The sequence below is a fragment of the Chelatococcus sp. GCM10030263 genome (assembly GCF_042666455.1).
Taxonomy (GTDB): Bacteria; Pseudomonadota; Alphaproteobacteria; order Rhizobiales; family Beijerinckiaceae; genus Chelatococcus.
Map to the genome: position 1 here is coordinate 169,956 of NZ_JBHTDB010000016.1, position 55,370 is coordinate 225,325.

At 64.3% G+C, this 55,370-nt stretch carries 57 protein-coding genes (2 of these 57 cut by a window edge); 29 read left to right on the forward strand and 28 right to left on the reverse strand.

The features are described 5' to 3' along the window. The 6 genes from ACFQU1_RS23170 to uxuA (ACFQU1_RS23195) form a co-directional block, all read right to left on the reverse strand. A protein-coding gene (locus ACFQU1_RS23170) for an SDR family NAD(P)-dependent oxidoreductase (protein ID WP_378137213.1) crosses the window boundary here: on the reverse strand, window positions 1–730 show its 5' portion. It extends 29 nt beyond the left edge of the window; the window shows 730 of its 759 coding nt (coding positions 1–730); the start codon lies at window positions 728–730; its stop codon lies beyond the left edge, outside the window. 50 nt (window positions 731–780) lie between these two features. Continuing rightward, window positions 781–1,563: an amino acid ABC transporter ATP-binding protein gene (locus tag ACFQU1_RS23175; RefSeq protein WP_378137215.1), complete on the reverse strand. Its 783-nt coding sequence runs from the start codon at window positions 1,561–1,563 to the stop codon at window positions 781–783. Continuing rightward, window positions 1,560–2,219 (reverse strand): amino acid ABC transporter permease, encoded by a 660-nt coding sequence (locus ACFQU1_RS23180; protein WP_378137217.1) that lies wholly within the window; start codon window positions 2,217–2,219, stop codon window positions 1,560–1,562. The genes ACFQU1_RS23175 and ACFQU1_RS23180 overlap by 4 nt, the downstream gene beginning before the upstream one ends. Next, on the reverse strand, window positions 2,216–2,881 hold the full coding sequence (locus tag ACFQU1_RS23185) for an amino acid ABC transporter permease (RefSeq protein WP_378137219.1): 666 nt from the start codon (window positions 2,879–2,881) through the stop codon (window positions 2,216–2,218). Before ACFQU1_RS23185 ends, ACFQU1_RS23180 begins: the two co-directional genes overlap by 4 nt. A gap of 89 nt (window positions 2,882–2,970) precedes the next feature. Continuing rightward, window positions 2,971–3,804 carry a substrate-binding periplasmic protein gene (locus ACFQU1_RS23190; protein ID WP_378137222.1) on the reverse strand — a complete coding sequence of 278 codons (834 nt, stop codon included), beginning with the start codon at window positions 3,802–3,804 and terminating at the stop codon, window positions 2,971–2,973. A 200-nt stretch (window positions 3,805–4,004) separates the two neighbouring features. Then, entirely contained in the window at window positions 4,005–5,234 is a 1,230-nt protein-coding gene (gene uxuA, locus ACFQU1_RS23195) for a mannonate dehydratase (protein ID WP_378137224.1), read from the reverse strand. 221 nt (window positions 5,235–5,455) lie between these two features. On the opposite strand from uxuA (ACFQU1_RS23195), the gene ACFQU1_RS23200 reads away from it, so the two are divergent. Continuing rightward, the gene (locus tag ACFQU1_RS23200; protein WP_378137226.1) at window positions 5,456–6,142 is read left to right on the forward strand and encodes a GntR family transcriptional regulator; all 687 of its coding nucleotides are present in this window, start codon (window positions 5,456–5,458) and stop codon (window positions 6,140–6,142) included. A gap of 25 nt (window positions 6,143–6,167) precedes the next feature. Here ACFQU1_RS23200 and ACFQU1_RS23205 read toward each other — a convergent pair whose 3' ends face one another. The 7 genes from ACFQU1_RS23205 to ACFQU1_RS23235 form a co-directional block, all read right to left on the reverse strand. Next, complete coding sequence (locus ACFQU1_RS23205) at window positions 6,168–6,905, reverse strand: SDR family oxidoreductase (RefSeq protein WP_378137228.1); 738 nt, start codon at window positions 6,903–6,905, stop codon at window positions 6,168–6,170. After that, complete coding sequence (uxuA, locus tag ACFQU1_RS23210) at window positions 6,902–8,098, reverse strand: mannonate dehydratase (RefSeq protein ID WP_378137230.1); 1,197 nt, start codon at window positions 8,096–8,098, stop codon at window positions 6,902–6,904. Before uxuA (ACFQU1_RS23210) ends, ACFQU1_RS23205 begins: the two co-directional genes overlap by 4 nt. A 33-nt stretch (window positions 8,099–8,131) precedes the next feature. Next, complete coding sequence (locus ACFQU1_RS23215; RefSeq protein WP_378137232.1) at window positions 8,132–8,854, reverse strand: GntR family transcriptional regulator; 723 nt, start codon at window positions 8,852–8,854, stop codon at window positions 8,132–8,134. 7 nt (window positions 8,855–8,861) lie between these two features. Then, the gene (locus tag ACFQU1_RS23220) at window positions 8,862–9,608 is read right to left on the reverse strand and encodes an amino acid ABC transporter ATP-binding protein (RefSeq protein WP_378137234.1); all 747 of its coding nucleotides are present in this window, start codon (window positions 9,606–9,608) and stop codon (window positions 8,862–8,864) included. Further along, a complete protein-coding gene (locus ACFQU1_RS23225; RefSeq protein WP_378137236.1) occupies window positions 9,605–10,282 on the reverse strand; it encodes an amino acid ABC transporter permease in 678 nt (225 codons plus the stop codon). The genes ACFQU1_RS23220 and ACFQU1_RS23225 overlap by 4 nt, the downstream gene beginning before the upstream one ends. Then, complete coding sequence (locus ACFQU1_RS23230) at window positions 10,279–10,953, reverse strand: amino acid ABC transporter permease (protein ID WP_378137238.1); 675 nt, start codon at window positions 10,951–10,953, stop codon at window positions 10,279–10,281. Before ACFQU1_RS23230 ends, ACFQU1_RS23225 begins: the two co-directional genes overlap by 4 nt. Window positions 10,954–11,047: 94 nt before the next feature. After that, window positions 11,048–11,869: a transporter substrate-binding domain-containing protein gene (locus tag ACFQU1_RS23235; protein ID WP_378137240.1), complete on the reverse strand. Its 822-nt coding sequence runs from the start codon at window positions 11,867–11,869 to the stop codon at window positions 11,048–11,050. A gap of 607 nt (window positions 11,870–12,476) precedes the next feature. Here ACFQU1_RS23235 and dgoD (ACFQU1_RS23240) point away from each other — a divergent pair. Genes dgoD (ACFQU1_RS23240) through ACFQU1_RS23250 form a run of 3 tightly spaced genes read left to right on the forward strand, consistent with a single transcriptional unit; the run spans window position 12,477 to window position 15,620 of the window. After that, window positions 12,477–13,646: a galactonate dehydratase gene (dgoD, locus tag ACFQU1_RS23240; protein WP_378137242.1), complete on the forward strand. Its 1,170-nt coding sequence runs from the start codon at window positions 12,477–12,479 to the stop codon at window positions 13,644–13,646. 6 nt (window positions 13,647–13,652) lie between these two features. Next, window positions 13,653–14,792, forward strand: a complete 1,140-nt coding sequence (gene dgoD / locus ACFQU1_RS23245; protein ID WP_378137244.1) for a galactonate dehydratase — start codon at window positions 13,653–13,655, stop codon at window positions 14,790–14,792. Between the two features lie 30 nt (window positions 14,793–14,822). Continuing rightward, window positions 14,823–15,620 (forward strand): SDR family NAD(P)-dependent oxidoreductase, encoded by a 798-nt coding sequence (locus ACFQU1_RS23250; RefSeq protein ID WP_378137246.1) that lies wholly within the window; start codon window positions 14,823–14,825, stop codon window positions 15,618–15,620. A gap of 274 nt (window positions 15,621–15,894) precedes the next feature. Here the strand turns inward: ACFQU1_RS23250 and ACFQU1_RS23255 are convergent, their stop codons facing one another. The 3 genes from ACFQU1_RS23255 to ACFQU1_RS23265 all read right to left on the reverse strand — a co-directional run bounded on the left by ACFQU1_RS23255 (window position 15,895) and on the right by ACFQU1_RS23265 (window position 17,781). Continuing rightward, on the reverse strand, window positions 15,895–16,266 hold the full coding sequence (locus tag ACFQU1_RS23255; RefSeq protein ID WP_378137248.1) for a hypothetical protein: 372 nt from the start codon (window positions 16,264–16,266) through the stop codon (window positions 15,895–15,897). A gap of 345 nt (window positions 16,267–16,611) precedes the next feature. Continuing rightward, a complete protein-coding gene (locus ACFQU1_RS23260) occupies window positions 16,612–17,343 on the reverse strand; it encodes an outer membrane protein (RefSeq protein WP_378137250.1) in 732 nt (243 codons plus the stop codon). A gap of 270 nt (window positions 17,344–17,613) precedes the next feature. Further along, on the reverse strand, window positions 17,614–17,781 hold the full coding sequence (locus tag ACFQU1_RS23265; RefSeq protein WP_378137252.1) for a hypothetical protein: 168 nt from the start codon (window positions 17,779–17,781) through the stop codon (window positions 17,614–17,616). Window positions 17,782–18,076: 295 nt separating this feature from the next. Between ACFQU1_RS23265 and ACFQU1_RS23270 the strand changes: the two genes are divergently transcribed. The 3 genes from ACFQU1_RS23270 to ACFQU1_RS23280 all read left to right on the forward strand — a co-directional run bounded on the left by ACFQU1_RS23270 (window position 18,077) and on the right by ACFQU1_RS23280 (window position 20,961). Beyond that, on the forward strand, window positions 18,077–19,786 hold the full coding sequence (locus tag ACFQU1_RS23270; protein ID WP_378137254.1) for an ArnT family glycosyltransferase: 1,710 nt from the start codon (window positions 18,077–18,079) through the stop codon (window positions 19,784–19,786). Between the two features lie 66 nt (window positions 19,787–19,852). Beyond that, window positions 19,853–20,620 (forward strand): glycosyltransferase family 2 protein, encoded by a 768-nt coding sequence (locus ACFQU1_RS23275; RefSeq protein WP_378137256.1) that lies wholly within the window; start codon window positions 19,853–19,855, stop codon window positions 20,618–20,620. Then, entirely contained in the window at window positions 20,620–20,961 is a 342-nt protein-coding gene (locus ACFQU1_RS23280; RefSeq protein ID WP_378137258.1) for a lipid-A-disaccharide synthase N-terminal domain-containing protein, read from the forward strand. Before ACFQU1_RS23275 ends, ACFQU1_RS23280 begins: the two co-directional genes overlap by 1 nt. A 3-nt stretch (window positions 20,962–20,964) precedes the next feature. Here the strand turns inward: ACFQU1_RS23280 and metC are convergent, their stop codons facing one another. Then, window positions 20,965–22,164: a cystathionine beta-lyase gene (gene metC, locus ACFQU1_RS23285; protein ID WP_378137261.1), complete on the reverse strand. Its 1,200-nt coding sequence runs from the start codon at window positions 22,162–22,164 to the stop codon at window positions 20,965–20,967. Between the two features lie 281 nt (window positions 22,165–22,445). Between metC and ACFQU1_RS23290 the strand changes: the two genes are divergently transcribed. The 5 genes from ACFQU1_RS23290 (at window position 22,446) to ACFQU1_RS23310 (ending at window position 27,686) form a co-directional block, all read left to right on the forward strand. After that, window positions 22,446–23,474 carry an amino acid ABC transporter substrate-binding protein gene (locus tag ACFQU1_RS23290; RefSeq protein WP_378137263.1) on the forward strand — a complete coding sequence of 343 codons (1,029 nt, stop codon included), beginning with the start codon at window positions 22,446–22,448 and terminating at the stop codon, window positions 23,472–23,474. A 503-nt stretch (window positions 23,475–23,977) separates the two neighbouring features. Further along, a complete protein-coding gene (locus ACFQU1_RS23295; RefSeq protein WP_378137265.1) occupies window positions 23,978–25,168 on the forward strand; it encodes an amino acid ABC transporter permease in 1,191 nt (396 codons plus the stop codon). Between the two features lie 8 nt (window positions 25,169–25,176). Then, window positions 25,177–26,325 (forward strand): amino acid ABC transporter permease, encoded by a 1,149-nt coding sequence (locus ACFQU1_RS23300; protein WP_378137267.1) that lies wholly within the window; start codon window positions 25,177–25,179, stop codon window positions 26,323–26,325. An 82-nt stretch (window positions 26,326–26,407) separates the two neighbouring features. After that, window positions 26,408–27,124 carry an amino acid ABC transporter ATP-binding protein gene (locus ACFQU1_RS23305; RefSeq protein ID WP_378138331.1) on the forward strand — a complete coding sequence of 239 codons (717 nt, stop codon included), beginning with the start codon at window positions 26,408–26,410 and terminating at the stop codon, window positions 27,122–27,124. A 61-nt stretch (window positions 27,125–27,185) separates the two neighbouring features. Next, window positions 27,186–27,686 carry a hypothetical protein gene (locus tag ACFQU1_RS23310; protein WP_378137269.1) on the forward strand — a complete coding sequence of 167 codons (501 nt, stop codon included), beginning with the start codon at window positions 27,186–27,188 and terminating at the stop codon, window positions 27,684–27,686. A gap of 51 nt (window positions 27,687–27,737) precedes the next feature. Here the strand turns inward: ACFQU1_RS23310 and ACFQU1_RS23315 are convergent, their stop codons facing one another. After that, window positions 27,738–28,580: a lytic transglycosylase domain-containing protein gene (locus tag ACFQU1_RS23315; RefSeq protein WP_378137271.1), complete on the reverse strand. Its 843-nt coding sequence runs from the start codon at window positions 28,578–28,580 to the stop codon at window positions 27,738–27,740. 83 nt (window positions 28,581–28,663) lie between these two features. Between ACFQU1_RS23315 and recO the strand changes: the two genes are divergently transcribed. Further along, entirely contained in the window at window positions 28,664–29,404 is a 741-nt protein-coding gene (gene recO / locus ACFQU1_RS23320; RefSeq protein WP_378137273.1) for a DNA repair protein RecO, read from the forward strand. Window positions 29,405–29,538: 134 nt separating this feature from the next. Next, complete coding sequence (gene parC, locus ACFQU1_RS23325) at window positions 29,539–31,782, forward strand: DNA topoisomerase IV subunit A (protein WP_378137275.1); 2,244 nt, start codon at window positions 29,539–29,541, stop codon at window positions 31,780–31,782. Window positions 31,783–31,833: 51 nt separating this feature from the next. Here parC and ACFQU1_RS23330 read toward each other — a convergent pair whose 3' ends face one another. Together ACFQU1_RS23330 and ACFQU1_RS23335 are read right to left on the reverse strand one after the other, a co-directional pair. Next, entirely contained in the window at window positions 31,834–32,112 is a 279-nt protein-coding gene (locus ACFQU1_RS23330; protein WP_378137277.1) for a hypothetical protein, read from the reverse strand. Between the two features lie 9 nt (window positions 32,113–32,121). Then, window positions 32,122–32,358: a hypothetical protein gene (locus ACFQU1_RS23335; protein ID WP_378137279.1), complete on the reverse strand. Its 237-nt coding sequence runs from the start codon at window positions 32,356–32,358 to the stop codon at window positions 32,122–32,124. A gap of 207 nt (window positions 32,359–32,565) precedes the next feature. On the opposite strand from ACFQU1_RS23335, the gene thiL reads away from it, so the two are divergent. Both thiL and ACFQU1_RS23345 read left to right on the forward strand, forming a co-directional pair. Then, a complete protein-coding gene (thiL, locus tag ACFQU1_RS23340; RefSeq protein WP_378137281.1) occupies window positions 32,566–33,561 on the forward strand; it encodes a thiamine-phosphate kinase in 996 nt (331 codons plus the stop codon). Window positions 33,562–33,711: 150 nt separating this feature from the next. Further along, entirely contained in the window at window positions 33,712–35,835 is a 2,124-nt protein-coding gene (locus ACFQU1_RS23345) for a sodium-translocating pyrophosphatase (RefSeq protein ID WP_378137283.1), read from the forward strand. A 171-nt stretch (window positions 35,836–36,006) separates the two neighbouring features. On the opposite strand, the gene ACFQU1_RS23350 is transcribed toward ACFQU1_RS23345, so the two are convergent. Beyond that, window positions 36,007–36,486: an outer membrane protein assembly factor BamE gene (locus tag ACFQU1_RS23350; protein ID WP_378137285.1), complete on the reverse strand. Its 480-nt coding sequence runs from the start codon at window positions 36,484–36,486 to the stop codon at window positions 36,007–36,009. A 126-nt stretch (window positions 36,487–36,612) separates the two neighbouring features. Here ACFQU1_RS23350 and ACFQU1_RS23355 point away from each other — a divergent pair, with 126 nt between their 5' ends. The 6 genes from ACFQU1_RS23355 (at window position 36,613) to ACFQU1_RS23380 (ending at window position 41,360) form a co-directional block, all read left to right on the forward strand. After that, window positions 36,613–37,191: a ubiquinol-cytochrome C chaperone family protein gene (locus ACFQU1_RS23355; RefSeq protein ID WP_378137287.1), complete on the forward strand. Its 579-nt coding sequence runs from the start codon at window positions 36,613–36,615 to the stop codon at window positions 37,189–37,191. Next, window positions 37,188–37,751, forward strand: coding sequence for a YceD family protein (locus ACFQU1_RS23360; RefSeq protein ID WP_378137289.1), 564 nt, complete (start codon window positions 37,188–37,190; stop codon window positions 37,749–37,751). Before ACFQU1_RS23355 ends, ACFQU1_RS23360 begins: the two co-directional genes overlap by 4 nt. Before the next feature lie 159 nt (window positions 37,752–37,910). After that, window positions 37,911–38,951, forward strand: coding sequence for a phosphate acyltransferase PlsX (gene plsX / locus ACFQU1_RS23365; RefSeq protein WP_378137291.1), 1,041 nt, complete (start codon window positions 37,911–37,913; stop codon window positions 38,949–38,951). A gap of 85 nt (window positions 38,952–39,036) precedes the next feature. Further along, entirely contained in the window at window positions 39,037–40,014 is a 978-nt protein-coding gene (locus ACFQU1_RS23370; protein WP_378137293.1) for a beta-ketoacyl-ACP synthase III, read from the forward strand. Between the two features lie 178 nt (window positions 40,015–40,192). Further along, the gene (locus ACFQU1_RS23375; protein WP_378137295.1) at window positions 40,193–40,504 is read left to right on the forward strand and encodes an integration host factor subunit alpha; all 312 of its coding nucleotides are present in this window, start codon (window positions 40,193–40,195) and stop codon (window positions 40,502–40,504) included. A 208-nt stretch (window positions 40,505–40,712) separates the two neighbouring features. Further along, complete coding sequence (locus ACFQU1_RS23380; protein ID WP_378137297.1) at window positions 40,713–41,360, forward strand: MerR family transcriptional regulator; 648 nt, start codon at window positions 40,713–40,715, stop codon at window positions 41,358–41,360. A gap of 168 nt (window positions 41,361–41,528) precedes the next feature. Here the strand turns inward: ACFQU1_RS23380 and ACFQU1_RS23385 are convergent, their stop codons facing one another. Then, a complete protein-coding gene (locus ACFQU1_RS23385) occupies window positions 41,529–42,461 on the reverse strand; it encodes an SDR family oxidoreductase (RefSeq protein ID WP_378137299.1) in 933 nt (310 codons plus the stop codon). A 412-nt stretch (window positions 42,462–42,873) separates the two neighbouring features. Between ACFQU1_RS23385 and ACFQU1_RS23390 the strand changes: the two genes are divergently transcribed. Further along, window positions 42,874–43,023, forward strand: a complete 150-nt coding sequence (locus ACFQU1_RS23390; RefSeq protein WP_378137301.1) for a hypothetical protein — start codon at window positions 42,874–42,876, stop codon at window positions 43,021–43,023. Here the strand turns inward: ACFQU1_RS23390 and ACFQU1_RS23395 are convergent. Together ACFQU1_RS23395 and ACFQU1_RS23400 are read right to left on the reverse strand one after the other, a co-directional pair. Beyond that, entirely contained in the window at window positions 43,020–43,766 is a 747-nt protein-coding gene (locus ACFQU1_RS23395; protein WP_378137303.1) for an arginyltransferase, read from the reverse strand. The two genes, ACFQU1_RS23390 and ACFQU1_RS23395, sit on opposite strands and share 4 nt — an antisense overlap. A 92-nt stretch (window positions 43,767–43,858) precedes the next feature. Further along, window positions 43,859–44,272, reverse strand: a complete 414-nt coding sequence (locus tag ACFQU1_RS23400; protein ID WP_378137305.1) for an RDD family protein — start codon at window positions 44,270–44,272, stop codon at window positions 43,859–43,861. A gap of 301 nt (window positions 44,273–44,573) precedes the next feature. Here ACFQU1_RS23400 and ACFQU1_RS23405 point away from each other — a divergent pair, with 301 nt between their 5' ends. Then, the gene (locus ACFQU1_RS23405; protein ID WP_378137307.1) at window positions 44,574–45,200 is read left to right on the forward strand and encodes a hypothetical protein; all 627 of its coding nucleotides are present in this window, start codon (window positions 44,574–44,576) and stop codon (window positions 45,198–45,200) included. 120 nt (window positions 45,201–45,320) lie between these two features. On the opposite strand, the gene ACFQU1_RS23410 is transcribed toward ACFQU1_RS23405, so the two are convergent. The 4 genes from ACFQU1_RS23410 to hemB form a co-directional block, all read right to left on the reverse strand. Next, a complete protein-coding gene (locus tag ACFQU1_RS23410) occupies window positions 45,321–46,577 on the reverse strand; it encodes a threonine ammonia-lyase (protein WP_378137309.1) in 1,257 nt (418 codons plus the stop codon). A gap of 94 nt (window positions 46,578–46,671) precedes the next feature. Next, a complete protein-coding gene (locus ACFQU1_RS23415; protein ID WP_378137311.1) occupies window positions 46,672–48,006 on the reverse strand; it encodes a branched-chain amino acid ABC transporter permease in 1,335 nt (444 codons plus the stop codon). Window positions 48,007–48,104: 98 nt separating this feature from the next. Beyond that, on the reverse strand, window positions 48,105–49,220 hold the full coding sequence (locus ACFQU1_RS23420; protein ID WP_378137312.1) for an amidohydrolase family protein: 1,116 nt from the start codon (window positions 49,218–49,220) through the stop codon (window positions 48,105–48,107). Window positions 49,221–49,398: 178 nt separating this feature from the next. After that, window positions 49,399–50,472: a porphobilinogen synthase gene (gene hemB / locus ACFQU1_RS23425; protein WP_378137313.1), complete on the reverse strand. Its 1,074-nt coding sequence runs from the start codon at window positions 50,470–50,472 to the stop codon at window positions 49,399–49,401. A 208-nt stretch (window positions 50,473–50,680) separates the two neighbouring features. Between hemB and ACFQU1_RS23430 the strand changes: the two genes are divergently transcribed. The 5 genes from ACFQU1_RS23430 to nrdR form a co-directional block, all read left to right on the forward strand. Next, window positions 50,681–51,124, forward strand: a complete 444-nt coding sequence (locus tag ACFQU1_RS23430) for a DUF6163 family protein (RefSeq protein ID WP_378137315.1) — start codon at window positions 50,681–50,683, stop codon at window positions 51,122–51,124. A 258-nt stretch (window positions 51,125–51,382) separates the two neighbouring features. Then, complete coding sequence (locus ACFQU1_RS23435) at window positions 51,383–51,907, forward strand: MarR family winged helix-turn-helix transcriptional regulator (RefSeq protein ID WP_378137317.1); 525 nt, start codon at window positions 51,383–51,385, stop codon at window positions 51,905–51,907. A 293-nt stretch (window positions 51,908–52,200) separates the two neighbouring features. Next, window positions 52,201–53,412 (forward strand): murein L,D-transpeptidase, encoded by a 1,212-nt coding sequence (locus tag ACFQU1_RS23440; protein ID WP_378138333.1) that lies wholly within the window; start codon window positions 52,201–52,203, stop codon window positions 53,410–53,412. A 217-nt stretch (window positions 53,413–53,629) separates the two neighbouring features. Beyond that, window positions 53,630–54,937, forward strand: a complete 1,308-nt coding sequence (glyA, locus tag ACFQU1_RS23445; protein WP_378137319.1) for a serine hydroxymethyltransferase — start codon at window positions 53,630–53,632, stop codon at window positions 54,935–54,937. Window positions 54,938–54,986: 49 nt separating this feature from the next. After that, window positions 54,987–55,370 carry the 5' portion of a transcriptional regulator NrdR gene (gene nrdR, locus ACFQU1_RS23450; RefSeq protein WP_378137321.1) on the forward strand. It continues 114 nt past the right edge of the window, so the window shows 384 of its 498 coding nt (coding positions 1–384); it begins with the start codon at window positions 54,987–54,989; its stop codon lies beyond the right edge, outside the window.

Sequence of the window (55,370 nt, forward strand, 5' to 3'; positions counted from 1 at the left end):
CGACCGGCACATCGATGCCGGTGACATAGCCGGATTGAGGCGAAGCCAGGAATTCGGCGGCGCTGCAGAGTTCCTCGAGCTTGCCGAAACGGCCTATCGGCGTGCGCGCCTTCGCGGTCGCCTTGCGCTGCGGATCCATCTTGGCCTGGTTGAGATTCGTCATGAAGAAGCCGGGCGAGATCGAATTGACGCGCACGCCGCGCGGCGCCCATTCGGCCGCGAGTACGCGCGTCAGGCCAAGCACGGCATGTTTCGTCATCGTATAGGGCGCTGACAGCTGGAAGCCGCGGTGGGCGGCAAGCGAGGCGATATTGATGATCGCGCCGCTGCCGCGTTCCAGCATGCCGCGGCCGAAATGCGTGCAGCAGAAGAAGACGCTGCGCTGGTTGATGTTGACAAGATGGTCGTAGGCGGCCGCGTCGAAATTCTCGGCCGGCTGCAGCGTCGTGATGCCCTGGGAATTGACGAGAATGTCGGGCGTGCCGAAATGCCCATCGACCTCGGCGAAGAAGCGCTCCCGGTCGGTGTCGTCGGCGATGTCGACGGTGAAGCCGGGTGCCTCGGCGCCGGGCCTTGACAGGCCTTTGGCCGCGGCCGCCACACGATCGGGCGTGCGGCCGGCAACCGCGACGGTGGCGCCGCAATCGTGGAAGCGGTGCGCCATGGCAAGGCCAATGCCGTTCGAGCCGCCGATGACGAGGGCCTTGAGGCCGGCGAGGGAAGAGGACATGCGTCTGGCTCCCGAGTGAGGTCGATAAAGGCGGGGGGCGATCCCGGTGGTTAGCCGTTCCAGCCGAGGTGGCTCAGGAAGTCGCGCGTGCGCTCCTGCCGGGCATCCTCGAAGATCTGCTTCGGATGGCCCTGTTCGACGATCTTGCCGTGGTCAAAGACTATCACCCAGTTCGCGACGCGCCGCGCGAAGTTCATTTCGTGGGTGACGACGACCATCGTCATGCCTTCGTCGGCGAGCTGCTTCATGACATTCAGCACCTCGCCGATGGTCTCGGGATCGAGCGCCGAGGTCGGCTCGTCGAACAGCATGATCTTCGGCTCCATGGCCAGTGCCCGCGCGATTGCGACGCGCTGCTGCTGGCCGCCGGAGAGATTGGCCGGATACTGATCCGCCTTGTGCAGGAGCCCGACCTTCTGCAGCATGGCGCGGGCGCGCTCGTCGGCGGCTTTGTTCGAGAGCTTCTGGACGCTCATCGGGCCGATGGTCACATTCTGTAGCACTGTCTTGTGCGGAAAAAGCTCGAAGCTCTGAAAGACCATGCCCATCCGCTGGCGCACCTTGCGAATTTCCGTCGCGCTCGTCGGCAGCGGCTGCCCGTCGATAAGGATGGTGCCGCCTTCGATCTTCTCGAGCGCGTTCGTGGACCTCAGCAGCGTGGACTTTCCCGAGCCCGACGGACCGATCAGACAGAGCACCTCGCCCTTGTTGACGCGGGCGCTTACGCCGTCGAGCGCGACGAAGCTGCCGTAGAGCTTGCGCACGTCGCGATATTCGACGATCGCAGGCTGATCGGCGTTCTTGCGGGATGCAGTAGCCGGCTCGACCGTCATTCCTTCACTCCCCACCTTCTGTGGATCCAGTCGACGAGTTTCGCCTGCGGATAGCCGAGCAGCCAGTAGATCGCCGCCATCGCGGTCAGCATCTCGAAGACGCGAAACGACCGCGACCGGATCTCCATGGCCGTATGCGCGAGTTCGCCGACGGCGATGACCGAGACGAGCGAGGTGTCCTTGAAGAGCGACACCCAAGTGCTGGCGAGCACCGGCAACACACGCCGCACGGCCTGCGGCAGGATGATCTCGCGGAACACCGAGAAGCGCGACATCCCAAGGGCGAGTGCTGCCTCCGACTGGCCCTTGCGGATGGAGTTGATGCCGGCCCGAAAGGTCTCGGAATTATAGGCCGAGACATTGAGCGCGAGGGCCGTGAGGGCCGTGGCGAAGGGCGGCAGCGTCAGCCCGGAGATGACGGGCAGGACGTAAAAGCTCCAATAAACCAGCAGGATCAGCGGGATGTTGCGGAAGAACTCCACATAGCAGGTGCTGATCCAGCGCAGCGGGCCGCTGGGAGACAGCCGCATGACCGCCAGCAAAATGCCGCCGGGCACAGCAATCGCCATCGTGCAGACCGTCAGCAGGATGGTGATCCAGGCGCCGTGCGCCAGCGCGCCGGCATTATTCCACACGATGCTCCAGTCGAGGGTCACGACCGCCCCCGATAGGCGACGCGCTGATAGACCATGTCCATCAGCCGTGTGGTCGGGAAGATGATCAGGAAGTAGACGACCATGATCACGGTGAAGACTTCCATCGGCCGGAAGCTCTGGCCGGAGATGGTCTCGGCCCGCTTCATGAGTTCGGGCACGGCGATGACCGCGGCGATGGCCGTGTCCTTGATGGTGATGGAGACGATCGAGCCGAGCGCGGGCAGCATGCGGATCAAGGCCTGCGGAAGCACGATATTGCGCAGGATCTGCGCGCCCGACATGCCGATGACGAGGCCGGCCTCGGACTGTCCACGGCGTACCGAGACGATGCCTGCCCGCACGACCTCGGCGACATAGGCGGCGATATGCAGGGTGAGCGCCAGCAAGGCCGACCAGAAGGGCGGCAGGTTGACGCCGGTGAGCATGGGCAGCGCGAAGTAGATCCAGATGAGGACCACGAGGACGGGAATCGCCCGCATCGAGTCGATATAGAAGGTCAGGATGGCGGACAGCCAGCGCGGCCCATAAAGGCGCCCGAGCGCGATGGCGAGCCCTACGATCAGGCTTGCGGCCACGGTGAGTGCGCTGAGAGCCAAGGTTATGCCGAGGCCGCCGAGAAGATACGGCCAGCTCGCAAGAACCGGGCTGAAATCGAAGTCCATGATGATGTCCGGGACGCGCGGCCCTGCCGCAGAACGGCGGCGATACGGTCAGGAGGCGGCGAGCAGATCCGCCGCCGAGACCACCAGGCCTATTTCTTCATGGCCTCGATCTGGCGCTTCTCGTCCTCGACCAGGGTCGGCTTCATCTCCGCCTGCACCGAGCGCAGCCAGTCCAGAAAGACCTGCTGGTTCTTGTCGACCGCGAGCCCGACGGGCGCGGCGAGTTCCTGCGAATCCTGGCAGTCGTTTTCCTTCGGCAGCACGGACAAGCCCTTTACCTTGCTCTTCAGGAGCTCCCACTGGATGCGATTGATGGGGGCCGCGTCGGCACGCCGTGCCATCACTTCTTCGATGGGGGCGGGGGCGTTGGAGGAGGTGACGCCGCGCAGATGCGCCTTCGGGAAGCGCTGCTTGACCCAGTTTTCTTCCGAGCCGCCGATGAAATAGGCGATGGTGATCTTAGGATCATTCAGGGCATCAACATTTGCGGCGCTGGCGAATTTTTCGTTCTTCGCCTGCCCGAACATGCAGGAGGCCGTGTTCGAATAAATGACGAAGTCGACGACTTTCTGGCGCTCCGGCGTTTCGGCGAGCGGCGAGATCGTCATGTCGACCTGGTTGGCCCCGAGGACCGGCACTTTCGTCTCATGGCTGACGGGCACGGGCTGGACCTTGACGCCGAGCTTGTCGCCGACCTCCTTGGCAAGAAGCCAAGCCGGCCCGGTCCACTGATCGCCGGAACCGGTGGTGTTTTCGACGAGCCATGGCGGATTGGCGAGGACGCCGACGCGCAACACGCCCGCCTTCTTGATCGCATCGATCCGCGGGCTCGTGCCGGCGGCCGGTACGTCGGCTGCGAAAGCGGCGCTACAGGCGAGCGCTAGCACGCCCGCCAGCGCTGAAATGCCGAAAAGCTTATGCACGATGCTTCCTCCTCCAGATGCGGAGGGCTAAACTGCCCACCGTCGTCGTGACGCGACCGCGCGTGCCGTGCGGAAGCGCGTGGATACTAGTATCCCAGTCGTCTCGGGTCAAGCATGGCAGTCTAGGCCGCCTTGTGTCTGACCCCATTCGTCGGAAGCGTCCCTCTCCAGCGCCGCGTCGCCGCGCGCGCGTTCGACTGTCAAAGGTTTGCCGACGGCCGGACGGAGACGCGTGGGTGAGTGAGCGCGGTGATGATGCCGCGCAGCTCCGCCAGGCCCTTCAAACGGCCGATGGTCGGATAGCCCGGCTGCCCGCCGCGGCCGATGTCGTCGATGATGTCCTGGCCGTGGTCCGGGCGCATCGGAATATTCCAGTCAGCACGGCCAGCCGCCTTGCGGCGGTCTTCCTCCGCGAGCAGTTCCGCCAGGATCTCGACCATGTCGTTGTCGCCGCCCAGATGCTCGACCTCGTTGAAGGAGGTCGGCCAGCCCGGCATTTCGCGGTGGACGTTGCGCAAATGCAGGAAGGCGAATTTGTGGCCGAGGCGTCTGACGATGCCCGGCAGGTCGTTGTCGGGACGCGCACCGAGCGAGCCGGAACAGAAGGTGATGCCGTTCACGGGCGAGTCGACGGCCTTCACGATATGAGTGAGATGCGCTTCGGTCGACATGACGCGCGGCAGGCCGAGCAGCGGAAACGGTGGATCGTCCGGGTGGCAGCCGAGCCGCATATCCAGGCGTTCGGCCACGGGCACGACCTGTTCAAGAAAGTCGATGAAGTTCTGCTGCAGGCGCTCGGGCGTGGTCTTGCCGTATTCGGCGAGATGCTGGCGGACATCGTCGAGGGTCAGTTCTTCGGCGGCGCCGGGCAGGCCCGACATGATGTTATAGGCGACCTCGGCCTTGCGCGCCTCTGTGATCGTCTTCAGCCGTTCCTCGATCGTCGCCTTTGTGGCCTCATCGTAATCCTCGGCCGCTCCTTTGCGCGCGAGAACATAAATGTCGTAGATGGCGAAATCGATCAGGTCGAAGCGCATGCAGGTCCCGCCGTGGTCGACCCGGAAGCGTAGATCGGTGCGCGTCCAGTCGAGCGCCGGCATGAAATTATAACAGACCGTGCGAATGCCGCAGCGGGCGAGATTTTCGAGGCTGCGCTTATAGTTCCCGATATGCTCGCGCCAGGCACCGTGCTGCTTCTTGATGTCTTCCGAGACGAGGAGGCTCTCGACCACTTCCCAGGCGAGGGTAGAGGGGCTGCCATCCGCCATGCGGGCGACATCCGCCTTGCGCTTCTCGATCTCGTCGACGGACCAGATCGCGCCCGTCGGCACATGCCCGAGATCGGTCACCACAGCTTCGACGCCTGCCTGACGCATATCGTCGATAGTGGTCTTGTCTTCCGGCCCAAACCAACGCCACGTCTGTCTCAAGCTCAAATCCCCTGCAGCTCTTTGTGGAGAAGCTCTTTCTATCATCATGGCTACTAGTATGGAAGTACGTGCAGGCTGATTTTGAATTGAGGCGGGTTCTGGTAAGCCAGAAATGCGGGCTAGGACCGGGTGGTGCAGGCGGAACGGGTGGTGCGTTTCCTCTGCCCGCCGGCCGCGGCTCGCGACCGACAGTTGGCGAAGCGGGGAGGGCTGCGTAGCGCATGGACAAGTTGCCTTTCGGAAATGACGAAATCGATCCTGCGCACGCGATCGGGCCACAGATCTACGAAAAGCTGCGGGACAGAATCGTCCGCACGGAGCTCTTGCCGGGTGAAGTCATCTCCGAGACGGAGGTGGCGCGCAGTTACCACGTGTCCCGGCAGCCGGTGCGCGAGGCCTTCATCAAGCTGGTCGAAGCGGGGCTCGTAAACATCCGCCCGCAGCGGGGCACGATGATCTCGCGGATCTCGGCCGCCGCCGTGATGGACGCAAGCTTCGTGCGCGAGGCGATCGAGGCCGAGATCATCAAACTGGTCGCCGAGATCGCCGATGCGGCGGTCGTGCGCGAGCTCTCCGGCCAGGTTGCACGCCAGAAGACGGCGGGTGAGGCAGGCTCGGACGAATTCGTTCGGCTCGACGAGCTCTTCCATCGCACACTCGCCGATATCGCCGGCAAGCATTATGCGTGGCGCGTCATCCAGGACGTGAAGGCGCAGGTGGACCGTGTTCGCTATCTCAGCGTCGAGCCGGTGCATGTGCGGCTGCTGATCCGCGAGCACGAGCGGATCGTCCGGGCCATCGAAAATGCCGATCCGGTCGAGGCGGAAGCGGCGATGCGCACGCATCTGCGCGGCATCGTCAATGTGCTGCCGGCCGTGGCGCGAGCCCGGCCGGAGCTGTTTCTTTAGCCGGCTGGTTTCCAGCGCGCCTTTTTCAACGGTAGGTCGGGCCGACGATGATTTCGTTGACGCAGACATGCGCCGGCAGGGTCGCGACATGCAGCACAAGGCCGGCAATGTCCTCCGGCTGCAGCATCTTGCGCTTTGCCTCGTCGCTCATCTTCATCGGACGCTTGTCCATGAGCGGTGTATGCACGTCGCCCGGTGACAGCACGCAGGAGCGGATGCCGTGCACGCCGTGTTCCAGGTTGATCGTGTGGCTCATGGCGACGACGCCGCTTTTCGCGGCCGTATAGATCGGCCCCGGCCCCGTGCTGATGAAATGCGCCGCCCAGGAACCGATGTGGATGAGCACGCCGCCGCCTCCGGCCTGCATCATCGGCAGCACGAGGCGCGAGACCTGCAGGGTGCCTCGCAGATTAGCATCGAGCAGGAGGTCGATGGTCTCTGGCGTCAGTTCGCCCCAGCTGCGCTCGGGAATGTTGTTGCCGGCATTGTTGACGAGAATGTCGAGCGTGCCGCGCTCAAGCAGCTCGTCGGCGATCGCCTCCATGCGCCCGAGATCGGTGACATCGCCTGCCGCTGCAATCGCTTCACCCCCCGCAGCCCTGATGCGGGCGGCGAGTGCTTCGAGCTTGTCGGCGCGTCGGCTGGTGATGGCGACTGTGGCGCCGGCCGTTGCCAGGGCTAGAGCAGTCGCCTCGCCGATGCCGCTCGCGGCTCCCGTGACCCAGGCCGTCCGGCCGGCAAGAGGGCGCGTGGTGTCGGTCATAGGGGCAGTCCTTCCTCATGGGCGAGAGCCGTCATGACGCCGCGGATTTCGGCGAGGCCGCGCATGCGGCCGATGGCAGGATAACCCGGAAAGGTCGGCTTGCCGACGTCGTCGAGCAACTCGCGGCCGTGGTCCGGCCGGAATGGAATGCGCCAGTCCGGCCGGCCGGCCTCCTTGCGTCGCCTCTGCTCCCGCAGCAGAACGCGGACGACCGCGACCATGTCGGTGTCGCCGCCGAGATGATCCGCCTCCATGAAGGAGCCATCCGGGTCGTTAGCGACATTGCGCAGATGCGCGAAGTGGATGCGGTCGCCGAACCGCGCCGCTATCGCTGGGCAGTCGTTGGCGGGATTGGCGCCGAGCGAGCCGGTGCACATCGTCAGGCCGTTGGCGGGACTGTCGACGGCCTTGAAAATGTAATCGAGATCGTCGGCGGAGCCGACGATGCGTGGCAGACCGAGCAGCGAGCGCGGCGGATCGTCCGGGTGAATCGCCATGCGGATGCCGACCTTCTCGGCCGTTGGGATGATCGCCTTCAGGAACCTGACGAGATTGGCACGCAGTTCCTCGCGCCCCACGCCACGATAGCGCGCAAGCATCCGGCGCAGCCCCTCGATGTCATAGCGGTCGAAGGCACCAGGCAGGCCTGCCATGATGGTGGAGAGCAGGCGGTTCCTGTCTGCCTCGGTCGAGGCGTCGTACCAGGCTTTCGCGCGGGCGAGCACATCCGGGCGCACGTCCGCCTCGGCGCCGTCGCGGCGCAGCATGAAGCAGTCGAAGGCGGCGAACTCATGCGCGTTGAAGCGCAGCGCCGTGCCGCCACCCGGCAGCTCATAGCGCAGCTGCGTGCGCGCCCAGTCGAGCACCGGCATGAAATTGTAGCAGATGGTGTGCACGCCGGCCTCGGCGAGATTGACCATCGACTGGCGGAAGCGCTCGTAGAACGTCTCGACTCCCGGCTCGGCGAGCTTGATGCTTTCGTGAATCCACAGGCTTTCGACGACGCTCCAGCGCAGGCCGAGCGATGGATCGGCACCGATGATGTCGATCCGCGCCTTGATTTGCTCTTTCGTCCAGACCTCGCCGGCAGGCACCTCGTGCAGCGCCGTCACAACACCCGTCGCCCCCACCTGGGTGATATGTCTGAGGGGGATGATGTCGTCCGGTCCCCACCACCGCCACGTCTGTTCCATGCTTCAATCCCTAATCAGAATGGTTTGCCTTGCTCACCGCCTGCGCCCGGCCGGCGGCCTCGGAGCGCGCGGGCGCTGCTCGTCTTCGAAGAAGCGGGCATGTTCTGCGGCGATCCGGTCGATCGCCGCGAAGGTGGTGCGCAAATGCGCCTCCATCACATGGGCCGCACCGTCTGGGTCGCTGGCGATGACCCGGTCGACGATCTCTTCGTGCTGGGCGAACATCATCTCGAGCCAGTCCGGGCTTTCCAGCGAGAGGTAGCGCAGGCGGTCGAGCTGCGCCTTTGCCGAGACGATCAGATCCCAGATATGCGGATGGCCGGCCATCTCCATCAATGTGTGGTGGAGCGCCTCGTCGCAGGCGAAGAAGGCGAGCGAGTCGCGCTTGCCGAGTGTCTGCGCCTGATCCTTGAGGATGTTCTTCAGAATGCGTTTTTTGCCCGCGACATGGGCTTCGGCGGCCTGGCGCACCGTGCGGCATTCGAGGGTCTCTCGCATGAACTGCGCATCGCGGATCGCGGCCATCTGGATCGGCGCGACATAGGTGCCGACCTGCGGCACGACCGATAGGAAGCCGGCGTCGGCGAGACGCTGGAACACCTGGCGGATGGGGGTGCGGCTGAGACTGTAATGGCTCGCGATCTGCATCTCGGACAGGGCCGTCCCCGGGCGCAACTGTCCCGTCAGGATGCGGCGGTGCATATCCACATAGACCTCGGCGACGCTCCAGCGCGCTGTGGCGGAAACAATGGTCATCGCCGGTTCATACCGGTCTGCCGGTGATCGTGCTGAGAAAACGCCGCGCGCGGTCGCTCTTCGGGGCGGCGAGCATCTCGCGGGGATCGCCTTCCTCGACGATCTTGCCGCCGTCCATGAAAATCATGCGCGTCCCGACATCCGCGGCAAAGCGCATCTCGTGGGTGACCACGAGCATCGTGCGGCCTTCCTCGGCGAGATTGCGCATGACGGCGAGCACTTCGCCGACCGTTTCCGGATCGAGCGCCGAGGTCGGCTCGTCGAACAAAAGGATATGCGGGTTGGCCGCCAGCGCGCGGGCGATCGCCACCCGCTGCTGTTCGCCGCCGGAAAGCTGCGACGGATAGGCATTGATCCGGTGCGACAGCCTGACCTTTTCGAAGAGCGCCCGGGCGCGCTCCTCAACCGTCTTGCGGGTCTCGCGATGGACGACGACGGGCGCCAGCATGACATTTTCGAGCGCGGTCAGATGCGGATAGAGATTGAAGTGCTGAAAAATCATGCCGATGCGCCGGCGGACGTCGATGATGTCGCGGTGGCGCGCGCGTACCACCTTGTCTTCGAAGCGGATTTCGCCGCCCTGAATGTCCTCGAGCCCATTCACGCAGCGCAGCAGGGTGGACTTGCCCGTTCCGGACGGACCGATGAAGCAGACGATCTCGCCTGTCGCGACGCGGGTGGAGATGCCATCCAGAATGGTCCGGTCGCCGAAGCGTTTGATGACATTGTCGAACTGCAGCACGGGGGCGCTCATGATCCTGCTCCTGCGGTTCTGGGACGCTGGCCGACATTGAAGCGGTGCTCGAGCGCCGCGCCGACCAGGGAAATCGCGTAGTTGATGATGAAATAGACGGCCGCGAGGATGAGCAGCGGTCCGAAGCCGCCGCCCGTCGTCTCGCGCACGAGGAGGCCGGTTTTCGTCAGTTCGACATAGCCGATGATCGACGCGAGCGAGGATTCCTTCAAAACGGCGATATAGACGCCGACCGAAGGCGGCAGGATCACGCGCAGTGCCTGCGGGCCGACCACGTGACGCATAATCTGGCCATAGGTCATGCCGGAGGACCGCGCGGCTTCCCACTGGCCGCGCCCGACGCTCTCGAGCCCGGCGCGGATCACCTCCGACATTACCGAAGCCGCGTTGAGGGCGAGCGCCAGCGTCGCCGCGGCGAAAGGCGACAGATCGATGCCGAGGATCACCGGCACGCCGAAATAGGCGAAGAACAGCACGATCAGGATGGGGATCGAGCGGAAGAACTCGGTGAAGAGCAGCGCAAGGACCCGCAGCGGCATGAAGGTCGACATGCGCGCCAGTGCGATCACGGCGCCGCCTGCCGCGCCGATGACGAGGGCGAGCCAGGAGAGCCAGATGGTCGTGCCGGCCGCCTTCACGAAAAGCGGCAGATAGGCGACGAGCTGATCGTTCATCGCCGTGCCTCCCCTTGGCCGAACATCCAGCGGCCGATGGCGATGCGGCCGAGATTCACGATCTGGCAGAGCACGAGATAAACCGCGGCTGCGATGACGAAGGTCTCGAAGAAGCGGAACGAGCTCGAGCCGACCGTCTGCATCCAGGCGGTGACATCCTCAACCGCGACCGCTGAGGCGAGGGAGGAGGCAAGGATCACGGCGATGAATTGGTTGCCGAGCGGCGCGTAGATCGTGCGGAATACCTGCGGCATGACGATGTAGCGGTAGGTCTGCACGCGCGTGAAGCCTTGCGTGGATGCGGCCTCGAATTGTCCGTGCGCTACGGCGACCAGACCAGCGCGGATGATCTCCGCCATGTAGCCCGCGCTGTTCAGCGTCAACCCGATGAGAGCCGCATTGAAGGACGACAGGCGGATATTGAGGGCGGGGAGGGCGAAGTAGACGATGTAGAGGATGACGAGCAGCGGCGTGTTGCGCATCACCTCCACATAGAGACCGCCGAGGAAGCGCAGGATGCGCAAACCGCTGCGGCGCAGCAGCGCCACGCCCGCGCCGAGCGCGACGCTGAGCAGGATCGACAGCACCGAGATGAGCAAGGTGGTGCCAGCCGCGGCCCAGAGCTGATCGAGATAGGGATAGATGGTGCGGAGCGTAAAGCTGTATTGCATCGGCCCATGCCGCAGGAAGGAGGCGGAGCGGCGAGGCCACTCCGCGAACCGTTCGATCGGATAATGACGATCGTCTTCAGATCAGTCGTTCAGCTCAGTATTTCACTTGGATCGGCGGCTGTTCGAAGCCGAACCACTGGACGAACAACTTCTTGTTGTCGCCGCTCGCGTTGAACTGATCGACAAAGAGATTGAGGACACGCAACCATTCCGGATCGCCCGCGGGCGCCCCGATGGCGATTTCGGCACGGGCGAGGGTGCCTTCCACCTGACGCAGCTTGCCTTCGTGATCCTTGATGGCGCGCCCGTTGTAGAAATCATCTTCGGCCATGGCGTCGACTTGGCCGGTGAGCAGCGCGCTCAGCTCGTCCGACTGGTTGTTGAAGCGCACGACCTGGGCCTTCGGCATGTTCTTGGGCACCGCCTGCTCGGCGGTGCCGCCGCGCGAAATGGCCACCTTGATGCCGGCTTCATTCGCCTCTGCAATGCTCTTGTAGGGACTGTCGGTGCGCACCATCAGCCGCATATTGGTGACGAGATAGGGGTTGGTGAAGGCCACCGTGGTGGAACGTTCGACATTGCGGGTGAAGTCGGCGATCGTCACGTCCACCTTGCGCGTCTGCAGAGACGTCACACGGCCGGGAATATCGGTGATGACGAATTCCGGCTTGACCTTCAGCGCCTCTGCCAGACGCTTGGCGATCTCGATGTCGTAGCCTTCCGCTTCGCCGGTCGGCAGCACGCGGCTGTAGGGCGGCAGGCTGCCGAGCACCGCCACCCGCAGGGTGCCCCGTTGGAGCACGCCCTGTAGAATGCTGGGGGCTTGCGCGGCCGCCGGTGCCGCCGCGAGACAGCCGAGGCTTGCCGTAACGACCAGTGCGCCGAGCGCCTGCATGATTGAGCGTTTTGAGACCATCGTTCGTTTTCTCCCCGAGTGAAGATGAGCTTGGCGTCTGCGGTCGGCGCAACTCCCGCCGCCGACGCTCAACCGTCGAAAGCCAACCGAGCCGCCAGGGTCTGGCCGGAGCCCCGGCAGCATTCAGCCAAGTCCCACGATCTGCACAGACGCCCCATTTTGCGGTCCCGCCGCGAGATCACGGCCCTGGGCTCCCAGGCATCTGCAGCCAAGTTGCGGCCGATCGCCTGTATTGCCGTGCCGGCAATGCCTCGCCGGTGATTCGGTGTGATCGCCCGCGGATCGGGTGAGGAAGGAATTGGCGTTCCTCGCGAGTCTGCTGGAGTAAGCACTGGCCCTTTCGGCTTGCTCACGCTCACGGCGAGAAGAGGCATTTCCGTCCCACGTCGTATACTTGCATACTACCCTACAAGGCATTAATCAGGTGGCGATTGCAAGCGAAAATGAGGGGGCGATCCTCCACTGTCCCGGCGGCAGTTTGGCCCGCTCGTGAGCAGCGCGATCCCGCGTTTGACTGGCGTTCTGCCCACGGCCGATCGAGACTGGGCGGTTGCCGGGCGACGCGGATATCGCCTGCGACGTCGCATTCAGGAGAGCCTAAGGACCCATGAAAATCACAGATATCACGACCAAGGTCGTCAATGCCCAGATGCGAAACTGGGTCTTCGTGAAGGTCTGGACCGATGAGGGTCTCTACGGCTGGGGGGAGGCGACGCTCGAGTGGAAGACGCGGGCTGTCGTCGGTGCCGTCGAGGATCTGAAGCCGCTGATTCTCGGCAGGGATCCCCGCGACATCGAGCAGATCGTGCGCGTCCTGCAGAAACAGAGCTTTTGGCGGCTCGGCGCCATCGGCATGTCGGCGGTATCGGGCATCGAGCATGCCCTCTGGGACATCTTCGGCAAATCGCAGAATCTGCCGGTCTGGCGCCTGCTCGGCGGCCAAGTGCGGGACCGGCTCGACGTCTATACCCATCTCGGCATGGGCAATATGAAGGCCGTTTACGAGACCTTCGAGCCGCAAGCGCTCGCAGACAACGCGATGCGGCTCTTGGAGGCGGGCTACAAGGCCTTCAAGGTCGTCTTCATTCCTTATACCCACTACACGGCAGCGGCACCCGCACTGCGCAAGGTCGACGAGCTGATGCGCCGCTTGCGCGAGACCGTCGGCGACGACATCGAGCTGATGGTCGATTTTCACGGCCGCTGCGCATCGCCCGCCGCTGCCAGCCGCTTCATCGAAGTGCTCGCACCTTATCGGCTGCTCTTCGTCGAAGAACCCGTTCCGCCCGGCGACATCACCTCGCTTGCGGCAGTCACCGCCGCATCGCCGATCACGATCGCTACGGGCGAGCGGCTCGTGGAGCTCGACGAATTCGATCAGTTGATCGCCCGGCGGGCTGCCCATATCGCGCAGCCGGATCTCTGCCATGTCGGCGGTTTCACTATAGGCCGCAAAATCGCCGGCATGGCGCAGGCGGCCGGAATAGGCCTCGCGCCGCACAACCCGCTCGGGCCGATTGCCGGTACCGTCGCGCTGCATTTCGGCATTGCGACGCCCAATGTCGTCATTCAGGAAGAGATGGTCGGCGCGGTGCCCTGGTATGACGAGGTGGTCTCCACCCCGATCCGCCGGGTCGACGGCGCCTGGCAGATTCCAGAAGCGCCGGGCCTCGGCATCGAGGTCGACGAGGCCGTCGCCGATGCCCATCCCTTCGAGCAGGAAGTTCTCCACACCCAACATGCCGTCCTTGCGGATGGCACGGTCGTCGATTGGTAATCTCTGATGAAAATCACCAAACTCACCGCCGTCCCGACAGTCAGCCCGATTTCGGACTGGGTCTATGTGCGGGTCGATACCGACCAGCCGGGTCTGTTCGGGTGGGGTGAATGTTCGCTGCCGACCAAGCCGAACAGCCTGGTCGGTGCGGTTGCAGATCTCGAAAAGCTGGTCGTCGGCGCCGACCCGCGGGACACCGAATGGTGCTGGCAACGCATGTACCGCCATGCTTTCTGGCGCGGCGGCCCGATCCAGACGGCGGCGCTCTCCGGCGTCGACATCGCGCTCTGGGACATTCGCGGCAAGGTGGCCGGCGAGCCCGTCTACAAGCTCGCCGGCGGGGCCGTCCGGAAGCGGATTCAACTCTACGCCAATATCGGGCTCAGCACCGACCCGGCGGAGTTCCGCCGTCGCGCGCGCCATGCGCTCGACATGGGCTACAAGGTGGTGAAATTTTATCCGTTGCCCGCCGTCGGCGCGGTCGAGGGGCTAGCCACCCTGAGGGGCATTGTCGCCTGCTGTGAAGCGGTTCGCGAGGAATGTGGCGAGACGGCCGACTTCGCACTCGACTTTCACGGCCGGCTGAGCGCCGGGCTCGCGGTGGAAGTCGAGGCGGCGGTGCGTCATACCAAACCGCTATGGATCGAGGAACCGGTACTTCCGGAAACACCGAAGGCCTTGCAGCGCGTTGCGGAAAAATTTGTGATTCCGATCGCCGTGGGCGAGCGCCTGTTCACGCGCTTCGCCTTTCGCGACATTCTCGAGAACGAATGGGCGACGATTATCCAGCCGGACGTCGCGAATGCGGGAGGCATTACCGAGATGCTGAAGATCGCGGCACTGGCCGAGACCTACGGCGTAGCCTTCGCCCCGCATAATCCAAACGGTCCCGTGCAGTCCATCGCCAGCATGCATCTGGCCGCGACGACGCAGCCCTTCGCCATGCTGGAGCATCGCCACGAGCATCACGACTTCATGCGCAAGCTCGCCTCCCATGTTCCGGCGGTCGAGGCCGATGGTGCCGTTGGTCTGCCGCCCGGCCCCGGGCTCGGGCTGACGGTCGACGAGGATTTCGCCCGCGCCAACAATCATGGGACCTGGATCCCGGAATCATTCCGCGCGGACGGCACCATCGCCGACTGGTGATTCGATCGTGAAGCGAACGGGGAAGACATCATGGGCGGAAACCAGAGTGATGCCGGCGCAGTATTGGTCACCGGGGCTGGCCGCGGCATCGGCCGGGCGATCGCCATGGAGGTCGCAGCAGCCGGCTATCCGGTTGTCGTTGCCGATATCGACGGGAGCACGGCGGAGCGAACGGCCGATGAGATCATCGCCGCCGGCAGGAACGCCCTGGCCGTGTCTTGCGACGTCACCGCCAAAGCGAGTTGCGAAGCCGCTGTCGCGGCGGCGGTGGCGCGCTTCGCGAAGCTTTACGGCGCGATCTGCAACGCCGGCGTCATTCAGGTGAAGCACGTCCTCGAGATCGAGGAGAGCGACTGGGACCCGATTTTCGCGGTGAATACAAAGGGGGCCTTCTTCACCGCCCAGGCCGCCGGACGGCAGATGCTGAGCCAGCAAACCGAGGGGCGCGTGATCTTTATCGCCTCCGTTGCCGGGCGCTATGGAGCGGGACCGGTGGCACCGCTCATTCCGCATTACCGCGCGAGCAAGGCGGCGGTCATCAGCCTCGCGCAGACGCTTGCGCAGAGCTTCGCACCGCATGTCCGCGTCAATGCCGTCTGTCCGGGCATGATCGCCACCGACATGTGGCAATACATCGATCAGGTCTGGGGTGAGCGTGAGGGCTGGGCGCCAGGCGAGGCTATGCGCCGCCGCGCCACGGCCAATCTCCTCAATCGCTCCCAATCGGAAGCCGACGTAGCCGGAGTAGTCTCGTTTCTGCTCTCGGACAAGGCCGGATATATCACCGGCCAGACCATCAATGTCGATGCCGGCGTGGCGATGAACTGAGCGTGCTACCGCGTGCAGTTTGCCCGCCAGGGTTGGGCCGAGCTCATTGCTGTCCAGCGCGCGCATGACCTTTCATCGCATTGATCTGGCAATGAGGGCGGATGATCGAAACCCGGAGTTTCGATCATCCGCTTGCCTCGTCCCCGAGCCTTTCCCCCAAAAGGCCGAGGCGAGCTATGGGACGTTCGATATCGCGCGGGCTGGATCGCGCGGTTTGTCGTCCGTAGATCTCGCCCAAGAAGCTCTATTCGCAGCGGAAGATTATCGTCAGGGCTCAGGCACGCGCCGGCTTCGAGAGCTCGATCTCGAGTTGAGACGAGCCATCGATCATGCTGGACAGCCACATCTGAGCCCTTTGCCGAAAGGGACGGGCGGAACTGGCGTCCTCCGGAAGTGTCATTCCCCTCAGGAGAAACTCACGGCGAAGTTCGCCGCGGATATTTTCAGCCGACTCGAATGTTCGTGTCGTGTAAAGCCCCTTCAGGATAACTGTCCAACAGGTATCCGTCTCGTAACGTAAAATCCTACAGATGCAATCGATCGCGTCATTGACGTTGCAAATCCTGACCGTGCGATCTTCTGGCGGCAGATAGACTTCCAACGCCGGTCTGATAGGAATTCTTGATTTTTCGAGAACATCATACATGAGATTCCCCCGATCTCATACTACACGCGAGTCCCGGCATCCCCCGAGACCGACAATTTGGCAAGAACTGCAACCTGCAGTCTACTGCACTAAAGTATGATACCACTTCCGAGACATGTGACATGTCCGGAACCGCTCCTTCGGCCGCGTGCTGCCGGCTCAAGAGTGGGGCAGCAGCGGTCTGAACCCACCGCTGCTGATGATACCTATCTCACATAAGGGCCATTTGTTACCTGGACGCACGACAAGCAGAAGAGAAGCGAATGCAGCGATGCGACGGTCCGCTGTTTGGTCGTTACAAGCCGGCGGATAAACTCCGCCGGCTTCGTTAGGGCGTCCGGCCGATCAGAATCCGGAGAATTTATAGTTGATTCCGGCGCGGACGACGGCGAACTCGTTGTCCTTCCGCTTTTCGTAGGGATAGAAGCCGGCGCCCAGTTCCTTGTCGTCACCGCCGAGGTTGACGTAGAGACCTTCGATCTTGGCGCTCAAGCTGTCGGTGAACGCATATTCGAGGCCGCCGCCGACCGTCCAGCCGGTCGCAGTATCCTGGCCGTCGTCATAGTAGTAGCCGCCGTAATAATTGTCGTCCTCACCTCCGCCGCCGAAAGCGAAGCCGCCCGTTGCGTAGATCAAGGCGCGATCGAAGGCGAAGCCGAGGCGGGCACGCAGGGTTCCGAACCACTCCACGCCATTCTGTTGACGAGCGTAATCGGGGGGGAGGCCGTATTCGTCTCGGTCGGAGGAACTCAGATCGGCATATTGGAGATCGACCTCGACGCCTCCGACAAACTGCCCGAATTCGTAATTGTAACCGAGCTGGCCACCGCCGACGAAGCCCCCGTCCGAGTCCTCCTTGTACAGCACGCCCGTCTGAGGATCGTAATAGTCGCTGTCAGTGGTGTTCCAGCCATAGCCGGCATTCAAGCCCGCATAGAAACCGGTCCACGTGAAGATCGGCACGATGACCGGCGCCACGGGAACCACGGTGCGGCTCGGCAGATCTGCCGCGAAAGCCGCCCCGCTGCCCGCGATAAGAGCGGCAATCGCGACGCAGGATGACAAGTACCTATTCATGTGGACTTCCTCCAATGGCCAAAAGGTTGATGAGAAGTTAACAGCGAATCGCAGCGTTTGGGAGGGGGTGCAAGCCGATTACTCAGCTTTCACACACAATGTGTCTTTTGTGCTTGTTCAGAATAGCTATTCGCACGTCGCATCAACTTAAGTTTTATTGGAGGAGGTCCACAAGTTAAGCTTATCGTGACTTCTTCTTTTTTCATAAAGCTTGTTGGTATCAGCGCGAGGAGTGCTCCCGCTACGGCTCGATTGCTTCCGCTTCTGAATTCAGCGCCGCGCGTCGCCTGATCGGCTGGGCTGAGCCGGAGCTTGCTGGAGCGAGGGGGGAGGGGGTACCGCCACGGTGTCCTCCAGGACGCCGCGGGGCCGCTTCTGGTTGCAGCCGCCGAGTGCCGCGATCGCCAGGGCGAGAGACACGAGAACTAGAGGTTTCATCGCAGTTTTCCTTTCCGAGAAGATCGAGACGGTTCGACCGTAAGGATCTGTGTAGACCGGGGCGAGATGTCGGCCAAGGTCGTGCCCCCGGCAAGGCCTACCGATGGCAACGGCCAGGCATGCGCTTGTGCACCAACTTCCGTGGCTAAGGCGCGCACCGCATCGCCCTGTCATTGCGCCCGCCGTCTGCCATGGATAAGACACGCCCTTGCGCGATGGCCTCGTCTCGCAGTTCGGCGGCTCGAGCAGAGCCGGCCGAGGCGGCGATCTGGCTGATCTGAGTGCAGGGAATCGCATGGCCGTCATTGGAACCGCATCCGCACCCGCCAGGGAGACGGGATGGAGCGAGCGCCTCGTGGCTTTCGCGACGGCGCGCCATGCGGCCGCCGTCGCCGTGCTGCTGCTCCTCTCCATCGCGGCCTTTTTGCCCGGTTTCGTCTCCCTGCAGCCTATCGATCGCGATGAGCCACGCTTCGCGCAGGCCACGAAGCAGATGCTCGAAAGCGGTGACTTCATCGACATCCGGTTCCAGGACGAGGGACGGCACAAGAAGCCGGTCGGCATCTACTGGATGCAGGCGGCGGTTGTCTCGGCTGCCGAGGCGCTCGGCGTGCCCGAGGCGCGCACCACCGTCGCGCTCTACAGGATCCCCTCGCTCGTCGGAGCGCTCGCAACCGTCCTCCTGACCTATTGGGCGGGGCTTTGCCTCGGCCTTGCGCGACGGGAAGCGTTCCTTGCCGGCGCCTTCATGGCGACCTCGATTCTGTTGGGTGTGGAAGCGCGCTTCGCCAAGACCGATGCCGTGCTCACGGCTTGTTCGGTCGCCGTGATGGCCGGCCTGGCGCTGGCCTATCTACGCCGCGACCAAAAACTGTCGCCGGGTACCGCCCTGGTGTTCTGGCTGGCTATGGCGGTTGCCATCCTCGTCAAAGGCCCCATAGCGCCAATGATCGCCGGCCTCGCCGCGCTGGTCTTGTCGGTACGCGAGCGCTCGGGTCGGTGGCTCGCCGCGCTGCGGCCCGGCTGGGGGCTCGCTCTCGTCCTTCTTCTCGTCGCGCCCTGGTTCATCGCCATCTGGATCAAGACGGGCGGGACCTTCTTCTCCGAGGCTGTCGGCCAGGACATGCTCGGCAAGGTGACGAGCGGCCAGGAGAAGCATGGCGCGCCACCGGGCTTCTACCTGATCGCCTTCTTCGGCACCTTCTGGCCGGCCGCCATTCTCACGGCTATCGCAGTGCCCTTCGTCTGGAAGTTCCGGCGAGAGCCTTGGGTGGCCTTCTGCCTCGCCTGGATTATCCCGTCCTGGCTCATCTTCGAGGCAGTGCCGACCAAGCTGCCGCACTACGTGCTGCCGCTTTATCCGGCGATCGCGCTGCTCACGGCGCGTGCCCTCTTTGCAGGAGCCGTGGGGCCACATCGCCCGGCTGCCAAGCCCGCCACAGTGCTCATACCCTTCATCCCGCTTGCGCTGGCGGTCGGGCTTTCGGCCTTCGGTCTAATCTACGACGGCGCGCTACCCTATGCGGCGCTGCCCGCCTTCGCGATTGCCGTCGCCGTGGCCGGTCTGGCTTGGTACCTGTTCCTTCGCGGGCAGGTTCTGTCCAGCGCGGTGGTGGTGCTCGGCGCTTCGCTGGTGCTGTCGTTCGGCGTCTTCGGTTTGGCTCAACCGCTCCTGCGGTCGCTGAAGCTATCGCCGCGGCTCGCCGAGGCGGTCAAATCGGTCGGCTGCTCCGATCCGGCGGTGGTCACTGCCGGATATCGCGAGCCTAGCCTCGTCTTTCTCGTGGGCACCGATCTGTTCATGACGGACGGAAAAAATGCCGCAGACTTCCTGAGCCAAGGGGGCTGTCGCGTGGCGCTCATCGAGGCGCAGGAGGCTCCCGCCTTCCAGGCCGAGGTCGCTGCCCGCGGGCTCGCACCCTCCCTCATCACGCGGGTGCCAGGATTCAACATCAACGGGGGCCACCGCCTTGACGTCGACGTCTATGCTCTGCGCCAGCCCTGAGCGGTCCTTTGATTCGTCGATGCGTTCTTCGTCGGCGAGCAGCTGGGCGCGCAACAAGGACTTTGAATGCCCGACCCCATGAGCGATGCTTCCTTTCCCGCCGATCCTGCAGGACTGCGGCTCAGCGTGGTCGTGCCGGTCCGCAACGAAGCCGGTAACATTGCCCCGCTCGTTACCGAGATCGAGGCGGCCTGCGCGTTGCTCGGGCCGTTCGAAATCATCTATGTCGACGATGGTTCGACCGACGGGACTGCTCAGGAGCTGGCGCGGCTGGCTGAGGCGCGGGCGCATCTGCGGCGGCTGCGCCACGCTGCGAGCTGTGGCCAGAGCGCGGCCGTGCGTACGGGCGTAGCGGCGGCGCGTGCGGCCATCGTCGTGACGCTCGACGGTGACGGGCAGAACGATCCCGGCTTTATCCCCGCCATGCTTGCCGCCTTCGAGCAGGCGGGCGGGCGTGCCGGGATGGTGCAGGGCCAGCGGGTGGGGCGCAAGGCGAGCGGCTTCAAGAAGCTTCAGTCGCGCATCGCCAATGCGGTGCGCAGGCGTGTGCTGCGCGACGGCACGCGCGATACCGGCTGCGGGCTCAAGCTCTTCCGCCGTGACGTCTATCTCGCCTTGCCCTATTTCGATGCGCTGCATCGCTTCATGCCGGCGCTCGTGAGGCGTGACGGCTATGAGGTGCTTCTGGTGGACGTGATCGACCGGCCGCGCAGGGCGGGCGTGTCCAACTACGGCTTCTTCGACCGGCTCTGGGTCGGGATCGTCGATCTGATAGGAGTGCGCTGGCTCATTGTGCGGCGCAAGCGCGTGCCGACGGTCGAGGAGGCCGTGTAATGCTGATCGCCTTGTCGCAGAATGTTGGCGGATATCTCTACGAGGTCTTCATCGAGAAGTTCGACCTCTGGCTGCTGCTCGGCCTTTTCGGCCAGACGCTTTTCGGGGCGCGTTTCCTCGTGCAGTGGCTGGTCAGCGAGCGCCAGGGGCGCAGCGTCATTCCGCTCGCCTTCTGGTTTTTCTCGATCGGCGGCGGGCTCATCACGCTCGCCTATGGACTGCATCGGCGCGAGCCGGTCATCATTTTCGGCCAGGCGCTCAGCATCTTCATCTATGTACGAAATCTGATGCTGATCGCCCGCGACAGGCGGCAGGCGCAAACGGCCAAGCTCTCCTCGTGACGATCAAGCCGCGCCGGCGCGCGCGGCACTGAAGCGCGCGAGTCCGGCGGCGAGATCCGCCTTGAGATCTTCAACATCTTCGAGCCCGATGTGCAGGCGGATCGCCGGACCGCCGGGGTTCCAGCGCGTGGCCGTGCGATAGGACGCGCAGTCGAAGGGGATGGCGAGGCTCTCGAAGCCACCCCAGGAATAGCCCATTCCGAAAAGCGCCAGGCCATCGAGGAGCGCGGCGACCGCCTCTTCCGGCGCCGGTTGCAGGATGATCGAGAACAGGCCCGTGGAGCCGCGGTAGTCGCGACGAAAGATATCGTGGCCGGGGTGGCTCTCGAGAGCGGGATGAAGCACCCGCTGCACCTGCGGCTGCTCCGCGAGCCAGCGGGCGAGGGCGAGCGCCGACTGCTGATGCGCCTCCAACCGGACGCGCATGGTCCGCAGTCCCCGCAGCACCAGGAACACGTCGTCCGGCGCCACCCCCGTGCCGAGATCGCCCCAAGTGGCCTTCAGCGCCGGCAGGGTCCGCGTATTCGCCGAGACGGTGCCGAACATGACGTCCGAATGGCCGCCGAGATATTTCGTCGCAGCCTGGATGGAAAGATCCGCGCCGCGCTCGTGCGCCGGATAAAAAAGCGGCGTCGCCCAGGTGTTATCGGTGAGGACGACTGCGTCGCGGGCATGAGCCACGGCGGCGATGGCCGGGATGTCCTGAATCTCGAAGCTCTGCGAGCCCGGTGATTCGGTATAGACCGCCCGCGTGTTCGGCTTGAGCAAGGCCTCGATACCGGCACCGATGGTCGGGTCGTAATAGGTCGTCTCAACACCGAAGCGCTTAAGGAATCCGTCGCAGAAATGGCGCGTCGGACCATAGGTGCTGTCGGTCATGAGCAGGTGGTCGCCGGCCTTGAGGCAGGAGAGGAGTGCCGTGGCGACCGCGGAGAGCCCGGACGGACAGAGCACGACCCCGGCGCCCCCCTCGATCGCGGCAACGGCTTCTTCCAAGGCGCTCATCGTCGGGGAGCCACGGCGGCCATAGGTGTAGCGCCCAGTCCGGCCCTTGAGGTCGGCGTAGGTCGGACTGAGTACGGTCGATCCGTGATACACTGGCGTGTTCACAAAGCCGTAGGCTTCATCCGGATGGCGCCCGGCGACGACGAGGCGTGTACCCTCGCGGAGCCCCTCAATGTCGTCGGTCGTAAGCTTGCGCATGGGAATTTCCGTCAATCGCCCGCTAAGTTGTCGGCGTGTGGGAATAGAAAGCGAGCTTTCCAGTGGACCCTTCGCATTCCCTCCGTCAAGCCGGGCCCAGAGCACGGGACGCAACTCGTGGGTGGCATCAGCCCCTTGACCGTCATCTCATTCTCGAATGTGATGCGGTCATTATGGTTTCGGTATCGAGCGGAATGCATAGGGCAAAGGCGCGGGGGCTGAGACGAACGGCACCGGCCCGGGTGCCTCCGGACCGACGAAACCAGAGTGGGAGAATACTGATGAAACGATATTTGACGTCGCTGGCCCTGGGGCTTGGCATGACGGCGTTCGGCTTCGCCATGGCGGCACCGGCGTCTGCGGCGACTCTCGACCAAGTCAAGCAGAGGGGCGCGTTGCAATGCGGTTCCAACCCGGGCCTTGCCGGATTCGGTGTGCCGAACGAAAGAGGGGAATGGACGGGCTTCGACATCGACATGTGCCGCGCCATCGCCGCGGCCATCTTCGATGACCCGACCAAGATCAAGTTCGTGCCGCTGACGGCGAAAGACCGCTTCACTGCCCTGCAGTCGGGCGAGATCGACGTGCTCATGCGCAATACGACCTGGACGATGTCGCGCGACACGTCGCTCGGCCTGAGCTTCACCGGGGTCAACTATTACGACGGCCAGGGCTTTCTGGTGCGCAAGTCGCTCGGCGTGAATTCCGCCCTCGAGCTCAACGGTGCTTCGGTCTGCGTGCAGCAGGGCACGACGACGGAACTCAACCTCGCCGACTTCTTCCGGTCTCATAACATCAAATACGAGGTCGTGGCCTTCGGGTCGGCGGCCGAGACGGTCAAGGCCTATGACTCCGGTCGCTGCGACGCCTTCACGACGGACGCTTCGGCGCTCTATGCGGAGCGTCTGCGGCTCGTCAATCCGGATGATCACATCGTGCTGCCTGAGATCATCTCCAAGGAGCCTTTCGCCGGCAGTGTCCGCCACGGTGACGACCAATGGTTCGATCTCGTCCAGTGGACGCTCTTTGCCATGATCAATGCCGAAGACCTCGGCGTCTCCCAGGCGAATGTCGATGAGCAGATGACCTCGACCAATCCGGAGATCAAGCGTCTCCTCGGCACCGAGGGCAATTTCGGCGAGAGCATCGGCCTGACCAAGGATTGGGCCTACCGCATCATCAAGAAGGTCGGCAATTATGGTGATGTGTTCGAGCGTAACCTTGGTGAGAAGACCCCGCTGAAGATCAAGCGGGGCTTGAATGCCCTTTGGACGAAGGGCGGCATCATGTATGCGCCGCCGATCCGCTGAACTTCGGCGGAGGCGAAACGATCGTGCCCTAGCGGCACCCGGCGGGCGCCTAGGCGTCCGCCGGTTCGATCCGGTTCTAAGCGGCGAATTGGCGGCTGCAGCGCCGCCCCCTCGCGCCGACGTTGAACAAACTCGTGTGGTTCGTGCGAATTGCCTGCGAACCGGCGTGCAATGCCTCGCCGGATTGCCGTCTTTTTGCTGATAGTCACGTCGAGTGGCGTAAATTGCGGACGCAACTCAGTATGTTATGATCCGGTTCTTCGGTCTGGCGAGTGCTGCGGGGCCAATTTCCCCGCAGGCAGGGTTCTGAAACAGCCTGCGGCAATTGGCCGGCTTCTTGCTTAGTCCGCCATCGAGTCGGGCTGGTACAGTGGCAAGGGACATCGTGGTGAGGGTCTTGCGATCGATGTCAGATCATCCTGACCGAAACATGCGTCCACTATTCTTAGCTTTCATTTCAGCTTGGTTTTTGACGGGTTTTGCGACCGCGTCGGGGAGGGACGGTGTCGAGCGCATCTGAAGCTTCAACGCCCAAACGCGGGTCCCTCGTGAACGACCCGCAGATCAGGGGCATTTTTTACCAGGTCGTTCTGGTGGCGGTGCTCGCCTTTCTGATCTACGGCGCCGCGGCCAATGCCATCGAGAACCTGCGGGCCGCCAATATCGCGTCTGGTTTCGGCTTTCTCGATCAGGCGGCGGGGTTCGACGTCAATCAAAAGCTCGTGCCATACTCGTCCTCGGGCTCGACCTATGCCGAGGCCTTTCTGGTCGGGCTCCTCAACACCCTGCTCGTCGCCGCCCTGGGCGTGGTGTTCGCCACCTTTCTCGGCTTTGCGATCGGCATCGCCCGGCTCTCCCGCAATTGGGTGATTTCGCGCCTCGCATCGATTTATGTCGAGGCGATCCGCAATGTGCCGCTGCTGCTGCAGCTCTTCATCTGGTACAACGCGGTTCTGAAGCCTCTGCCCGGGCCCCGGCAGTCACTCGATTTCGGCGCCGGCGTCTATCTGAACAACCGCGGCCTCTACATACCGGAACCGCTGGTCGGGGCGACTTTCGGCTGGGTATGGATCAGCCTGGCGATCGGCACCGTCGGCGCCTTCTTCTTCCGCCGCTGGGCGCGACGGCAGCAGATGGCGACCGGGCGCCAATATCCCGTGGGCTGGGTCGGGCTCGCGCTGATCGTCGGCCTGCCGCTCGTCGTATTTTTCCTTCTCGGTGAGCCGCTCACCTTCAACTATCCTGCGCTGCGCGGCTTCAATCTCGCCGGCGGTATTCAGGTCTTCCCCGAATTCGTGGCGCTCCTCGTCGGGCTCACCACCTATACCGCCGCCTTCATCGCCGAGATCGTCCGGGCCGGCATTCTCGCGGTTTCGCGCGGGCAGACGGAGGCCGCCCATGCGCTCGGCCTTCACAACAGTGCGACCTTGCGCCTCGTCGTTCTGCCGCAGGCCATGCGGGTGATCATCCCGCCGCTGACCAATCAGTATCTCAATCTCACCAAGAATTCGTCGCTGGCTGTCGCCATCGGCTACCCCGACCTCGTGCAGGTCTTCATGGGCACGGTTCTCAACCAGACCGGCCAAGCGGTCGAAGTCATCGCCATTACGATGGCAGTTTATTTGGCGATCAGCCTCGTCACCTCCTTCTTCATGAACATCTACAATCGCCGCATGGCGATCGTCGAAAGGTGAGGCGCGCCATGTCGACGCTGTTGTCCGAAGGCCCCTATCTCCAGCAGACGCAGGTGGAGCAGATGCCGCCGCCCATGCTGGCGCGCGGGCCGTTCGCCTGGATCCGGGGCAATCTCCTGTCGTCGCCGCTGAATGTGGCCTTGACGCTGCTTGCCCTGTATCTCGTCTATCTGATCTTTCCGCCGCTCATCAAATTCGCGCTCATCGACGCGGTCTGGACTGGCAACGACCGCGAGGCCTGTCTCGTCCCGGCGGGGCAGGAGGCGGGCGCCTGCTGGGCCTATGTCGCCGCGAAATTCAGCTATTTCGTTTATGGCTCCTACACCTATGACCAGCGTTGGCGGGTCGACATCTACTTCATCCTGACGGCGATCGGCGTCGGTTGGATGCTCTGGCTCGATGCGCCGCGCCGCGGCCTCGGCGCCGTCTATTTCTTCATCGTTTATCCGATCGTTTCCTTCGTCCTTCTCAGCGGTTGGGAGGCGATCGGCCTGCAGACGGTCGACACCTCGCTCTGGGGCGGCATTCTGGTCACGATCATCGTCTCGATCGTCGGCATCGTCTTCTCCTTGCCCTTCGGGATCCTCCTGGCGCTCGGGCGGCGCTCCAAGCTGCCGACGATCAGGCTTGCCAGCGTCATCTTCATCGAGGTCGTGCGCGGCGTTCCGCTGATCACCGTGCTCTTCATGGCCAATACGATGCTGCCGCTCTTCCTGCCGGGGAACATGACCCCGGACAGGCTGCTGCGCCCTCTGGTCGGCGTCGCCCTTTTCGCTTCCGCCTATATGGCCGAGGTGATCCGCGGCGGCCTGCAGGCCATCCCCAAGGGACAATATGAAGGCGCGATGGCCGTCGGGCTCGGCTATTGGACGATGATGCGGCTCATCATCCTGCCGCAGGCGCTACGCATCGTCATTCCCGGCATCGTCAATGTCTTCATCGCGCTGTTCAAGGACACGACGCTCGTTTCAATCGTCGGCCTCTTCGATCTCCTGCGGACGGTGGAGGCGACGCTCACTGATCCGACCTGGACCACGCCCACCACCCGCTTTTCCGGCTATGCCTTTGCAGCGGTGTTCTATTTCGTTTTCTGCTACGGAATGGCCCTATATTCCCGCGGGATCGAACGGCGGTTCGAGACCGGGCACAAGAGGTAAACCGATCATGGCCACGCAATCTGCTCAGCTGAAGTCCGCCAATCCCAAGCCGACGCCGCACACCGGCTCCGTGGCCGTGGAGATGGTCGGGGTGCATAAGTGGTTCGGCGAGTTTCACGTGCTGCGCGACATCAATCTCAAGGTGACGCGCGGCGAGCGCATCGTGGTTTGCGGCCCGTCGGGCTCGGGCAAGTCCACGATGATCCGCTGCATCAACCGGCTGGAAGAGCATCAGCAGGGCTCGATCGTCGTGGATGGCGTGGAGTTGACGAACGATCTCAAGCGCATCGACGAGGTGCGGCGCGAGGTCGGCATGGTCTTCCAGCACTTCAATCTCTTTCCGCATCTCACCATCCTCGAGAACTGCACACTGGCGCCGATCTGGGTGCGCAAGATGCCGAAGAGGGAGGCGGAAGAGGTAGCGATGCACTATCTCACCCGCGTCAAAATCCCTGAACAGGCCAATAAATATCCGGGCCAGCTCTCCGGCGGGCAGCAGCAGCGCGTCGCGATCGCCCGCGCCTTGTGCATGAACCCGAAAATCATGCTGTTCGACGAGCCGACCTCCGCGCTCGATCCCGAGATGGTCAAGGAGGTGCTCGACACCATGGTCAGCCTCGCCGAAGAAGGCATGACCATGCTGGTCGTCACGCACGAGATGGGTTTTGCGCGCCAGGTGGCGAACCGGGTCATTTTCATGGATGCCGGCCAGATCGTGGAGATGAACACGCCGGCGGAATTCTTCGCCAATCCGCAGCACGAGCGCACGAAGCTGTTCTTGAGCCAGATCCTGCATTAAGGAAGGCTCTGACTTCATCCGGCGGCTTCCGAATCGCCGGGCTGGGAGCCGGAGCAGTCCGATGCGTTTTCTCCTCATCGCCATTTTCGCGATCGCGCTCGCCTTCGCCGTCTCCTTCGTGCTCGGGCGGCGCGGGCTCTATGTGGCGAGCGTCGCGCTGCTGATCGGCGCTGGCATCGCGCTTCTCTCGGTTTTCATCACCGGCTGTTCGCAATGCTGGACCGAGGCGCTGCCCATCGGCGCCTTCCTGTCCGCACCCTTTTATATCGTTGGCTGGATCGCCCTGGCGCAGGCCGAGCATGAAGAGCGGCATCGGCCGCTGATCATCGGCCTTTGCCTGGTCATGGTGCTGCAGGTGCTCTGGGCGAGCCGGGTCAGCCTGTTTGCCACCTTCGACGGGCGCTGTCCCTGCGGTGCCGGGCTCATCGGGCTCGTCAACACGCAACTGGGCGCCGTCGGCTTCGACCGGCTCGCCGGGCCTTGGTTCCTGGCTGAGGCGATCGTCACGCTCGCCATCCTGATCGCGGCCCTGCGTCGCCGGCCCGAACTGCCGGCGAGCTAGGATAATCGACGATTAGGCGGTGCCGCGACGCTGCGCATCCGGCGACCGGTCCTAATTCGACGCTGCGCGGCTTTTTTCCAACTGCGAGGCGAAATAGCCGATCGTACGGGAATAGACTTGTGCCTTGTTCCAGTCCCGCAGAACCTCGGCATTCGCCGATCCCGGCTCCCAGGAGCCGCCGGGCTGCCAGCCGTAGCCCTTGAGGTAATTGGCGGTGGAGGCCAGCACGTCGGGAACGCTGCGGATGAGATCGCGCCGGCCGTCACCGTCGAAATCGATGGCGAATCGGTAGTAGGACGATGCCATGAACTGCGTCTGGCCCATTTCGCCGGCCCAGGCGCCCCGCATTTCGCCCGGCGCCAGATCGCCCCGGTCGACCACCCGCAGCGCGTCGAGGAGCTGGGCGCGGAACATGGCCGAGCGCCGGCAATCGTAAGCGAGCGAGGCGATGGAACGAATGGCAGGCATCTTGCCCATATTGCTGCCAAAGTCTGTTTCCAGCCCCCAGATCGCGACGATCACCGACGGCGGCACGCCGAAACGCTGCTCGATGCGCGCCAGGAGGGCCGCGTGGCGACGCATGAGGGTGGTGCCCTTCTGGATGCGATATTTCGGCACCATCCGGCGGGAAAATTCCTCGAAGCTCAGCCGGAAATGTCCCTGGCGCCGGTCCTTCGCCACGACCGCCGCGTCATAGGTGAGGCCGTTGAGCGCGGCGAGGGCGCGCGGCGAGATCCCCTGGCTCACAGCCTCCTGCCGAAACTCGGCAAGCCAGTTCTCGAATCCGCCGCCACAGGAGGCCGCCAGAGCGGGCGCTGTAGCCGATGTGGTGAGGAGGGTCAGAGCGACGAAAACGGATCGGAACGTAACCAGAGGCCGTTCAGCCCAGGACATGGCAAGCTCCCGCCGAGATTTTCAAATAGGGTGCGGGATGTTAGGCCGCGCTTTCGAATTTACGCAACTACCTTCGATCGAACATGCAGTGGCAAGACGACGGTATCGTGATGGGCGCCAGGCGTCATGGCGAGGGCAGTGTGATCCTCGAGCTGATGACGCGCGCCCACGGCCGGCATCTTGGCCTGGTGCGTGGCGGCCGTTCTCCACGCCAACAGGCGGTGTTGCAGGCGGGCAACCACGTCGAAGTGGTCTGGCGCGCGCGCATCGAGGAACATCTCGGCACCTTTTCCGTCGAGGCGACGAGCCTCAATACTTCCCGCTTTCTCGCGGCGCCGGTCGCCCTCTATGGCCTGGGGGCAGCTACCGCCCTCCTGCGCCTCCTGCCGGAGCGCGATCCTCATTCCGCGCTCTTCGACGCCTTTACGGTGCTCGTCGAGCATCTCGACAACGCCTCGATTGCGCCGGCGCTCCTCGTGCGGTTCGAGCTCGCCATGCTCGCCGAACTCGGTTTCGGGCTCGATCTCACGGCCTGTGCCGCCACGGGACGCACAGCCGAACTCGCCTATGTCTCGCCCAAATCGGGCCGCGCGGTCTCGGCCGAGGCGGGTGCGCCGTATCGCGCGAAGCTTCTCGCGCTGCCCTCCTTCCTCACGAGCGCGAGGCTCGAAACGGAGCCGTCGCCGGCCGAGGTCGACGCTGGTTTCGCGCTTACGGGCTTTTTCCTGCGCCGGCATATCTTCGAGCCGCGGGGCCTTCCTTGGCCCGACGCGCGGGATCTGCTCGTCGCGCATGTTAGGCAGGCGAGCGAAAGTGCGGATTGAGATGGTAGCGGCCAGGCCGGCTTGGCCTCGATGCGTCGCTTGCCGCCATCCCGTAGCCTTTTTGGGGAAGAAGGTTCGTCGCGCTTGCGATCCTGACTTGCGTTCGCTAGTTGTTCTCATCGAGGAGCGGGATCATGGGAAAGCCAGTCGATCCGCCGGAGGGCGGGGACGTCGAGAGCATCAGCCTGAAGGAGGCGCTCGAGGAGCGCTACCTCGCCTATGCGCTCTCCACGATCATGCACCGGGCGCTGCCGGATGCGCGCGACGGCCTGAAGCCGGTGCACCGGCGCATCCTCTACGGCATGCGCCTGCTGCGTCTCGATCCGGGCGCCGCTTTCAAGAAGTCGGCACGCGTGGTCGGCGACGTCATGGGTCAGTTCCACCCCCACGGCGACCAAGCGATTTATGACGCTTTGGTGCGGCTGGCGCAGGATTTCGCGCAGCGCTATCCCCTGATCGAGGGGCAAGGCAATTTCGGCAATATCGACGGCGATAACGCCGCGGCCATGCGCTACACCGAGGCGCGGCTGACGGAGGTCGCGCGTCTTCTCCTGCAGGATATCGACGAGGATGCCGTCGATTTTCGGGAGACTTATGACGAGGCGAACCGCGAGCCGATCGTGCTACCGGCGGCCTTTCCCAATCTGCTGGCCAATGGCTCGCAGGGGATCGCGGTCGGCATGGCGACGTCGATTCCGCCGCATAATGCTGCCGAGCTCTGCGATGCGGCGCTCTATCTGATCGCCCATCCCAAAACACCGTCTGACCAGTTGCTCACCTTCGTGCAGGGGCCGGATCTGCCGACGGGCGGCATCATCGTCGACGACCGGGATACGATTGCCGAGGCTTACCGCACCGGGCGCGGCGCCTTCCGGGTCAGGGCCCGCTGGCATCGGGAGGATACGGGACGCGGCGGTTGGGTCGTGGTGGTGACCGAGGTCCCCTACGGCGTCGCCAAGGCGCGGCTCATCGAAAAGATCGCCGAGCTTCTGCAGGAGCGGAAGCTGCCCCTCCTTGCCGACGTACGCGACGAATCGGCCGAGGACGTGCGCGTCGTTTTCGAGCCGCGTTCGCGCAGCGTCGATGACACGCTGCTGATGGAATCGCTCTTCCGGCTCACCGAGCTCGAGGCACGCATTCCCCTCAATATGAATGTGCTGACGAGCGGCCAGATTCCGAAGGTGCTCGGGTTGACCGAGGTGCTGCGCGAATGGCTCGACCATCGCCGTGAGGTCCTCCAGCGCCGTTCGCGCCATCGCCTCGGCGAGATCGCTCGCCGCCTCGAAATCCTCGGTGGCTTGCTCATCGTCTATCTCGACCTTGATCGGGTCATCAAGATCATCCGCGAGGAGGACGAGCCGAAGCAGGAACTGATGGCCGCCTTCGAGCTGACGGAAGTCCAAGCCGAGGCCATCCTCAATACCCGGTTGCGCAGCCTGCGTCGCCTGGAGGAGATGGAGCTGAAGCGCGAGCGCGACTCACTGACGAGCGAGCAGTCGGAGCTCGAAGCACTGCTCGCCTCCGAAGCGGCACAGTGGAAGGTCGTTACGCAAGAGATCCGCGCTGTGCGGAAAACCTTCGGGCCGGAGACGCCGCTGGGCCGCCGGCGCACGACCTTTGCCGCGCCGCCGACGGCGAGCGACATCGACCTGACGGAGGCGATGGTCGAGCGCGAGCCGATCACCGTGGTCATCTCCGAGAAGGGCTGGATCCGTGCGCTGAAGGGGCAGGTCACCGATCTCTCGGGGCTGCAGTTCAAGGGCGACGACCGGCTGAAGCTTTCGCTCGCCACCGAGACGACCGCCAAGATCCTGGTCTTCTCCACCAATGGCAAGGCCTTCACCCTCGATGCGGCCAAGCTCCCCGGCGGGCGCGGCTATGGCGATCCGATCCGCCTCATGGTCGAGCTCGACGACGGCGCCGATATCGTAGCGGCGATGCCCTACCAGCCCGATACCAAGCTGCTCCTTGCCTCCGCCGAAGGACGCGGTTTCGTCGTGAAGAGTGACGACGTTGCCGGCAATACCCGCAAGGGTAAGCAGGTGCTGAACGTGGAGGCGAATGGCCGGCTTGCACTGGTGGTGCCGGCCGAGGGCACGCATGTCGCCGTCATCGGCGAGAACCGGAAGCTCCTCGTCTTCCCGCTGGCGCAGGTGCCGGAGATGACCCGCGGCCGCGGCGTGCGCCTGCAGAAATATCGCGATGGCGGGCTCGCCGACGGCAAGGTATTCGGCCTTGCCGACGGCCTGACCTGGAAGGATACGTCCGGCCGGACCTGGACGGTGATCGAGACCGATCTCAGAGACTGGATCGGCAATCGCGCCGAGGCCGGTCGCCTGCCGCCGAAGGGTTTTCCGAAGAACAATCGCTTCAGCTGAGCCGGCGCGGTCAGCCGGCGATACTATCACCCGCCGAGGCCGTGCACCCGCTCACCACATATAGCTCATCCAATAGAGTTGGTCGGCTGGCGTCACTTGACAGTCTTGCGGCGAATTCCCGGCTTTGATGCATTTCTCTTCGCTCGCGACGGACAGAGTTCTCTGCATGCTAAGGCTGTTGGCGAGGCTTTTCACGGGCGAGATCGCATGGAAAAGCCCGGGGAGGGTGAACTTGCCAATGGTGTGAAGGACGATGCAAAGGCCCCTGCCGAAGCTCGTGCCGTCTCCACCAACCACCATGCCGGTAAGGTATCCGTCCAGCTCTTTCATGGTTTCCTCTCAATAGCGATCGTTAAGAAGTAAATTGCGGTCGATTCTCGACGTGCTTGAGCGGTCGATCTCAACCTGCTGGTTTGGCCGCGACACCGGCACGGTGATGAAGTTGAGGAGCGGCGATACCGCATTGAGCAGAATGCCGCCAAGCACCGTCCGAAGATTGTTGCCATCGATGTGGTGGCTGTCTTCACCTGTGGCTCCGACGGTGTATATTAGATCAGTTTCATTCAGAATATTCACGTTATGCTCCGGGTTGCCGAGACTTTTTATAGACGGGGCTTTGAGAGTCAATATTCGTAAGAATTATTGAGGAAAAACTATTGTGCGTTTATCACTTATATTATGAGACCATTATCGACACGTGCTCTTCACGGTCAGCGTGCGCGGGAGCAGCGAATGTGCCATTACAGAAGGGGGGAGGGCAGCCTCCCCTGAGCGAGCGGAGCTATGGTGCCGGGCGAGCCCATCTCGGAAGACGATCTCATCGCGCGCTATTTCGCGCCCCTTGCCGGCGAGGGCGGGCTTGGGCTGCGGGACGATGCCGCCTCGCTGGCGGCCCCGGCCGACGCAGATCTCGTGATGACGGCGGACGCGCTCGTCGCCGGCGTCCATTTTTTCGCCGAAGATCCGCCGGACGCGATTGCGCGCAAGGCGCTCCGGGTCAATCTCTCGGATCTTGCGGCCAAGGGCGCGCAGCCGATGGGGTTTCTGCTGACGCTCGCCTTGGCGACACCTTGGTCGCCGGCCTGGCTCGAAGCCTTTGCCGCCGGCCTCGGCGAAGATGCGCGCGCCTATTCCTGTCCGCTCCTCGGCGGAGACACGGTCAGGACGCCGGGCCCGTTATTGATCTCGATCACTGCTCTCGGGGCGGTGCCGAGGGGCCGGATGGTGCCGCGCACGGGCGCGCGGCCGGGCGACGTGATCGCTGTGACAGGCTCGATCGGCGATGCTGCCCTCGGCCTCCTGTTGCGCACCACGCCTGCTGCACCGTGGATCGCCGGGCTCGGTGATGCCGAGCGCGGCCATCTGCTAGACCGCTATCGGCTGCCGCAGCCCCGCAACGCGCTGGCGGTGGCGCTACGCGACCACGCCCATGCGGCGATGGATGTCTCCGATGGGCTCGTGGGCGACCTCGAAAAAATGTTGCGGGTCTCAGGCGTTTCCGGCGGCGTCACGCTCGATGCAGTGCCCCTGTCATCGGCCGCTCGCCAGGCGATCGCGGCGGACCCGGGGCTGTTGGAGGCAGCGCTCACCGGCGGCGACGATTACGAAATCCTGTGCAGCGTCGGGCCGCAGCAGATCGAGGCGCTGACGACGGCCGCGCAGGCCGTTGGCGTGCCACTGGCGGTCATCGGCCGGGTGGTCGACGGCACGGGCTGCGCCGAATTCACCTATCACGGCGCGCCACTGTCCTTCGCCAAACGATCTTATAGCCATTTTTGAGGCGATTTCCCCCGCCTGCTGCACGTGGCGTTTGCTTTGTGCCTGCAATTTTGATGCACTGTCGCAGCCTGGGCTGGGGGAGTCCGTTCGAGGCGAAAGATCGCACCCGTTCGAGGTGCGCCACTCCCCCGTCGATCAAGGGACGGAAACATGACAGCATTGCTTCTCGTAATAGTGGCAGGCGTTCTTTCAGTCGTCTACGGCGTCTATACCATCCAGAGCGTGATGGCGGCCGACGCCGGCACCGCCCGCATGCAGGAAATCGCCGGAGCGATTCGCGAGGGCGCGCAGGCCTATCTGCGCCGCCAATATTCAACCGTCGCGATCGTCGGCGTCGTTCTGTTCATCGGCCTCGCCTGGTTCCTCGGCGTGGTGGCGGCGGTGGGCTTCGCGCTCGGCGCCGTCCTGTCGGCGGCAGCCGGCTTCATCGGCATGAATGTTTCCGTCCGCGCCAATGTGCGCACCGCCCAGGCGGCCACCCAGTCACTGGGCGCGGGTCTCGACATCGCCTTCAAATCGGGGGCGGTCACGGGCCTCCTCGTTGCCGGCCTCGCGCTCCTCGGCGTCACCGTCTATTTCACGGTCCTCGTCCATTTCCTGGGCCATGCGCCGGGTGATCGCACGGTGGTCGACGGGCTCGTCGCGCTCGGCTTCGGCGCCTCGCTCATCTCGATCTTCGCGCGCCTCGGTGGCGGCATCTTCACCAAGGGGGCCGACGTCGGTGGTGATCTCGTCGGCAAGGTCGAGGCCGGGATTCCCGAGGACGACCCGCGCAATCCCGCGACCATTGCCGACAACGTGGGCGACAATGTCGGCGATTGCGCCGGCATGGCCGCCGACCTGTTCGAAACCTATGTGGTCACCGTGGTCGCCACGATGGTGCTCGGCGCCATCTTCTTTGCCGGAAGTCCACTGCTCGACAGCGTGCTGCTCTATCCGCTGGCGATCTGCGGCGCCTGTATCGTGACCTCGATCATCGGCACATTCTTCGTCAAGCTCGGCGCCAATCAGTCCATCATGGGCGCCCTCTACAAGGGCTTCATCGGCGCGGGCGTGCTCTCGATCGTCGCCATTGCTCTCGTCACCTGGCTGGTCTTCGGCGGTTTCGACAGCGTGTTCACGACGACGACCGGTGTCAGCTTCACGCCGGGAGGGCTGTTCTTTTGCGCCTGCACCGGGCTCGTGGTCACGGCGCTCATCGTCATCGTGACGGAATATTATACCGGCACCGGCTATCGGCCGGTGAAATCCATCGCCACGGCCTCGGTCACGGGCCACGGCACCAACGTCATCCAGGGGCTTGCGATCTCGCTTGAAGCGACAGCCTTGCCGGCGCTCATCATCATCGCCGGCATCCTGGTCGCCTATGGGCTTGCTGGCCTCTTCGGCATCGCCATCGCGGTAACGGCGATGCTGGCGCTCGCCGGCATGGTGGTGGCGCTCGACGCCTTCGGCCCCGTCACCGACAATGCCGGCGGCATTGCCGAAATGGCCGGGCTTCCGGCGGAGGTCAGGGTGTCGACGGATGCGCTCGACGCGGTCGGCAATACGACGAAGGCCGTCACCAAGGGCTATGCCATCGGCTCGGCTGGCCTCGGCGCGCTCGTACTCTTCGCGGCCTATACCTCGGACCTCGCCCATTTCACGAGCGACAGTGCCAACTACCCCTATTTCGCGGGGGTAACGGTCGATTTCTCCCTGTCCAATCCATACGTCGTCGTCGGCCTCCTGTTTGGCGGCCTTCTGCCCTTCGTCTTCGCCGGCATGGGCATGACGGCGGTCGGGCGAGCCGCCGGCGCCGTGGTCGAGGAGGTGCGTCGGCAATTCCGCGAGCGGCCGGGCATCATGCAGGGCACCGACCGGCCGGACTACGGCCGCGCGGTGGACATGCTGACGAAGGCCGCCATTCGCGAAATGGTCATCCCGTCGCTCCTGCCGGTGCTCTCGCCGCTCGTCGCCTTCGGCGTCGTGCTCCTGGTCGCTGGCAAGAGCAATGCTTTCGCGGCTGTCGGCGCGATGCTGCTCGGCGTCATCATCACCGGCCTCTTCGTCGCGATCTCGATGACATCAGGCGGAGGCGCCTGGGACAATGCCAAGAAATATATCGAGGAAGGCCATTACGGCGGCAAAGGCTCGGATGCGCATAAGGCGGCGGTGACGGGCGATACGGTCGGCGATCCCTACAAGGACACGGCCGGTCCGGCGATCAATCCGATGATCAAGATCACCAATATTGTCGCCCTGCTGCTCCTGGCCGTTCTCGCGAAACTCTAAAGCGTTATCGGAGAACTTTGGCTTCTTGCCTGAAGACCTGCGCGCTGCGGGCCTTCAGGCGACGCTGGCGATTTCTATCGTTAAGCACACAACCCTGCGCACGGACGCCGCCCCGCTGCGCCCCGCCGGATGCGAGCCCGCCGAATCGGGCTCGCATCGCCTTTTGGCTGCTTACGAGCCGAAGGGGTTGAAGTTGTTGCCGCCGCCGCCGACGCCGCGGAACAACTGGCGGAGCAAGCTCTGCTCTGTTCCGCTCGCCGGGGTCGAGCGGCTGATGAAGTCGAACACGACACCATCCTTCATGCCGTAGTTCGCGACCCGCTCGACCTTGAAGTTCTGGTTGAAGTAGATTGCGATCACCCGCTGGTCGACGATCGACGGCTGAATGAACTGCACCGTGCGTTTGAGCGTTTGGCTGATGTAGTAGAAGGTCTTGTTACCGACCGTGGAGACCGTCGAGGGCGTGCCGAGTTTGGCCAGCACCTGGTCGACACTCGTGCCCGGCGTTATTTCAGCGAGTGCCGCGTTGTCCGGGACATAGCCCCGCTGGATCGTCTCGCGGCCGGAACAGGCGCCAAGGCCTACCACGAGCGTGGCGGCAAGAGCCAGTGTCAGTGAACGTCGAGAGAGCCGAGGCCCGCGCGGTATCATGCTGCCCATCCGTGTCGTTCCAATACCGTCTTCACCGTTACCACATTCCCGCTTGCACGTGCGCGGTTGGATGCCGTACCCCGCGGTTATGGCTTTGGCAAGGCGGTCAGGAGGGCATCGCCCGTTATGATTTTCAAGTTGTTCAGCTCACGTCCTGGGGATGACGCCGCCGGTTCCCTCTACACGCGGGTGAACGCGGCAGCGCGCGCTCCCGCACTCTATGGCGCGGGCCTCATTCCCGACACGGTGCAGGGGCGTTTCGAATCGCTCGCGCTGCATACTGTCGTCGTCCTGCGGCGGCTGCGTGCCTTGCCCGCGCCTGCGCCTGATCTCGCGCAGGACTTCATCGACCGCCTTTTCCTCGAGATCGAGCGCGCGCTCCGGGAGATCGGCATCAGCGATCTCGCCGTGCCGAAACGGATGAAAGACTATGCCAAGGGCTTTTATGGGCGGGCGAAAAGCTATGACGAGGCTCTGGCCGCTGGCGACGACGCCGCGCTCCTCGCAGCCATTGCCCGCAATGTCGGCGCCGGCGACCCAGGTGCGCCGGAGCGGCTCGCGACCTATATAAAGGAGGCGGACAATCGGATGTCGGGCCTCGATCTGGCTACGATCCTGTCTTCTCCAGACCTTTTCCCCGAGGCCGAGGCCCTTGTCGGCGGGGGAGGTCGAGCCATCGGAACGAGCCCAGGGGACGATCCATGACGAGCACCGAATTTCAACTGACGCGGCCGTTGGCGTTGGCGGATATTCCGCCGCAGGGCGTCAATATCGTCGTGAAAACCACGGAGGCCGAGCGACAAGTGCTCGCCGAAACATTCGGAGTGAGGGCCGTTCACAGCCTCGATGCCGCCTATCACGTGTCCGGCACAGGCAAGCGCGTGAAGGTGAGGGGCGAGGTTCGGGCGAGAATCGAACAGACCTGTGTCGTGACGCTCGAAGCCTTCGAGGACGCCGTCGAAGAGGCTGTGGACGTCGATTTCGTGGAACAGCGGGACCAGCCGCAACACGACGACTGGGACGAGCCGGATGGCGGTCGCGACAAGGCGGCACGCGAGGCCGGATTGTCCACAGCAGATTTGCCCGATGAGATCGTCGACGGGACGATCGACCTCGGCACTCTGACGGCGGAGTTCCTGGCGCTCGGAATCGATCCCTATCCCCGCAAGCCAGGCGCCGTCTTCGCCTTCGAGGGCGACGGGGCCGAGGAATCACCCTTCGCGCGGCTCGCGGCCTTGAAGGCCAAGAGCGATGAGCATCAGTAGGGTGCTCGCCGTGATCGTCCCACAGTTCAGCTCGGCTCGCCCTTCACGCGGCTCGCGGCCCCTCGGCGCAAAATACAGGTTGCGGGGCTTCTGCAAGACGTTATTGTCCCCGGCGCGCCAGCGCCAGACGCTGCGTTGCGGGGAATGACCATAGACACGATGTCTCCACCGGTTCGGATCGCGCTCGACGCCATGGGTGGCGATCGTGGGGCCGCCGTCGTCATCCCAGGGGCCGCTATCGCTCTGGAGCGACGTCCGGAGATCCGCTTTCTCATCTATGGCGACGAGCCTTCGATACGGCCGCTCCTCGCCCAGCACGAAGCGCTTACCAAAGCCTGCGAACTCCGTCATGCCGAGGTCGCGGTACGCATGGATGACAAGCCGAGCCAGGCGCTGCGTGCTGGCCGCTATAAGTCCTCCATGTGGCTCGCCATCGATGCGGTGAAGAAGGGCGAGGCCGACGTCGCGGTATCTGCCGGCAACACCGGCGCGCTCATGGCGATGGCGACCTTCTGCCTGAAGACCCTGGCGCAGGTGGAGCGGCCGGCGATCGCCGCCATCTGGCCGACGCTGCGCGGCGAGAGCATCGTGCTCGATGTCGGCGCGACGATCGGCGCGGACGCGCGCCATCTCGTCGATCTCGCCGTCATGGGCGCGGCGCTCGCCAAGGCGATCTTCGATATCGAGCGGCCGACGGTCGGTCTCCTCAATATCGGGGTCGAGGAGGTCAAGGGGCTCGATGCCGTGAAGGAAGCGAGCCGAATCCTGCGAGAGGCCGACCTGCCGCAATTCGCCTATCACGGTTTCGTGGAGGGCGGGGACATCGGCCGAGGCATCGTCGATGTAGTGGTGACGGAAGGCTTCGCGGGCAATATCGCGCTCAAGACCGCCGAAGGCACGGCCACCCAGATCGCCGGCTATCTCAAAAGCGCCATGAGCCGGACGCTGATGGCACGGATCGGCTATCTGTTCGCCAAGGGCGCCTTCGACGCTCTGCGCCGCAAGATGGACCCGCGACGTTCGAACGGCGGCATTTTCCTCGGCCTGCAAGGCAGCGTGATCAAGAGTCACGGCGGTACGGATGCACTCGGCTTTGCCAGCGCGGTCGAACTCGCCTATGACATGGCGCGACACGACTTGATCGACCAGATCCGCAGCACCTTGGAAAAGCTGCAGCTCGAGCCGGCGGTCGATGCTTGAACAAGCGACGCGCAAAGGTGGGCGAAGGCCGCACCTCTGGTTTACGCCGCAGGCCCGACGCGGGCCGCGGGTTTAGGAGTATCCTGTGTTTCGGTTGAGATCGGTCGTCCGCGGGTGCGGTGCCTACCTGCCCGAACGCGTGATGACCAACAGTGATCTGTCGCAGCTGGTCGAGACCTCCGACGAATGGATCGTTCAGCGAACCGGTATCCGGGCGCGTCACATCGCGGCGGAGGACGAGACTACGTCGCTCCTCGCCGAGAAGGCGGCGCGCGCGGCGCTCGTTGACGCCGGGCTCACGGCCGACGACATCGATCTCGTGGTCTGCGCCACGTCGACTCCGGACTATACCTTTCCGGCCACGGCAACGCAGGTGCAGGCCGCGCTCGGCATGACTCACGGCGCAGCCTTCGATCTGCAGGCGGTCTGCTCCGGATTCGTCTTCGCCCTCGCGACCGCCGACAAATTTCTGACCTCGGGCTCACATCGCCGTGCGCTCGTCATCGGAGCGGAGACCTTCTCTCGCCTTCTCGATTGGAACGATCGCACCACCTGCGTCCTGTTCGGCGACGGGGCAGGGGCAGTGGTGCTGGAGGCGGAAGAGGGCAAGGGCACGCTCGAGGATCGCGGCGTGTTGACCACGCATCTGAGGTCGGACGGCCGCCATCGCAGCAAGCTCTTCGTCGACGGCGGCCCGGGCTCAACCCGCACCGTCGGGCATTTGCGAATGGAAGGCCGCGAAGTCTTCCGCCATGCGGTCGGGATGATCACGGATGTGGTCGAGGACGCCTTTCGCACGACCGGCGTTACCGCCGACGACATCACCTGGTTCGTGCCGCACCAGGCGAACAAGCGTATCATCGACGCGAGTGCGCAAAAGCTCGGCATCGCCCCGGACAAGGTGGTGATCACGGTCGATCGCCACGGCAATACCTCGGCCGCCTCGATCCCGCTCGCGCTGGCTGCTGCGCGCGCCGACGGCCGCATTCGCCAAGGCGATCTCGTGATGCTCGAGGCCATGGGCGGCGGTTTCACCTGGGCGAGTGCGCTCATTCGCTGGTAACGGGCTGCGCGACGCCTACCTCCATCAGCCATTCTCTCCAACGCAGGGCCGCTCTCCAGCGATGCTGATATTGTCGTGGACTGAGGCCGCTCGGGCGTTGACCGCGGCTGCTCGACTGAATATCGTTGTAATTCAGTGAGATGCTTCTGTCGGTGAAGGTTCGTTGCAAGAGGGTGCCATGGCAGGTCGGACGGTGACGCGCGCAGACCTTTGCGAAGTCGTGTATCAGAAGGTGGGTCTATCCCGCACTGAGTCCGCTGCCCTCGTCGAACTTGTGCTGAGCGAGATGTGCGATTGTCTCGCCCGCGGTGAGACGGTGAAGCTTTCCTCCTTCGGCTCTTTCGTCGTGCGCGAGAAGGGCGAGCGGGTCGGACGCAACCCGAAGACCGGCATCGAGGTGCCGATCGATCCGCGGCGGGTCATGGTCTTCAAACCATCGAATGTGCTGCGTGCCCGCATCAACGGGATCGACGCGAAGGACGAGGCTTGAACGAGGCTCTGTCCCGGGGGGAGGACGGCCGACAGACGGGGCGTGTTGCCCGAAGTGAACACCGGACTTCGGGCCGAGATTGCGCCCCGGCTGCAGGATCGATCACTTGCAGACGTCCGCGATCCGGGCGCGCGTGATCGACGCCGATGTCTTCGGCGACGGGAAGAGGCGCGGCGATAGGCCGATCCGGTGCAAATGGGAGAGGACGGTGGACAAAGGCCCTGATGCCTTTCGCACCATCAGTGAGGTCGGGGAAGAACTCGACGTTCCTCAACATGTCCTGCGTTTCTGGGAGACCCGTTTTTCGCAGATCAAGCCGCTGAAGCGCGGTGGCGGCCGGCGCTATTATCGTCCCGACGATGTCGAGCTGCTGCGCGGTATCCGCCATCTCCTCTACGGCGAGGGCTATACCATCAAGGGCGTGCAGCGGATCCTGAAGCAGGAAGGGGTTCGCTTCGTCCAGCAGGTATGGCAGGAGCCCGGCCAGCTCGCGACGCTGGCGGCCAATCGTGCCTATGCGGATGAGGGCGACCAAGACGACGCAATCATGGCCGAGGCGCGCCACGCGCCTTCCGCACCACGCCAGGGCGCGGCACGGGAAGCCGTTTGGTCGGCTGTGGCCGAGCCGGCCCAGCACGGCGCGGTGGCCCGTGCTGACGGCTGGGCGCCGGAGGTCGAGACCCGCCAGCCTCTGCGCCCGCAGGAGGAGACCGCCGATAGCGAGCTCGTCGAAAGCCACGCTTCGGGAGGGCTCGGTCCCGCCGCCATCGAGCGCCTGTCCGAGGTTCTAGAGGAGCTGCGCGAATGCCGCCGGCTGATGGCTCTGGCACGCGGCGTCGTCGACGACGAGAGTTGATCCGGTTCGCGCCAAGAACCTGGAGCTCTTTTCCCTCCCTTGAGGAATCGCCAAAAGCCTAGCCCCCAGGTCGCCGTTCATCCTCACGGCGGGCGCATTGACGGCGCACGCCCGCACCTGAAGTCGGCGAGGCCCGACCGGCGGACGCTCACTGATCCCGACCTGCCGTCAGCGCCCCATGGCCGCGCCGCCGCTCGCAGCGGTCTCCTCCTCCCCCGACCGCGCCGCGGGGCCGAAGGCGGTCGGCAGGCCGAGCATCTTCAGGCGGATGCGGTCGAGCAGCCCGTCGGGCAGCAGCCGCGGCAGGAGCGACAGCGCCCGCGCGTCCTTGCCGACCGCGTAGCGTGTGCGTGGCGTCGCCGCGGTGAGCGCGTGGAGGATCGCCTCCGCGACGACCTCCGGCGGGCTGCCCGCCTCCTCGCGGGCCACCGCGCGCGCGGTGAAGCTGCGGAACATCGCGCCGTAGCGCGTGCGCGCCGCCTCGGGCCAGCCGGCGATCGCCTCATCGACGCCGCCGAGCGTCTTGGCGACCGCCGGCGTGTGGATCGAGCCGGGCCGGATGATCGAGACGTGCAACCCAAGCGGGTGGAGCTCGAGCCGGAGTGCGTCGCTGAAGGACTCGAACGCCGCCTTCGAGCCGCAGAGCACGCCGCCGAACGGAATGGTGATGCGGGCGCCGACGGAACCGAGATTGACGATGCGGCCGCGGCGGGGGTGCAGCAGTGGCAGGAACGCCTGGATGACCGCCAGTTGGCCAAAGAGGTTTACCTCGAAAGCCGCGCGCACCGTGTCGAGCGGCAGGGCCTCCATCGGGCCCGAGGTTCCGACGCCGGCGTTATTGACGAGCCCGTCGAGCCCGCCGTCGGCGGCCGCCGCGATCCTCTCGCGGCAGGCCGCGATCGAGTCGGCCGAGGTCACGTCCATGAGGACGGGCGTGAGCGTGCCGGGCTTTGCCTCGCTCGCGAGCGCCTCCCCGTCCGACGCCTTCCGGCAGGCGGCAAAGACCTGCATGCCCTCCGCCGCAAGGCGAAGGGCAGTGGCGCGGCCTATGCCGCTCGAGGCACCGGTGACCAGCACGCTCTTCGATGCGGCTCGCGTCATCCCAGACTCCCTGTCGGCGGCACGGGTGAGGACACAGCATAGCACTACTTCGGCAACAGTGGATCGACGGTCGGGGCCCCGCTCTTCGGAAATGCGGCCCTGTCAGCGGCCGCTCCCCCGCCAAGCCCTACTTCTCCCCGACGCCGTTTCCATCAGCCGCGACAGGCGGGCGGAGAAGGCGGCCGGTTCGATCGGCGGCTCGCCGTCGAGCGGTGGTTCTGCACCGAGGGCGAGGCGCTGGCGGCCGGGTAGCGGGCGCCGCTGTGGGGGGCCACTGACCCTCCGCGGCGTCGCCGTGAGCTGCCCGACGCCCCAAGGCGCGACGTTGACCAATCGCTAAGGATGCCGGCACGTTCGTGCTTAGCTCTCGACGTCCTCAGTGGCGCGAGCACCGAAGAGTAGGAGGTTGATCATGACCAAACGGAAGTGGCCGGTCTTCATCACGAAGAATCTCGGGCCGGACGACGACGACACGATACGAGAAACACTCCGAAAACCACCTCGCCGTCGTCAAGCTCGCAGCCGCAAGGATCTGGATGCGCGTTATGAGTCGGTGACCTAGTCGACGCGCATCCAGCCTTGCGGCATCAGCCGTTCTTGCGGCCGAAAGCGCGTCTTGTAATCCATCTTGTGCGAACCTTCGACCCAATAGCCGAGATAGACGTAAGGCAGGCCGAGTTCACGGGCCTTGGCGATGTGATCCAGGATGACGAAGCTGCCGAGGCTTCGGTCGTAGGCCGCTGGATCATAGAAGGAATAGACCATCGACAAGCCGTCCGCGAGAATATCGGTCAGCACGACGGCACGCAGTTCGCCGCTGCCCCGCCCGGTAATGCGACTGTCCGGCCCTCTCGGCCGATACTCGACGATGCGGGTCGTGACATGGCTGTCCTCGACCATCATGGCATAGTCGAGCACAGTCATGTCGACCATGCCGCCATCGGAATGGCGGGCATCGAGATAATTGCGGAACAGGCTATATTGCTCGGAGGTTGGCGTGGGATTGCGGATCTCGCCGACCAGATCGGAATTGCGCGACAGGATACGCCGGAAGCTGCGCGAGGGCTTGAAGGCGTTCACGACAACGCGCACCGAAATGCAGGAGCGGCACGCTTCGCAAGCCGGCCGGTAAGCGATTGTCTGCGAGCGCCGGAAACCGCCTTGCGTCAGGATATCGTTGATCTCGGCCGCGCGTCGTCCGACCAGATGCGTGAAAACCTTCCGCTCCTCCCGCCCCGGCAGATAGGGGCACGGCGACGGCGCCGTCAGATAGAACTGTGGCGTATCGCGCGGCTGTGTCGTCACGGCGCAACTCGCATGCGCGGCCTGTCTGGTCGAAGCACCCTCGTCACGATAGCACCGCGCCTTGCGTCCTCAAACTTGGATCGAGGATCTGGTCAGTCCCGCACCACGGTGAGCCCGGTGAGCACATCGTGCAGCAGGCGTCGGTCGCTGCGCAATAGGCCGGTGATGATATCGATCAGCCAAAGCACCACCGTGCCCGCCGCCACATAGTAGAAGAGCGCGTGGACGCCAGCGGTGATCACGTCCGGCCGCCCGTCGTTGCTGATGACCTTCAGGCCGAGCAGGCGCATGCCGATGGTCGCCTGCCGAGGTCCGCCGACGGTGATCGCGCTGTAGATGACTGCCGTGGCGGCCAGGGCCGGATAGAGCAACCAGGCGAGCCCGAAGGTCAGAACGCCGAGGATGCTGATGATCATCCCAAGCACGAGGATCAGAAATCCAATGACGCAGAGATCGATCAGATAGGCGAAGAACCTCGGTGTGAGGACGCCTCTGGTCGACCACATGTCCCGCTCGGTGGGAACTGACCGGGACGGCGAGGGGCTGGGCGTTGGATAGGTCACACGTGATCTCCGAAGGAATGCTCGCCTGATTATATAGTGCGCCATGGCGATTGCTGCAGGCGTTCCTGTTCAGCACGGCTTCGGGCGGGGTGCCAACCCGTCCGCGGCGAGCGCCTCGAGCACGCGGCGCGGATACCGAGCCGGCTGGCGATCTGGATTGCCGATCTTTCGTGCGGGCCACGCCAAGATCGCGCGGCGATTATAAGCTTTTCTGATTAGCATCAGAAATCGAGAGCGATCAGTCATGAGCTTCACAAAAAAACTAGAGAGCATCATTGGTCCACTCAAAGGGCGAACTGATAATTGGATCTCTGAACCGACGATCAGCGAGAATGCGTTGAAAATAGAAGGAGAGCGCGGATATTTTTATCATGGTGGCGCTGGTTCCGACACATGCGCCGGCGTGAATGGTGTGAGAGACATCTATCACTATCATTCACTGGCCGATGCGCCGCTTTCGCCAAGAAAGGTAGAAACCCTTCTCAATTATCGTCCGAAAGACGAGCGTGGGCGGGACGAGGACAAGATCGTCTTCGATGAGCGGTTCGCAATCGTCGAGGAGCGACAGGGACATCTGACGCTCGCCAGGCTGAAAGCGGTCCAGTTCGAAGCGACGGGCAACGCGCAAGCGCTCCTGGTGCAGGATACCGAGACCTACAGGCCTCACACCTACATCATCGGCGACGCCAACGGTGACGGAAAGGTCGACAGCCTGATCGACGTCCAGGCGCATATTACCGGCGCCGACATCAGCTTCGGGACATTCAATGATGAGCCTCCGCCAGTCGCAGGGGATGTTCTTCCGGCCAAACACGAGGAGATGCCGCTCCTGGGGACAGGAGGCATACCCCTGCCAGATTCGGACTCATGATCAGCACCTGACAATTGGGGCGAGCGCATTGCGCGTCGATCAATCGAAAGTGGTTCGATCGTGCGTGGAAACCAGCAAGTGGGCCGACCAACTTAACGGTCAACAATTCAGCCCAGAGTCCTAAGGCCCTCGGTCCTGCTCAGCACGGCTTCGAGCGTCCACCCGGGTGGGTGCCAACCCGTCCGCGGCGAGCGCCTCGAGCACGCGGCGTGAATGCTCCGCATCGCGGGTTTCGATCGTGAGGTCGATGGAAACGCCCTTGGCCGGCACGTCGAGAAAGAGCCGGCCGTGCGACACTTCGAGGATATTGGCGCCGAGTTCGCCGAGGCGGCTGGCGATCTGGCCGAGAATGCCGGGACGGTCGCTGGCGGTGATGCGGAAGGAGACGATGCGGTCGGCCCGCTCCAAGGCTCGGACCATCACCGAGGCGAGGAGGCGGGCATCGATATTGCCGCCGCAGAGCACAAGCCCGACACGCCGCCCGCGAAACCGTTCGGGATAGGCGAGGAGGGCGGCCAGCCCCGCCGCGCCGGCCCCTTCGGCCATGGAGTGCTGCAGGGTGGCATAGGCATTCACCGCGCTTTCGAGCGCTGCCTCGTCGACGGTGAGCATCTCGCCGACGAGCGCACGCACGATGGGCAGAGTGAGCTGGCCGACGGTCTTCACCGCTATGCCCTCGGCCAGCGTCGGCCCGCCGATCGGCCGCTCCTCGCCGGTCAGCGCATTATGGAAGGAGGGGTAGAGGGCCGCCTCGACGCCGATGATCTCGATCTCGGGCTTCAGCGTTTTGGCCGCGACCGCCATGCCGGAACACAAGCCGCCACCGCCGATCGGGATGACGAGGCAGTCGAGGGCAGGATCGTCGGCGAGCATTTCGAGCGCGATCGTGCCTTGCCCGGCCATGATCGCCGGGTCGTCATAGGGATGGATGAAGACGAGCCCCTTTTCGGCGGCGATCGAGCGCGCCCGGACGGCCGATTCGCTTACGGTCTCGCCGTCGAGCACAACCTCGGCGCCATGGCTGCGCGTGTTCTCGACCTTTACGAGGGGGGTCGTCTGCGGCATCACGATGGTCGCGGGAATGCCGAGACGCTTGGCGTGGTAGGCGACCGCCTGGGCGTGATTGCCCGCCGACATGGCGATGACGCCGCGGCGGCGCTCCTGCGCCGTCAAGGCCGAGAGCTTCACCAGCGCGCCGCGCTCCTTGAAGGAGCCGGTCGCCTGCATGTTCTCATATTTCACATGGACGTCGGCGCCGGTGAGCGCGCTGAGCGCAGGCGAAGCGAGCAGGGGGGTGCGCACAATCGCCCCGCAGAGGAGCGCAGCGGCCTTCTCGATATCCGCCAGGGTGATGATGTCGACGGCCGGCAGTTGCACGGGTGTTCTCCCGAAGAGATTCGCGACAGGCAGTATGCCTTGAAGCCGTTTATGCGCCGACTTTCCAGCCGATGCATGCCCCGGACCGCATTTTTCATGGTCCCCGCGGCCTGCCGCCGTCGTCGCCGAACAACCCGTCGGGCTTGAAGATGAGGATCGTCACGAGCAAGGCATAGACGGCTATGTCACGGTTCTCGATGGGCATGGTCGCCGACCATACCGCCTCGCCGATACCGATAATGACGCCGCCGAGGAAGGCGCCGCCGACGGATCCGATGCCGCCGAGCACGGCGGCGATGAGCGCCTTGAGGCCGAGCGTCAGGCCCATCGTATAGCCGACGCTGCCGTAGCGGATGGTCACGATGAAGCCGGCCAGCCCGGCAAGCGCGCAGGCGACCAGAAAGGTTCGGTCGAAGAGCCGGCCGCCATCCACGCCGCAGAGGGCAGCAGCGCCGGGGTCATCGGCATAGGCACGCCAGGCGCGGCCGAAGGCGCTGAAGCGCATGACCCCGACGAGGAGGAGGGCGGTTCCCAGCCCGACGGCGGCGATGCCCAGCGTCATGGGTGTGACCGTGACCGAGAAATTCGCCGCCCGGGCGATGGTGATCGGGTTGTTCCATACGGGCGGGACCCACTGCGGCCGCGAGCCCTGGGCGAGCCGCAGATATTCGGCGAGCGCCAGCGCCAGTCCGACACTTGCGATGAGGACGCGCTGGCCGCTTCCGCCACGGATCGGCGCAATCGTCAGGCGACCGAGGACGAGGCCGTGCAGGGCCGACGAAGCGAGCGCGAGGATGAGGCCGACACCGATGCCGATGATTGGCGCGGAGGCACCGCCGGACAGGGCGAGCCCGACCCCCGCCGCAGTGGCGACGCCGCCGAGGACGGCAAATTCGCCGAAGGCGAGATTGATCCGGCCGATCAGGCCGAAGACAAGCGCGTAAGCGGCAGCGATCAGGCTGTAGATGGCCACGAGCGGCACGGCGGCGATTGCCTGTTGCAGGCCGAGCCCGAGCGCTGCCGAGACGAGCGGCGCATCGGCCGGGATGGGCGTGCCGCCCGTCTTCTCCGCCTCGGCCGCGTCGAGATAGAAGCGCTTGAGAAAATAAAAATTGGCGTTGGGCAGCGGCCCGCTCTCCGTGGCGATGCCGATGAGCAAGGATTTTTCCGCGGCAAGGCCGCTGCCGGCGAAGCGGCAGATGACGAGGCGTTGGCGCAAGCGGCCTGCGGCATCCGCCACGGTATAGTCGATGCGCAGGCTGTCGGGCAGCGGTCCCGGTCGCGCCGATCCAATGTCGCGGACGGCATCATCCGGATTGAGCGGCGCGATGACATCCTGACATACCCGCTCCTGCTCGGCATCGACCCGCGCGCAGGCCGCCGCGAGCAGAGCAAGGCCGATGGATGCAAGGATGAGGGTGCGCCGCATGACACGAGTTAGAGCCGGCCACCGCAGCCTCACAAGCGATATTTGGCGTGGCGCGGGGGCGCTGAACGCGTAATGGGACCGACCAGAGACGGATAAGACTACGCACCCCCTAAAAGCGACAGCGCGTTCCCGCTCGCGACCATCTGCTGCTCGGCCGGGGTAAGCTCGCAGGCAGCCAAGGCTGCGGGGAGGCGATCGGCCACGGACGGCTCGACGAAGATCGGCCAATCGGTGCCCGTGAGAACATGATCGGCGCCAAGAGTGTCGATGGCACTGCGGATCAGGGTCGGATTGAGCCCCATGGTGTCGATGTAGACATGCCGTCGGGTCAGCGTCGGAGCGTCGCGGCGGATCGTTCGTCCTTTCCCTTCCCCAGATGCGCCCGCCATGAGCACGGCGCCCATGGCAAGGGTCGTCACGACCACGCGAAGGGAGGGGAGCTCGTCGAACGTACCGCTCTCGATGAGCGCGATGAGCGCCGCGCCGTTGATCGTCCCGCGATTGAACGAGGTTCCGAGCCGCCCATAACGTCCAAGCCGCTTGCGCAATGCGGCATCGGTAAGGGGGTGGACGAACACGGGCACCCCAATTGCCGCTGCCGCGGCAAGTGTCGGCCGTGCTTGCGGCGCATCGAGAAGGAGATCGTTTCGCGCGCTTTCCAGGAAGGCACCGCGCAGCCCGAGTTCGCGAACGGCGCGGATCAGTTCGCGTGCACCATCCTCACCGGTGAACGCATCAATGGTCGCCAGTCCATAGAGCCGACCGCGATGTCGCGCGACAAGTTCCGCCAGTTGGTCGTTCACGCGTCTGGTGAGGTCGGGCGAGACCCCGCCGTCTGCATCTTTCAGGAACTCCAGAGGGGTATTCACGACGCGTGCCGCGATGCCGGCCGTGTCGATCGAAGCCAACAGCGCCTGCGGATCGGAGAGGTTGCGGTTGACCTTCTGCCAGTGCGCGCTCTGGCTCGCGGGCGCCGATGATCCGGCGTTCGACTGGAATGCAGGACCGACAAAGTGGTTGTGGAAGTCGATGATGCGAAGAGCCGTCTTGGTCTGCGGTTGGGCGCTGGCCGCTGCACTGCCGAGGCCCGCCAGTGCGGCGGCACCAATCAGAAGCCGTCGCCGGTCTTCGCGCATGCCGCTCATGTGGTCCTCGCGTTTGGCGACGCGATCGTCCGATGAGGCTCTCTGCCCGATGCGGCAGATGCCGAGCACGGAACATCCGGGCTTTCGCCGGCCGCGATCACGCTTCAAGGCATCGTGGTCTCGAAACCGCCTTGCGTCAAAGGCTTGCTCGATCCCTCGATCGATACCGGGGCCTCATTCTTTCGGCGGAGCGGCGACTTGGTTCCAGAGATGATGCTCGGGGCATCGCATCACGCCTCAAAAAGGCTCAGCCGCCCGCGCGATCGCCCTTGAGGAGGGCCGCGGCACGCGGCGCGAAATAGGTGAGGACGCCGTCGGCGCCGGCCCGCTTGAACGCGATCAGGCTTTCCATCATCGCCTTGTCGCCGGAGATCCACCCGTTGCGGGCGGCGCCTTCGATCATCGCGTATTCGCCGGAGACCTGATAGGCGAAGGTCGGCACGCCGAAGGCCTCCTTCACGCGGTGAACGATGTCGAGATAGGGCAGGCCAGGCTTGATCATCACCATGTCCGCGCCCTCTTCGAGATCGAGGGCGACCTCGCGCAAGGCCTCGTCGCCGTTGGCGGGATCCATCTGGTAGGTCCGCTTGTCGCCGACCAGCGTCGTGTTGCTGCCGATCGCATCGCGGAAGGGGCCGTAGAACGCCGAGGCGTATTTGGCGGCATAGGCCATGATCTGCACGTGGTCGAAACTCGCCCCGTCGAGCGCGGCGCGGATTGCACCGACCCGGCCGTCCATCATGTCGGAGGGGGCGATGACATCGGCCCCGGCGTCGGCAAGCGTGAGTGCCTGCTCGACCAGCACCGCGACGGTCTCATCATTGAGGATCTGGCCGTCGGCGATCAGCCCGTCATGGCCATGACTGGTATAAGGGTCGAGCGCGACATCGGTGATCACGCCGACTTCCGGCACGGCTGCCTTGATGGCGCGCACCGTGCGGCACAGCAGGTTGTGCGGGTTCATCGCTTCCGTGCCGCCTGCGTCGCGCAGCGCCGGATCGATATAGGGGAAGAGCGCGATGGCGGGAATGTCGAGGGACGCGGCACGCTCCACCTCCCGCACCACGTCGTCGACGGACAGGCGCTCGACGCCGGGCATGGAGGCGATGGTCTGGCGCTCCTTGCCCTCGATCACGAACAGCGGCCAGATCAAATCATCGATGGTCAGCACGTTCTCGCGGACGAGACGCCGGGCCCACTCGGTCCGGCGGTTGCGACGGGGGCGTTTGACCAGGCCAAGGGAGGCGCCTTCCGCGGACGTCTCGGCGCCAATGGCGGCGGGGGACCTTCGCGCGAGGGAAGAGACAACCTTGAAGGACATGGGACGCGTTCCGCTTTCGTGCTGTTCGTTCTCTCGATAGCACTTTGGCGCCGATATCGGAATGCAGGCGCGGCGGGCAGTGCGTCGCAGGGGCTTTAAGAGGCGGGACATCACGGGAAAACCCTTTCCAGCACTTGCGGCCATGCTCTAAGTGTGAGGCTTGGGACGCCCTGGAGATAATCGAGCGGCTCCGCGGGAGAGGGTAGGGATGGCACGCACGCCCAATGAAACGCCGAGACGGCAAGGCTTCGGCGATGTCCTCAACAGAGAGGTCGCCGCCGGCCTGCACTGGGACGCCGTGCTCGTGTGGTTCTTGAGGGCCATGGCGATCGTGTGGCTCGTCACCGGCCTCGGCCATTGGGCGATACTGCTCGGCGTCTTTCCGGGCGACGCGCCCTTCGAGGGGCGGCCGCTCGCCTTCCAGGCCACCATCACCTATTTCGCGGTGATCGACCTCGTTGCAGCCGTCGGCTTGTGGCTGACGAGCACATGGGGCGGGGTGATGTGGCTGCTCGCGGTGATGAGCGACCTCATCCTGGCGATCTTCTTTCCGCAGATCATCGGTCACAGTCTTCTGACGATCGCGGCCCTGATCGTTCTCGTCGGCGCCTATTTCGTCATTTCCTGGCTCGCCGCGCGCACAGCGGACTAGATCTGGTCGACTACCCGCCGCGCTGGTTATGTCACGTCGAGCGACATCGCTCGGCTGCCATGATGAAGCCGAGAAGATTATCGAAAAGATCCTGAGATTGGTGCTGTCGAGCACAGGCGAAGTTTGCGCAATTCAGCCCTGATTCACTGAAATGCGGAAATCTCTTGTTCACGCTATCACTTAAGCTGCTTTTCACGGGTGCGCGCTAGAGTGACCTCACAATTCGCAGAACCGATGAACGGTTCGCAAAGCAATTTGATGAGGCGTTCAATGCAAACCGCAACAGATTATATTGGGAACGTGACTTTTTCAGACGGCGTCCCGGAGATCAACTCCCTTTACCTGGAATCGCTCAGCCTGGTCGAGCGGCTTCACCGCCGTCTGCTCGACGTCATCAAGGACGAGTTCGAGCGGCGTGGTGGCTGCGAGATCAACGCCGTGCAGGCGCTTCTGATCTACAACATCGGCGACAAGGAACTGAGCGCGAGCGAGCTGCGCAACCGCGGCTATTATCTCGGCGCCAATGTCGCCTATAACGTGAAGAAGCTTGCCGAGATGGGCTTTCTTCAGCAGACCCGGTCGCGTGTCGACCGCCGATCCATGCGCATTACCCTCACGGTAAAGGGCCGGGAGGTGCACGACGTCATCGCTCAAGTCTACGAAAAGCATATGCGCACGATCGCGCCGCTCGGCGGAATCTCCTGCGACGACTTCAGGGGGCTCAACAGGGCGCTCCAGCGTCTCGAGCGGTATTGGGGCGATCAGATACGCTACAAGTTGTGAGCAAGCTCGGCCTTATCCCACGGCTGTGCTGTCGGTATTCCGTTGCGCTATTGCAACAGGGTCCGGGCGATGAATCGCCCGGACCGATGGTGCCACAAATTAGCCTGACTGCTCATGGTTGTTTAACCACACGCTACCTATAGTCCCGGTGTGGATCCCGGCGGCGACGTCGAGATCGTGGGCTGTGGTTCTTGGGGCAGTTTCAGTCAAACAGTGGGATTAGGGCCGTGAGCCTTCGCTACACTTTATCGAACGCCGGACTTCTCGGCGCGCTCGCCGTCACGGCTGTCGCGATGCCGGGTCTCGCTCTCGCTCAGCAGATGGCGCTTGGCGCGCAAGCGGAATGGCAGCAGGGTTATGACGTGGCGACCAGCATGCGCCTCAGGCGCTCGTCCACGCCGACCCTGTCGCCGCAAGCGGTCGCCGCCACGGAAGAGGCGATCACGCGCTACCGCGACATCGTGGCGCGGGGCGGCTGGAACGAGATCCATCCTCGGCAGAGCCTCCGGGTCGGCGTGCGGAGCCCGGATGTGGTCGCGCTCAGGCAGCGGCTGGCGGTGACGGGCGACCTCGCCATTCGCTCGGGCGATTCTGATATTTTCGATTCCTATGTCGAGGCGGCGGTGAAGCGCTTCCAGGCGCGGAACGGTCTGAACCCGACGGGCATCGTCAACACCAATACGGTCTCGGCGATGAATGTGCCCGCCGATGTGCGGCTGCGGCAGCTCGAGACCAATCTGGTCAGGCTGAAGTCCTTCGCGGGCAACCTCGGTAACCGTTACGTGATCGTCAATATTCCCGCCGCGCAGGTGGAGACGGTCGAGAACGACCGGGTGATGACGCGGCATAATGCCGGCGTCGGCAAGATCGATCGGCAATCGCCGATCATGAATGCCAAGATCACCCAGGTGAATTTCAATCCCTTCTGGACCGTGCCGGCCTCGATCATCCGCAAGGACCTGATCCCGAAGATGCGGCAGGATCCGACCTATCTGACCGACAACAAGATTCGGGTCTACAACGGTCAGGGCCAGGAGATCGCGCCGCAGCAGATCAACTGGAGTACAAACGAGGCGACCCACTACATGTTCCGGCAGGACCCCGGGGCGGATCTCAATTCCATGGGGGTCGTGCGCATCAATATTCCCAACCAGTACGGCGTCTATATGCATGACACGCCGTCCAAGGGCGTGTTCGGCGACGACTTCCGCTTCGTGTCGTCCGGCTGCGTCCGCGTCCAGAATGTGCGCGACTACATCACCTGGCTCCTGAAGGACACGCCGGGCTGGGATCGTGCCCATATCGACGCGGCCATCGCTTCGGGTGACCGGATCGATGCGAGCCTCGCGCAGGCCGTTCCCGTCTACTGGACCTATATCACCGCCTGGGCGACGCCGGACGGCGCCGTGCAGTTCCGCGACGACATCTACAACCGCGACGGTCTGAACATCGCCAAGGTGATGAGCTATCAGGAGATCGAGGAGAAGGAAGAAGCCACCAACTGAGGTGGCCGGTTCCTGCACCAGATCGAGCAGCAAAGGCCCGCCTTCTGGCGGGCCTTTTTTTGTTCGCCCCGTCCATGTTGGCCTTGGCCGATGCTCATGATAAGGGGAACAACATGACTGCCGGTTTGGCGGGATGACCCCTATATGTCGTAGCTGAAGGCGTGCGCGCTTGGCGGTCGCCGCGCCATTCCGGCCTTCGGTCACGGGAGTTGAGAGCATGAGCGCGCACGAAGCTGTGGCTGCAAGCCATATGTCGAACAGCTTTTTTTCGGCTTCCCTGGCGGATGCCGACCCGGAGATCGCCCATGCGATCACCCTCGAGCTCGGACGCCAGCGCGACGAAATCGAGCTGATCGCCTCCGAGAACATCGTCTCCCGCGCCGTGCTCGAAGCGCAGGGCTCGGTGATGACGAATAAATATGCCGAGGGTTATCCCCGCCGGCGTTATTACGGCGGCTGCCAGTTCGTCGATATCGCCGAGGATCTGGCGATCGCGCGTGCCTGCCGGCTGTTCGACTGCCGTTTCGCCAATGTCCAGCCCAATTCCGGCTCGCAGGCCAATCAGGCCGTCTTCATGGCATTGATGCAGCCGGGCGACACCTTCATGGGGCTCGACCTCGCCGCCGGGGGCCATCTCACCCACGGCGCACCGCCCAATATGTCCGGCAAATGGTTCCGGCCCGTGTCCTACCCGGTCTCGCCGACGGATCACCGCGTCGACATGGACGAAGTCGAACGGCTCGCGCGTGAGCACAAGCCGAAGGTGATCGTGGCCGGCGGCTCGGCCTATGCGCGCCACTGGGACTTCGCTCGCTTCCGGGCGATCGCCGATGCGGTCGGGGCTCATTTCATGGTGGACATGGCGCATTTCGCCGGGCTCGTCGCCGGTGGGGCCCATCCCTCTCCCTTTCCGCATGCGCATGTGGTGACCACTACCACTCACAAGACGCTGCGCGGCCCACGCGGCGGCATGATCCTGACCAATGACGAGGATCTCGCCAAGAAGATCAATTCGGCGATCTTCCCCGGCCTGCAGGGCGGTCCGCTGATGCATGTCATCGCCGCCAAGGCGGTTGCCTTCGGCGAGGCGCTGCGGCCCGACTTCAAGCACTATGCCCATGCCGTGGTCGAAAATGCCAAGGTGCTCGCAGAAAGTCTATCGTCGGCCGGCCATGCCATCGTCTCGGGCGGCACCGACAGCCATCTCATGCTGGTCGACCTCAGGCCGAAGGGGCTGACCGGCAAGGCCGCCGAGGCCGCACTCGGGCGCGCCGCCATCACCTGCAACAAGAACGGCGTGCCGTTTGACCCGGAGAAGCCGACGGTTACCTCCGGCATTCGCCTCGGTAGCCCGGCGGCGACGTCGCGCGGCTTCGGCGCTGCCGAGTTCGCCGCGGTGGGCGCCATGATCGTCGAGGTGCTCGATGGCTTGGCGGCTCATGGCGAGGCGGAGAACATGGCGGTGGAGGCGGCCGTCCGTCAGCGGGTCCACGACCTCACGAAACGCTTCCCCATCTATGGCTGAAGGCCTGACGCGGCGTCGGCGACGCCGCGGGCCGGCCGCGGAGTGAACCATGCGTTGCCCCTTCTGCGGCAATCAAGACACGCAGGTGAAGGACTCGCGTCCGACGGATGACCATTCGTCGATCCGTCGCCGCCGCATCTGCCCGGATTGCGGCGGGCGTTTCACCACCTTCGAACGCGTGCAGTTGCGCGAGCTCATGGTGCTCAAGCGCTCCGGCCGGCGTGTGCCCTTCGACCGCGACAAGCTCACCCGATCCGTCAGCGTCTCCCTGCGCAAGCGGCCTGTCGATCCGGAACGGGTGGAGCGCTTGATCAACGGCGTCGTTCGGCAGCTCGAAAGCACCGGCGAGCCGGAGGTGACGAGCCAGATGATCGGCGAGGTGGTCATGAAGGCGCTGCGCAATCTGGACACGGTCGCCTATGTGCGCTTTGCC

Bases quoted from the DNA above. Each gene is read 5' to 3' on its own strand.
- ACFQU1_RS23270 (WP_378137254.1), top strand. From the start codon at position 18,077: ATGGCCGTCATTGGAACCGCATCCGCACCCGCCAGGGAGACGGGATGG.
- parC (WP_378137275.1), top strand. From the start codon at position 29,539: ATGGGAAAGCCAGTCGATCCGCCGGAGGGCGGGGACGTCGAGAGCATC.
- ACFQU1_RS23310 (WP_378137269.1), top strand. From the start codon at position 27,186: ATGCGTTTTCTCCTCATCGCCATTTTCGCGATCGCGCTCGCCTTCGCC.
- dgoD (WP_378137242.1), top strand. From the start codon at position 12,477: ATGAAAATCACAGATATCACGACCAAGGTCGTCAATGCCCAGATGCGA.
- ACFQU1_RS23215 (WP_378137232.1), bottom strand. From the start codon at position 8,854: ATGACCATTGTTTCCGCCACAGCGCGCTGGAGCGTCGCCGAGGTCTAT.
- uxuA (WP_378137230.1), bottom strand. From the start codon at position 8,098: ATGGAACAGACGTGGCGGTGGTGGGGACCGGACGACATCATCCCCCTC.
- ACFQU1_RS23275 (WP_378137256.1), top strand. From the start codon at position 19,853: ATGCCCGACCCCATGAGCGATGCTTCCTTTCCCGCCGATCCTGCAGGA.
- ACFQU1_RS23360 (WP_378137289.1), top strand. From the start codon at position 37,188: ATGACGAGCACCGAATTTCAACTGACGCGGCCGTTGGCGTTGGCGGAT.
- ACFQU1_RS23230 (WP_378137238.1), bottom strand. From the start codon at position 10,953: ATGCAATACAGCTTTACGCTCCGCACCATCTATCCCTATCTCGATCAG.
- ACFQU1_RS23375 (WP_378137295.1), top strand. From the start codon at position 40,193: ATGGCAGGTCGGACGGTGACGCGCGCAGACCTTTGCGAAGTCGTGTAT.
- ACFQU1_RS23185 (WP_378137219.1), bottom strand. From the start codon at position 2,881: ATGGACTTCGATTTCAGCCCGGTTCTTGCGAGCTGGCCGTATCTTCTC.
- ACFQU1_RS23205 (WP_378137228.1), bottom strand. From the start codon at position 6,905: ATGACCGACACCACGCGCCCTCTTGCCGGCCGGACGGCCTGGGTCACG.
- ACFQU1_RS23290 (WP_378137263.1), top strand. From the start codon at position 22,446: ATGAAACGATATTTGACGTCGCTGGCCCTGGGGCTTGGCATGACGGCG.
- ACFQU1_RS23315 (WP_378137271.1), bottom strand. From the start codon at position 28,580: ATGTCCTGGGCTGAACGGCCTCTGGTTACGTTCCGATCCGTTTTCGTC.
- hemB (WP_378137313.1), bottom strand. From the start codon at position 50,472: ATGTCCTTCAAGGTTGTCTCTTCCCTCGCGCGAAGGTCCCCCGCCGCC.
- ACFQU1_RS23250 (WP_378137246.1), top strand. From the start codon at position 14,823: ATGGGCGGAAACCAGAGTGATGCCGGCGCAGTATTGGTCACCGGGGCT.
- ACFQU1_RS23200 (WP_378137226.1), top strand. From the start codon at position 5,456: ATGGACAAGTTGCCTTTCGGAAATGACGAAATCGATCCTGCGCACGCG.
- ACFQU1_RS23255 (WP_378137248.1), bottom strand. From the start codon at position 16,266: ATGTATGATGTTCTCGAAAAATCAAGAATTCCTATCAGACCGGCGTTG.
- ACFQU1_RS23345 (WP_378137283.1), top strand. From the start codon at position 33,712: ATGACAGCATTGCTTCTCGTAATAGTGGCAGGCGTTCTTTCAGTCGTC.
- ACFQU1_RS23385 (WP_378137299.1), bottom strand. From the start codon at position 42,461: ATGACGCGAGCCGCATCGAAGAGCGTGCTGGTCACCGGTGCCTCGAGC.
- ACFQU1_RS23300 (WP_378137267.1), top strand. From the start codon at position 25,177: ATGTCGACGCTGTTGTCCGAAGGCCCCTATCTCCAGCAGACGCAGGTG.
- plsX (WP_378137291.1), top strand. From the start codon at position 37,911: ATGTCTCCACCGGTTCGGATCGCGCTCGACGCCATGGGTGGCGATCGT.
- ACFQU1_RS23435 (WP_378137317.1), top strand. From the start codon at position 51,383: ATGAGGCGTTCAATGCAAACCGCAACAGATTATATTGGGAACGTGACT.
- ACFQU1_RS23430 (WP_378137315.1), top strand. From the start codon at position 50,681: ATGGCACGCACGCCCAATGAAACGCCGAGACGGCAAGGCTTCGGCGAT.
- recO (WP_378137273.1), top strand. From the start codon at position 28,664: ATGCAGTGGCAAGACGACGGTATCGTGATGGGCGCCAGGCGTCATGGC.
- glyA (WP_378137319.1), top strand. From the start codon at position 53,630: ATGAGCGCGCACGAAGCTGTGGCTGCAAGCCATATGTCGAACAGCTTT.
- ACFQU1_RS23415 (WP_378137311.1), bottom strand. From the start codon at position 48,006: ATGCGGCGCACCCTCATCCTTGCATCCATCGGCCTTGCTCTGCTCGCG.
- ACFQU1_RS23350 (WP_378137285.1), bottom strand. From the start codon at position 36,486: ATGATACCGCGCGGGCCTCGGCTCTCTCGACGTTCACTGACACTGGCT.
- ACFQU1_RS23280 (WP_378137258.1), top strand. From the start codon at position 20,620: ATGCTGATCGCCTTGTCGCAGAATGTTGGCGGATATCTCTACGAGGTC.
- ACFQU1_RS23330 (WP_378137277.1), bottom strand. From the start codon at position 32,112: ATGAAAGAGCTGGACGGATACCTTACCGGCATGGTGGTTGGTGGAGAC.
- ACFQU1_RS23390 (WP_378137301.1), top strand. From the start codon at position 42,874: ATGACCAAACGGAAGTGGCCGGTCTTCATCACGAAGAATCTCGGGCCG.
- ACFQU1_RS23235 (WP_378137240.1), bottom strand. From the start codon at position 11,869: ATGGTCTCAAAACGCTCAATCATGCAGGCGCTCGGCGCACTGGTCGTT.
- ACFQU1_RS23305 (WP_378138331.1), top strand. From the start codon at position 26,408: ATGGTCGGGGTGCATAAGTGGTTCGGCGAGTTTCACGTGCTGCGCGAC.
- dgoD (WP_378137244.1), top strand. From the start codon at position 13,653: ATGAAAATCACCAAACTCACCGCCGTCCCGACAGTCAGCCCGATTTCG.
- thiL (WP_378137281.1), top strand. From the start codon at position 32,566: ATGGTGCCGGGCGAGCCCATCTCGGAAGACGATCTCATCGCGCGCTAT.
- ACFQU1_RS23400 (WP_378137305.1), bottom strand. From the start codon at position 44,272: ATGTGGTCGACCAGAGGCGTCCTCACACCGAGGTTCTTCGCCTATCTG.
- metC (WP_378137261.1), bottom strand. From the start codon at position 22,164: ATGCGCAAGCTTACGACCGACGACATTGAGGGGCTCCGCGAGGGTACA.
- ACFQU1_RS23220 (WP_378137234.1), bottom strand. From the start codon at position 9,608: ATGAGCGCCCCCGTGCTGCAGTTCGACAATGTCATCAAACGCTTCGGC.
- ACFQU1_RS23175 (WP_378137215.1), bottom strand. From the start codon at position 1,563: ATGACGGTCGAGCCGGCTACTGCATCCCGCAAGAACGCCGATCAGCCT.
- ACFQU1_RS23260 (WP_378137250.1), bottom strand. From the start codon at position 17,343: ATGAATAGGTACTTGTCATCCTGCGTCGCGATTGCCGCTCTTATCGCG.
- ACFQU1_RS23405 (WP_378137307.1), top strand. From the start codon at position 44,574: ATGAGCTTCACAAAAAAACTAGAGAGCATCATTGGTCCACTCAAAGGG.
- ACFQU1_RS23225 (WP_378137236.1), bottom strand. From the start codon at position 10,282: ATGAACGATCAGCTCGTCGCCTATCTGCCGCTTTTCGTGAAGGCGGCC.
- ACFQU1_RS23265 (WP_378137252.1), bottom strand. From the start codon at position 17,781: ATGAAACCTCTAGTTCTCGTGTCTCTCGCCCTGGCGATCGCGGCACTC.
- ACFQU1_RS23355 (WP_378137287.1), top strand. From the start codon at position 36,613: ATGATTTTCAAGTTGTTCAGCTCACGTCCTGGGGATGACGCCGCCGGT.
- ACFQU1_RS23440 (WP_378138333.1), top strand. From the start codon at position 52,201: ATGCCGGGTCTCGCTCTCGCTCAGCAGATGGCGCTTGGCGCGCAAGCG.